Origin of the sequence: Paraburkholderia sp. J94 (genome assembly GCF_905220285.1) — a bacterium.
Classification (GTDB): domain Bacteria; phylum Pseudomonadota; class Gammaproteobacteria; order Burkholderiales; family Burkholderiaceae; genus Paraburkholderia; species Paraburkholderia tropica_A.
On record NZ_CAJMZH010000027.1, the window covers coordinates 1 to 56839 of the forward strand.

Genomic DNA, 56839 nt, shown 5'->3' on the forward strand with positions numbered 1-56839 from the left:
AGAAGGCGGCGGCGGACCGAATTATCCGAACATGTAAGTCCGTTCGCAGACGCAAAAAAACCGCTCCAAGGAGCGGTTTTTTTATTGCTGCGCCGGGTGAACGCGGCGCACTGCTTGCGAGCGCAACGAATCAGGCGTCGCTAGCCGGAATCTTCGGCGTCGTCACGACGACATCGCCGTTCTGCGCGCGATGACGCATTGCGTGGTCGATCAGCACGAGCGCGAGCATGGCTTCGGCGATCGGCGTCGCGCGAATGCCCACGCACGGATCGTGACGGCCGAAGGTCTCGACGATCGCGGGCTCACCGGCCTTGTCGATCGAACGGCGCGGCGTGCGGATGCTCGACGTCGGCTTGATCGCGATCGACACGGTGATGTCCTGCCCCGTCGAAATGCCGCCGAGCACGCCGCCCGCATGATTGCCGTGGAAGCCGTTGGGCGTGAGTTCGTCGCCGTGCGTCGAGCCGCGTTGCGCGACGCTCGCGAAGCCCGCGCCGATCTCCACGCCCTTCACCGCGTTGATGCCCATCATGGCGTGCGCGATGTCGGCGTCGAGGCGGTCGAACAGCGGCTCGCCCCAGCCCACCGGCACGCCGCTCGCGACCACGTTGATGCGTGCGCCGATCGAGTCGCCGTCCTTGCGCAGCGCGTCCATGTAGTCCTCGAGCTGCGGCACCACGTCGGCGTTGGGCGCAAAGAACGGATTCTCATGCACATGCTGCCAGTCGACGAACGGCACCGCGATCTCGCCGAGCGCGCTCATGTAGCCGCGCACTTCCACGCCGAAGCGCTCGCGCAGCCACTTCTTCGCGACCGCGCCCGCCGCGACCGTCGGCGCCGTCAGACGCGCCGACGAACGGCCGCCGCCGCGATAGTCGCGAATGCCGTACTTCTGCCAGTAGGTGTAGTCGGCGTGGCCCGGACGGAAGGTCTCGACGATGTTGCCGTAGTCCTTGCTGCGCTGGTCCGTGTTGCGGATCAGCAGCGCGATGGGCGTGCCCGTCGTGCGGCCTTCGAACACGCCGGAGAGAATTTCGACCTGATCGGCTTCCTGGCGCTGCGTGACGTGACGCGACGTGCCGGGACGGCGGCGGTCCAGATCGATCTGGATGTCGGCTTCGGTGAGCGCCATGCCGGGCGGGCAGCCGTCGATGACGCAGCCGATGGCCGGGCCGTGGGATTCGCCGAAGGTGGTGACGGTGAAAAGCGTACCGAGCGTGTTGCCGGACATGGCGGTCGTCCAAAGTGAATCGGGGAATCCGACATTATGCCAGTCCGCGCGACGGCCCGCCCGGCTGGCCCCGCTCGGCGCGCCAACCGGGGGCAAGATGGGCCGAACCGGGCCGAACTGAGCCGACCGTGGCGCCCTGCTCCGCCGTGCAAACGAAGCGTTAGCGCCGCGCGCCGCGCAAGTCGGCCACGATCTGCTGCAAGCCGTCGACGGTGACGTCGGCGGGCGCGATCGGCTCGCCGACCGCCAGCGTGAGCCGGCTCGTCAGGCCGCGCCGCACCGGCCGATCCTGCCCCGACGCCGCATGCCGCGAGAACGCGCTGCCCCAGAGCCCGCGCAGCGCCATCGGCACCACGGGCGCGGGCGTGCGCTTGAGGATCTCCGTCACGCCGTGGCGGAACGGATTCATGTCGCCGGTTTTCGTCAGCTTGCCCTCGGGGAAGATGCAGACCAGATCGCCGTCGGCCAGCGCCGCCGCGCAGGCGTCATAGGCCTTTTCCAGCAGCGCGGCGTCTTCGTGCGCGGGCGCGATCGGAATCGCCCGTGCGTGACGGAACAGCCAGCCGAGCAGCGGCGAACGGAAAATCCGGTGATCCATCACGAAACGGATCGGGCGCGGGCTCTCGGCCATGAGCACGACCGCATCGACATAGCTCACGTGATTGCAGACCAGCACGGCCGGACCTTCGGCGGGAATGCGCTCCGCATGCACGAGCCGCACGCGATAGACCGTATGCACGAGCACCCACGCGACGAAACGCAGGAGAAACTCGGGCACCAGCCCGTAGATGTAGGCGGCCACGACGATATTGAGCAGCGCCGTGGTCAGAAAAATACCCGGAATGCCGACGCCCGCCGCCGTGAGCCCCATCGCCATCAACGCGGAAACGATCATGAACAGCGAGTTCAGGATGTTGTTCGCCGCGATAATGCGCGCGCGGTGGCTCGGCTCGCTGCGGCTCTGGATCAGCGCGTACAGCGGCACGCTGTAGAACCCGCCGAACATGGCGAGCAGGAACAGGTCGGCCAGCACGCGCCAGTGTGCGGGCAGGCTCAGGAATTCGCCTACGGAAAGCAGATGCGGCGCGGCGGGCAGCGCGTGACTGGCGAAGAACAGGTCGATGCCGAACACGCTCATGCCGATCGAGCCGAGCGGCACGAGCCCGATCTCGATGCGCCGCCGCGACAGCTTCTCGCACATCAGCGAACCGAAGCCGATGCCGAGCGAGAACATGGCGAGCAGCACGGTGACGACGTCCGCGTCGGCGAACAGCACGTCCTTCGCGAAGTTGAAGAACGACGACAAGAACGTCGCGCCCACGAACCACAGCCACGAAATGCCGAGCAGGCTCAGAAACACGGTGCGGTTGCGGTGAGCGAGCCGCAGGTTGCGCCAGGTTTCGGAGAACGGATTCCAGTTGATGCGCAATCCGGTCTGCGACGGCGCGCACGGCGGCACGAACGACGAGGCGATCCGCCCGATCAGCGCGATGGCGATGCACATGCCGCCGAGCCACCAGGCGCCTGCGGGCGTCGCCGATTGCGCGGCGGCGGACGTCGCCGAAAGCGCATTGCTCGCGCCGATACCGGCGGCAACGCCCCCCACGATCGTGCCAATCAGAATCGCCACGAAGGTGCCCATCTCGACGAGACCGTTGCCGCCGACGAGTTCGTCCTCGGCGAGCTTCTGCGGCAGATACGCGTACTTGACCGGCCCGAACACGGTCGAATGCACGCCCATCAGGAACGTGCAGACATAGAGCAGCGGCGCGCTGTGCATCCAGAAACCCGCCGCGCCGATCAGCATCACCGCGATCTCGAAGGTCTTGACCCAGCGCGTGAGCACGGCCTTGTCGTACTTGTCGGCGATCTGGCCCGACGTCGCCGAAAACAGCACGAACGGCGCGATGAAGATCGCTGAAATGAGAAACGCGACGGTCTTCGGATCGACGCCGGAAAAGCGCGCCGCCTGATACGTGACGAGCGACGTGAAGCCGATCTTGAACACGTTGTCGTTCATCGCGCCGAGGAATTGCGTCCAGAAAAACGGCGCGAACCGGCGCTGACGCAGCAGCGCGAACTGTGAAGTGTGGGCGGTTGCCGCGCGTGCGGTGGTTTCCGTCGCTGGCAAGGAGCGTTCGTTCATCGAGTGGGATTTATGCTGTCAGAGTCGGGCGCCAGACGTGAAAAAGCGCGCTTGACGCGCGCTTTTTCATGCTGGATCGGACGGGCTCGCGCGTTCAACGCGCCGGCTGACGCTCCTCTTCCGGCCAGTCGCGAATATAGGCCTTGAGCAGCTTGTTTTCGAAACCCTGGGCTTCGACCACGGCCTTCGCCACGTCGTAGAACGAAATCACGCCCATCAGCGAGCGGCTTTCCATGACCGGCAGATAACGCACGTGATGCTCGAGCATCATGCGGCGCACTTCGTCCACTTCGGTTTCGGGCGTGCAGGTGATGGGATGGTCGTCCATGACCTTGCGGATCGTGCTGGTCCCGACGCTGCCGCCATTCGTACGCAGCGTAAGAATGATCTCGCGGAAGGTGAGCATGCCGACCAGATCGCCGTACTCCATGACGACGAGCGAGCCGATGTCGTGCTCGGCCATGGTGTTCACTGCTTCGTGCAGCGACGTGTCGGGCGTGACGGTGTAGAGCGTATTGCCCTTGACCTTGAGAATATCGCTCACACGCATGATGTGTCTCCTGTGTCGACCCGGGCGCGCCTGACCGGATCGCATGCAAAAAAGGTTGACGGAAATGCCGTCAAATCGTGGGGGAGATGCTGAAAAGATACCTACCTGTTTTCGATCCTAGCGGAAAGGGAGGCAAAAGAAAAGTCGCGGGAAGGCGCGCGAATCGGCCGGAAACCCTTGTGAATCGGCCCTGAAATGCGTGTCGGCTTCGATTTTCCGCCCATGCGTGCGGGCGTTGCGGCGGGCGGCATCGTCCGTTCGCCCTATGCCATCCGGCCAGGCGATGGCGGCGCGCAAGCCCCGTCTGGCGGCGGTTTCAGCCACGCCAGGCCGCCCCGGCGCGGGTTTCCGATGCGTCCCCGCACGGCCTGGCCGGTGATACGATGCCCTCACCTTTCACCCGTCGCCGGTTCGCGCCGGCCGTGCTGCCAGAATGTCCGATCCCCGCTTCGACACGCTCGCGCTGCATGCCGGCGCCGCGCCCGACCCCGTCACCGGCGCCCGCGCGACGCCGATTTATCAGACCACGTCGTTCTCGTTCCGCGACACCGACCACGCCGCCGCGCTGTTCAACATGGAGCGCGCGGGCCACGTGTATTCGCGCATCTCGAATCCCACGGTGGCCGTGTTCGAGGAGCGCGTCGCGGCCCTCGAAGGCGGCGCGGGCGCGATCGGCACCGCGAGCGGCCAGGCCGCGCTTCATCTGGCCATCGCCACGCTGATGGGCGCGGGCGCGCATATCGTCGCGTCGGCGGCGCTTTACGGCGGCTCGCACAACCTGCTCGACTACACGCTGCGGCGCTTCGGCATCGAGACCACCTTCGTCAAACCGGGCGACCTCGACGCCTGGCGCGCGGCGCTGCGGCCGAACACGCGCCTGCTGTTCGGCGAAACGCTCGGCAATCCGGGCCTCGACGTGCTCGATATCGCCGCCGTCGCGCAGATCGCGCACGACCATCGCGTGCCGCTGCTCGTCGACTCCACGTTCACCACGCCGTATCTGCTGCGTCCGTTCGATCATGGCGCGGACTTTGTCTATCACTCGGCGACGAAGTTTCTCGGCGGCCACGGCACGACCATCGGCGGCGTGCTGGTGGACGGCGGCACGTTCGACTTCGAGGCATCGGGGCGCTTTCCCGAATTCACGGAGCCCTACGCGGGCTTTCACGGCATGGTGTTCAGCGAGGAAAGCAGCGTCGCACCGTTCCTGCTGCGCGCGCGCCGCGAGGGCTTGCGCGACTTCGGCGCCTGCCTGCATCCGCAAGCCGCGTGGCAACTGCTGCAAGGCATCGAAACCTTGCCGCTGCGCATGGAACGGCACGTGGCCAACACGCGGCGCGTGGTGGAATTTCTCGCTGCGCACGAGGCGGTGCAGGCCGTCGCCTACCCCGAATTGCCGAGCCATCCCGACCACGCGCTCGCCCAGCGTCTGCTACCGCGCGGCGCGGGCGCGGTGTTCAGCTTCGACCTCGCGGGCGGCCGCGAAGCGGGCAAGCGCTTTATCGAATCGCTCACGCTGTTCTCGCATCTCGCCAATGTCGGCGACGCGCGCTCGCTCGTGATCCACCCCGCCTCCACCACGCACTTCCGCATGGACAAAGCGGCGCTCGCCGCGGCAGGCATCGGCGCGGGCACGATCCGCCTCTCGATCGGCCTCGAAGACCCCGACGATCTGATCGACGACCTCAAGCGCGCGCTCAAGATTTCGCAGAAAGCGCCCGCCACGACCGGCACCGCGCCGCGCAAGGAGGCGTCATGATCGTCGATGTCGCAGGCAAGGCGGCTTACGCCTATACGGGCGGGCGCCCGTTCGATCCGCAGCGGCCCATCGCGGTTTTCGTGCACGGCGCGCAGCACGATCACAGCGTCTGGGCGCTGCAGTCGCGCTATTTCGCGCATCACGGCTTCAGCGTGCTGGCCGTCGATCTGCCCGGCCATATGCGCAGCGCGGGTCCGGCGCTAACGAGCATCGGCGCGCTGGCCGACTGGCTGGCCGCGCTGCTCGACTCCGTGGGCGCGGCAAAGAACGCGCGGATCTTCGTCGCGGGCCACAGCATGGGCTCGCTCGTCACGCTCGAATTCGCGGCGCGCCATCCCGAACGCGCCGCGTGCATTGCGCTGCTCGCCACCGCGTTCCCGATGACGGTTTCGCCCGCGCTGCTGGACGCGGCGCGCGAACGCGAGCCGGAAGCGATCGCGCTAGTCAACGCATGGTCGCATTCGACGCTCGCGGCCAAGCCGTCGAGTCCCGGTCCGGGCGCGTGGCTGCGCGGCATGAACCAGCGTCTGATGGAACGCGTGTCCGCGCGCGGCGAGCCGCAGCTTTTTCACACGGATTTCGCGGCCTGCAACGCGTACGCCGACGGGCTGACCAGCGCCGCGAAGGTGCGCTGCCCGGTGCGCCTGATCGTCGGCCAGCGCGACGCCATGACGCCGCCGCGCGTCGCCCGCGCCATCGCCGATGCGCTGACCCGGGGCGGCGTGGCCGTGGACACCGTCATGCTCGACGCCGGCCACGCGCTGATGACGGAGCAGCCCGACGCGACGCTCGACACGCTTTATCGCTTCGCCGCGCCACGGGTAGGCAACGGCTGACGTACCGCTGAAATGTGCGGCCGGGAGGCAACGGAAAAGCGGTCCACGAAATCGCCTGAACACGCCGCCCGACGAATACCCACCGTGCATGCCGCACCTGCCGTTTGCCCGGCTTGCACGGTCGTTCGATTCGCCGCAGAATGGATTTTGGCCGCGTTTTTTGGCCACGTACGGAAGCGGTTTTCGGGCGCGTACCTTGCGCCTCGGCCCTCAAGCGCTCACCGGACGCCGGCCGCGCAACGGAGGAGACAATGAGCCACGCCACCCATACCGAGCAACACTTCGCGAATTTCGCGCAGTTCTATCCGTTCTATCTGAGCGAGCACAGCAACCTGATGTCGCGACGGCTGCATTTCATCGGCTCGCTCGGGGTGATCGGCTGTGTCGCCATGGCCATCGCCACCGGCAACTGGCTCTGGCTACCCGCCGCCGTCGTGTGCGGCTACGGCTTCGCCTGGGTCGGGCACTTCGCGTTCGAGAAGAACCGCCCCGCCACCTTCCGCCATCCCATCTATAGCCTGATGGGCGACTGGGTCATGTTCTCGGACATCTGTCGCGGGAAGATTTCGCTGTAGATCGCCCGCTTCACGTCACCTGATTCACGGTACCTGCTTCACGGTACCTGAGTCACGCCGCCGGATGCGGCAACGCCGGCGGCGGATCGCCCGCTTCCGCCAGCCGCACGAGTTCGCGGCGCGCGGCCAGCAAAGACGCCAGCGAAATCGACAGCTTGTCGTTGTCCAGCGCGGCCAGCAGCGTACTGGAATCGATATCGCTCGACTTGAGCTGATACGCCAGTTCCTCGCGGTCGATCACGAAGCGCCCGAAAATCCGCTCGACGGAAATACGCGCGGGATTCGCGATCAGCACGTAATGCGGCTTCGCGCCGTCCTTTTCCAGCCGCGCGATCAGTTCGTCCTCTTCGAGATCGGCCACGAGGCGCGTCACCGTCGCGAGGTCGCGGCGCAGCAGTTGCGCAAGCTGCTCGCCGGTCATGCCGGGGCGGCCCGCGTCGCGCGTTTCGGCGAGACCCGCGAGCAGTTCGAGCGCATCGAGCAGATCGCTGCCCGGAAAACGCGGCCGATTGAAACGTCCCGTGCGGATTTCCGGCAGCGCCGAAGTAATCATCGCGCCCACCAGCGTGATGAACCAGCTCAGGTACATCCAGAGCAGGAACATCGGCGCGGCCGCGAACGCGCCGTACACCGCCGTATAAGTGGGAATGCGGCGCACGTAATAGCCGAAGCCGCGCTTGGCGAGCTCGAACGCGATCGCCGCGGCCACGCCGCCCACCACCGCGTCGCGCCACTGCACGCGGCAATTCGGCAGATAGACGTAGAGCATCGTGAACGCGAGCGCCGTGAGCGGCAGCGACGCGCCGATCAGCAGCCAGTCGAACAGCATCGAGACGTGCTGCTCGGTGGCAATGGCCAGCGAGCGCGTGAACAGATACGACGAGAGCGACAGACTCACGCCGATCAGGATCGGTCCGAGCGTGAGAATCGCCCAGTACACCAGCACGCGCTGCGCGAACGGCCGCGCCTTGCGCACGCGCCAGATCAGGTTGAAGGCCGATTCGACCGTCATCATCGTCATGACGGAGGTCACGAACAGCACGATCATGCCCATCGTCGTGAGGCCCTTGGCCTTCGACGCGAACTGGTTCAGGTACTTGAAGATCTGGCTGTTGATCTGCGTCGGCATCAGGTGATCGGCGAGAAAAACCTGCAGCGAATTCTGGAACGACGCGAAGATGGGAAACGCCGTGAACAACGCGAACGCCACGGTGGCGAGCGGCACGAGCGAGAGCATGGTCGTGAACGTGAGACTGCCCGCGACCTGCGGAATGCGATCCTCGCGGCTGCGCCGTGCCGCGAAGCGCGCGAGACGCTTCACGATATCGAGATCGATTCGGAGTTTCGACAACACATCCATTGGCCTGCCCTGCTGAAACGATGCGTCTAACGAGGTGCGTCTGACGAGGAAGCATCAACCGTTGGGCCGCATCGGCCGCGAACCCAACCCCTATAATATCCCGTCCACCGACGAGGTCCGATGAAACCGATTCTTGTGCTCTACTACAGCCGCCATGGCGCCACGCGCGAACTCGCGCGCGCCATCGCCCAGGGGATCGACAGCGTGCCGGGCGCCGAGTCGCGCGTGCGCACGGTGCCGCCCGTATCGACGGTCTGCGAAGCCACCGCGCCCGACATTCCCGACGACGGCCCGCCCTACGCTGAGCTGCGCGACCTCGAGGAATGCGCCGGTCTCGCGCTCGGCTCGCCCACACGCTTCGGCAACATGGCCGCGCCGCTCAAGTACTTTCTCGACGGCACCACGCCGCAGTGGCTCGCGGGCGCGCTCGCGGGCAAGCCCGGCTGCGTGTTCACGTCCACCGGCAGCCTGCACGGCGGCCAGGAAAGCACGCTGCTCTCGATGATGCTGCCGCTGCTGCATCACGGCATGCTGCTCGTCGGCATTCCGTACACCGAAAGCGCGCTCGCGTCGACCGAGGGTGGCGGCACGCCGTATGGCGCGTCGCATCACGCACGCTCCGACGGACGCAGCCACGGCCTCAGCGCCGATGAAAAGGCGCTCGCGGTCGCGCTCGGCGTGCGGCTCGCGCGTTCGGCGCTGGCGCTCGCGCAAGGCGAACGGCCGTGAACCACGCGGACGAAGCGGACAAGGCGAACAACATGCGCAACGCGAACAACACGGATCTCGGCGACGAACCGCGACGCGCTGCATCGTCCGTGTCCTCTGCCGCGTCCGCCGGGTCCGCCACGTCTGCTGCGGAGCCGCGCACTTTACCGTCATCGGCGAATTCGCGTCGCGACGATGCGCCAATGCGCGACACGGAAGCGGAATCGACATCAACCTTTGCGAGCGAAGCCGCAGCAAACCGCGCACCGGACCGCGTCGCGGGCCGACGCTTCGCCGCGCTCGGCGCCTTCGCCATGCTCGCCGCACTCACGCTGCTGTGTCTCGCCTGGGAATGGCGGCTCGCGCCGCTGCGGCCCGGCGGCAGCGCGCTCGTGCTGAAAGCGCTGCCGCTCGCCTGCGCGCTGCCCGGCGTGCTGCGCCGGCGGCTCTATACGCTGCAATGGGCGTCGATGCTGGTGCTGCTTTATTTCGCCGAAGGCATCGTGCGCGGCATGACCGATCGCGCGCCGGGAAATCTGCTCGGCTGGGTCGAGGTCGCGCTTTCCTGCGGATTTTTCGCGTGCGCGCTCGCCTACGTCGCGCCTTACAAGCGCGCCGCCCGGCGCGCGAAACGCGGCGCGCAATAAGTCCCGTCAAGTAACCTCAACGCACCGTCCGGCCTCGTCCGCGCCGTGAAGCCCGCGCCCACGTGCGAACGGCGAGGCAACCGCGCGCGCCCTGCCCGCGCCGCCCCCGATACGGCGTCCGACGTGTCAAACTAGCCTTTTGGCCGTCCTACCGCCGCGCCGCCACGACGATCAACAAGCGCGGCAAGCAGCGCCATCCAGGCCAGCCGCCCGAACCGAACAACATCGCCCGCGCGCAGCCGCCGCGCCGCCCCGAGACACCCGATTCACCATGACCGACACCCAAGCCCTCGCCCCGCAAGCCTTCCTCGACGCCTGCGCCGCCGCCATCGGCGCGCAACACGTGCTCACCGACGCCCACGACACCGCGCCCTACCTCGCCGATTGGCGCAAGCGCTACCAGGGCGCGGCCTGCGCCGTGCTCTGTCCCGCGAACGCCGGGGAAGTCGCCGCCGTCGTGAAACTCGCGCACGCGCATCGCGTCGCGATCGTGCCGCAGGGCGGCAACACCGGCCTCGCGGGCGGCGCGACGCCCGACACGAGCGGCGCGCAAGCGGTCCTGAGCCTGCGCCGCCTGAACCGCGTGCGCGAGATCGACGCGCACAACAACACCATCACCGTCGAAGCGGGCGTGATCCTCGCCGAAGTCCAGGCGCGCGCCGCCGAAGCGGGCCGTCTGTTCCCGCTCTCGCTCGCGGCCGAAGGCAGCTGCACGATCGGCGGCAATCTCTCGACCAATGCGGGCGGCACCGGCGTGCTGCGCTACGGCAACACGCGCGAACTGTGTCTCGGCCTCGAAGTGGTGACGCCGCAAGGCGAACTCTGGGACGGCCTGCGCGGACTGCGCAAGGACAACACGGGCTACGATCTGCGCGATTTGTTCATCGGCGCGGAAGGCACGCTCGGCATCATCACGGCGGCGGTCATGAAGCTGCATCCGCAGCCAGCCGCGCGCGTCACCGCGCTCGCGGCGCTCGGCTCGGCCCACGCCGCGCTCGACTTCCTCTCGCTCGCGCAGCGCTACGCGGGTCCGCTGCTGACCGGCTTCGAGCTGATGTCGGACTTCTGCATGCAGCTGGTCGGCCGCCATTTCCCGCAGTTGCGCTATCCGTTCCAGCAACGCCACGCGCAGGTCGTGCTGCTCGAACTCTCCGATAACGAAAGCGAGGAACACGGCCGCGCGCTGTTCGAAAAGCTGATGGAAGCGGCGCTCGAACAAGGTCTCGTCGACGATGCCGTGGTCGCCGAAAACCTCACGCAATCGCAGGCGTTCTGGAATATCCGCGAGCACATTCCGCTCGCGCAGGCGCAGGAAGGGCTGAACGTGAAGCACGACATCGGCGTGCCGATTTCGCGCATCGGCCACTTCATCGAGGAAACCGACGCCGAGATCGCGCGCACCGTGCCCGGCGCGCGCATGGTGACGTTCGGCCATCTCGGCGACGGCAATCTGCACTACAACGTGCAGGCGCCCGAGGGCGGCGACCCGAAGCGCTTTCTTGCAGAAAACGAGAAGACGCTGAACCGCATCGTCTATGACAGCGTCGCGCGTCATCGCGGCACGATCAGCGCGGAGCACGGCCTCGGCCAGTTGAAGATCGACGAAAACGCGCACTACAAGAGCGACGTCGAACTGTCGCTGATGCGGGCGATCAAGCAGGCGCTCGATCCGCTCAATCTGATGAATCCGGGCAAGGTCGTGCGCTGAATGCGTCGCTGAGTGTGTGGATGAGGTATCGAAGGCGCTCAACGCGCAAGGAGCCGATGTGAAAGTTCGCGTGCTGTCCGATCTGCATCTGGAAAACGACGAGCCGGACCTGATCCCGCACGCCGACGCCGACCTCGTCGTGCTCGCGGGCGACATCCACAATCACGGGCTCGGGCTGCGCTGGGCGGCGGAAACCTTCGACGCGCAGGTGCCGGTGATCTACGTGCCGGGCAATCACGAGTATTACGACGGCGAACTCGGCGCGCTCGAAGCCGCGATGCGCGACGCCGCCGCCACGCTCGACAACGTGCACTTCCTGAACAACGGTGTCTACGTCGATCCGCAGGGCCGCTTTCGCGTGCTCGGCACGACTTTATGGGCCGACTTCGCGCTGTTCGGCGCGAGCGACGCCGCGCGCGAGGCGGCCATCTCGGCGGCGATGCGCGTGATGCTCGATTTCAAGGGCTTGATTCAGGTGTCCTGGCCCGACAGTCCGCAGGCGCTCGCGCGCGATTTCACGCCCGCGGATTCGCTCGCGCTGCATGCGCGCTCGCGTGCGTGGCTGGAGGCGGAACTGGCGAAGCCCTTCGCGGGCAAGACGATCGTGGTGACGCACCACGCGCCGCATCGGCTAAGCCTGGCGGCGCGTTATGCGACCGATCCGGTGTCGGCGGGATTCGTGAACGATCTCGGCGCGCTCGTCGGGCCGCCCGCCGCGCTCTGGGTGCACGGCCACACGCATACGTGTTTCGACTACACGGTCGACGGCACGCGCGTGGTGTGCAATCCGCGCGGTTATCGCGACCGGCGCACGGGCCTGCCGGAGAATCCGGCGTTCGCGTGGGATAAGGTGGTGGAGGTTTGAGTCAGACGAAGCGTCGCCGCTTCAAGACAGCCGGCTCGCGAACGGAGCCGGCCTGCAAGGATCGCGTGGATCAGGCGTGGATCAGCCGCGAAATCGCGACGATCGACGTAAAAATCAGCGCAGCGGACGCGAGCGGTCGACCGGGCGCTGCACGCGCAGGGTGACGGGCTGAAGCTGCGCGCGGCGCATGCGCAGCAGGTCGCGCGACGCGGCGATACCGATCAAGCCCATCATCAGGGCGATGCCGATCATCAGATGCGTATCCATGGAAATCCTCGGGTTCTGGCGAATTGACGTTTCAGTCCCGCTACCTTACCAAGCCGGCTCGCGGCCGTGCGTAAGCAAGTGTTGCGAGAACCCGCAGCTGTAACGGCGTGTCACAAGCCGCCCGCCAGGCCGCCCCGAACGCTCAGGTCAGGTCTCAGGTGCGCGCGAAACGGCGCAGTTCGGCCTGATCCTCGGCCAGCGTGGTCGGCAGCTTTTCGCGCAGCAGTTCGACCCACGTGCGGATCTTCGCGTCGAGATACTGGCGCGACGGATACATCGCGTAGACGTTCATTTCCTGCGACGTGTACTCGGGCAGGATCCAGACGAGTTCGCCGCTGCGCAGACCGCTGATCGCCGAATAGATCGGCAGCAGGCCGACGCCCATGCCCTCGCTTACCGCCACGGCCAGCGCCTCGGCCACATTCACCTGGAACGTGGGCGTCGCGCCCAGCTCGATCGTCTCGTTGCCGTTCGGGCCGCTGAACTGCCATTGCGACACCGGAAACACCGGCGTCACGAGTTGCAGACAGGTGTGGTTCACAAGATCGGCCGGCTTCTGCGGCACGCCGCGCCGTTCCAGATAGGCCGGCGACGCGCACGCAATGCTGAACGCGCTGGTCAGGCGCTGCGAGACGAAGCCCGAGTCCGGCAGATCGGTCGCCAGCACGAGCGCGACGTCGTAACCCTCGTCGAGCAGATCCGGCATGCGCTGCGCAAGCGTCAGCTCCACCTGCACGTCCGGGTACATCTGCTGATACTGCCCCACCGCCGGCACCACATAGTGCTGGCCGAAACTCGTCATGGCATGGACCTTGAGCTTGCCCGACGGGCGCGCATGCGCGTCGCCGGCCTCGGCTTCCGCCTGATCGACGTAGGCCAGGATCTGCTCGCAACGCTGCAGATAACGCTCGCCGGCTTCGGTGAGCGCGATGCGGCGCGTCGTGCGGTTCAGCAGACGCGTGCGCAGATGCGCCTCCAGATCGGAGACCGCGCGCGACGCGTACGCCGTCGTCGTATTCAGGTGCTGGGCCGCGCCCGTAAAGCTGCCGGCTTCGACCACCCGCACGAATACCCGCATGTTTTGAAGCGTATCCATACCAATCCTCTATCTGACGGACGAATTGTTACACGTTTCGTAAAATCTATTATCTCACATCCCGTAAAAATGCCTTGCATCCTTACCAGTTATTCGCCAATCGAGCAAAAAATATAATGACGCACAGTGATCTATAGCCAAGTTAAGGAGTAAAACGTGCAGTCACCGGTACCGAAAGGACTCGCCGCACTCACGGTTCTTACGTTCTCGTTGATAATCGCGGGCTGCGCCAGTACCGGGGGAATCGCACCGCAAGCGAAGCATGTGGAAGCGGCCGATCTGGACGCCGGCGCAGCGATCCGCGCCGCCAACACGGACGCCCAATGGCCCGCCAGCGACTGGTGGCGCGCCTATAACGACCCGCAGCTCAACGCCTGGATCGAAACCTCGATCGCCGGCAATCCGACGCTCTCGGCCGCGCAGGCGCGCGTTCGCGAAGCGCGCGCGATGGCGGGCGTCGCCCAGGCCGGGCTGCTGCCGCAAATCAACGGCAGTATGTCCGTGCAGCGCCAGCACTGGTCGGACAATATCTATTACGGTCCGGGCTCGCTCGCGAACTCGAACACGTGGAACAACACGGCCTCGCTCGGCCTGTCCTATCACCTCGATCTCTGGGGTCAGGACAAGAACAACGCCGAGCGCGCGCTCGACATGGCACACGCCACGGCCGCCGACGCACGCGCCGCGCAGCTCGAACTCGAAGCGAACGTCACGCGCGCCTACATCGAAATGTCGATGAACTACGCGCTGCTCGACATCGCGAAGCAGACGCTCGGCGAACAGCAGAAGATTCTCGCGCTCGCGCAGCGCCGCCTGAAGGGCGGTATCGGCACCCAGCTCGAAGTGAGCCAGGCCGAAACGCCGCTGCCCGAGTACGAACGCCAGATCGACGCGCTCGAAGAATCGATCGCGCTCGGCAAGAACCAGCTCGCGGCGCTCGCGGGCAAGGGTCCGGGCGCGGGCGAGTCCATCGCGCGTCCGGCGCTCGCGCTGTCCGCGCCGGCGGGCCTGCCCTCGGCGCTGCCGGCTGAGCTGATCGGCCATCGCCCGGATGTCGTGGCGGCACGCTGGACCGTGGCCGCCCAGGCACGCGGCATCGACGTGGCCAAGGCCGACTTCTATCCGAACGTGAACCTGCTCGTGTCGATGGGCGGTTATGCCGCCGCCGGCCCGCTGTTCCAGTTCCTCAAGTCGATGAGCGGCAGCTACGCGGCCGGTCCCGCATTCTCGCTGCCGATCTTCGACGGCGGACGCCTGCGCTCGCAGCTCGGCGCGCAGTCGGCGGAATACGACTTCGCGGTCGATCAGTACAACCAGACGATCGTCACCGCGCTCAAGGAAATCGCCGACCAGGTCGTGCGCATGCGCTCGCTGGCGACGCAGGAAGAAGACGCGCATCGCTCGGTCGCGGCCGCGCAGCGCAACTACAACCTCTCGCAGGAAGGCTATCGCCGGGGTCTGACCGACTATGTGAACGTGCTGATCGCGCAAGCGCAGCTGCTGCGCGCGCAGGAAGGCGTCGCGCGGATTCAGGCCGAGCGCCTGGGCGCGCACGCGACCCTCGTGGTCGCGCTGGGCGGCGGCGTGGTCGACGCGTCGAACGATCGGTCCGCGAAGGGTCCGACGCAGGCCGAGCAGTTGCCCGCGCACGGCAAGAAGACGCGTTCGGTGCCGCTGATGCCCGCCGCGCTGCTCGCGCCGAAATCCAGCGGCGAGACCGCGGATAGCGCGGACAGCGCCGATAGCGGCGCGGGCGCGGCCACGTCGGCCACGTCGGCCAGCCCGGCGAACTGAGGCGCACGCCCATGCAAGCCTCCTCTCCCACTTCCGCGCGGGACGGCCAGAGCGTCGTGAAGGCGTTCGCCGACTGGGCGCGCACCGACGGCCTCGTCTGGCTCTATCTGTTCAAGGCGATCGCCGCGGCGCTGCTCGCGCTCGGCGTCGCGATGAAGCTCGACCTGCCCTCGCCGCGCACGGCCATGACGACGGTGTTCATCGTCATGCAGCCGCAAAGCGGCGCGGTGTTCGCCAAGAGCTTCTACCGGATCTGCGGCACGCTCGTCGGGCTCGTCGTGATGCTCGCGCTGATCGGTCTGTTCGCGCAGCAGCCCGAACTCTTCATCGCCAGCACGGCGCTGTGGGTCGGCATCTGCACGGCGGGCGCGGCGCGCAACCGCAACTTCCGCTCGTACGGCTTCGTGCTCGCGGGCTACACGGCCGCGCTGATCGGCATTCCGGCCTCGCAGCATCCCGACGGCGCCTTCATGTCGGCGATGACGCGCGTGGCCGAAATCTCGCTCGGCATTCTCGCCTCGGGCTTCGTGAGCGCCGTGGTGTTCCCGCGCTTCACCGGCGAGCTGCTGCGCTCGACGGTGCGCCGCCGCTTCTCGTCGTTCGTCGATTACGTGTCGGCGTCGCTGGGCGGCCGCGTCGACCGTTCGCAGATCGAAGCGACCAACGCGCGCTTCGTGGCCGATATCGTCGGCTTCGAGGCGAGCCGCAGCAGCGCCGTGTTCGAATCGCCCGACTCGCGCATGCGCGCCGGTCGTCTCGCGCGCATGAACACCGAGTTCATGACGGCCTCGACGCGCTTTCACGCGCTGCATCAGCTGATGAACCGTCTGCGCGCCGAAGGCAAGCTGGCGACCGTCGAAGCGCTCGAACCGTATTTCCGCGAGATCGCGCCGCTGTTCGACAAGGCGGGCGAGCCCGTGCTGAAGGCTGCCGACGCGGTGCATGTGGCCGCACAGCTCGAAGCGTATCGCGCGACGCTGCCCAAGCGCGTGCGCGAAACCCGCGCGCAACTCGCAGCCGCGCAAGCCTCGGCCCAGGCCGCGACGCAAGCAGCAGACGATGCCCACGCGCCCGCCGACCTGCTCGACTTCGACACGGCCACCGAACTGTTCTACCGCTTCGTGCACGAGATGAACGAGTACACGGCGACCTACGCCTCGCTCGCCGTCGACACCCACGCGCGCGAAAAGTGGATCGCGCGCTACGTGCCGAAGACCAACCTCGTCGCGGCGGGCGTGCACGGCCTGCGCGCCGCGATCGTGATGGGTCTGCTGGGCGCGTTCTGGATCGCCACCGCCTGGCCGAGCGGCACGAACCTCGTGCTCAACGCCGCCGCCACCTGCGCGCTCGCATCGGCGTCGCCGCAGCCCGCGCGCATGGCGAGCCAGATGGCGGGCGGCACGATGCTCGCGTCGATCGTCGGCATGATCCTGACCTTCGGCGTGTTCCCGCACATCGACGGCTTCCCGATGCTGTGCGTGGCGCTCGCGCCCGCGCTCGCATTCGGCGTGTTCCTGACGACGCGCCCGGCCTACGCGGGCTACGGCATGGGCTACTGCATCTTCCTGTGCTTCCTCGCGGGCCCGGACAACGTGGTGCAGTACAACCCGACCGGCTATATCAACGACGCGCTCGCGCTGTGTCTCTCGATGGTCGTTTCGGCCGCCGCGTTCGCGGTGCTGCTGCCGCCATCGACGCCGTGGCTGCGCAACCGTCTGCTCGCGAATCTGCGCGGCCAGGTGGTGCATGCGTGCCGCGCGCGGCTGACCGGTCTTTCGGGTCTGCGCAACCGCTTCGAAAGCGGCACGCGCGACCTGATGTTCCAGCTCAACGCACTCGCGGGCAGCGATCAGGCGTTCCGCCAGGACACGCTGCGCTGGATGTTCGCGACGCTCGAAACCGGCAATGCCGCGATCGATCTGCGCGAGGAACTGGCCGCGCTGCCCGCGCATCCGCGCTTCGCGAAGGACACGGCCTGGCGCGGTCACGTCGATGCGACGCTCAAGAACCTGAGCGCGCTGTTCGATCAACCGAACGCGAAGCGTTACGCCGCCGCGCTCGCCGCGAACGAAGGCGCGATCGGCGCCTGCCGCGAACTGCTCGAACGCGTGCTGAACGACGAAGCGCCGCGCGAGGAACGCCATCCGGTGCAGCGCATCCTCAGCCATCTGCATTTCATCCGCACCGCGCTGATCGATCCGCAGTCGCCGCTCGCGCCGTTCAGCCAGCAAGGCGCGGCCCCCTCTTCCGGCAATGCGCAAGGAGCCCATCATGCCTCGTGACGTTGCGTTTCTCGACGCCTACATTCCGGCGATCGTCCTGCTCTTTATCCTGGGCGCGGCGATCACCTGGGTGCTCGATTCCGTACTGGCCCGCACCGGCCTGTACCGTCTCGTGTGGCACCCGTCCCTGTTTCGCGTGAGTCTGCTCGTGGTCGTGTGCTGCGTGCTTGGACTCGCCGTCTATCGTTGAACCGGCTACGTAGAATCATGACTATCAGAAATATCATTGGCTTTATCGCGACGGCGATCATCTTCGTCATCGCCATCCTCGTGGGCCGCGCGCTGTGGGTCCATTACATGGACGAACCCTGGACGCGCGACGGCCGCGTGCGCGCCGAAGTGGTGAACATCGCGCCCGACGTCTCCGGCGCCGTGGTCGAACTGCCCGTCAAGGACAACCAGTTCGTGCACAAGGGCGACCTGCTGATGCAGATCGACCCGTCGCACTATCAGATCGCCGTCGAGCAGGCCGAAGCGGCTGTGGCCGCGCGCAAGGCCGAGCTGACCATGAAGCTCGACGACGCGCGCCGCCGCGCCGACATGGACAGCCTCGTGGTGTCGCAGGAAAACCGCGAAAACGCCTCACACATGGCGAATTCGGCGCAGGCGCAGTATCAGCAGGCGATCGCCGCGCTCGACGCCGCCAAGCTCAACCTCGAACGCACGCGCGTGATCTCGCCGGTCGACGGCTACATCACCAATCTGCAGGTGTTCAAGGGCGACTACGCGATCGCGGGCCAGGCGAAGCTCGCCGTGGTGGACAGCCACTCGTTCTGGGTCTACGGCTACTTCGAGGAAACCAAGCTGCCGCACGTGAAGGTGGGCAACAAGGCCGACATCAAGCTGATGAGCGGCGGCACGCTCGAAGGCCACGTGGAAAGCATCTCGCGCGGCATCTACGACCGCGACAATCCGCAAAGCCGCGAACTGCTCGCCGACGTGAATCCGACCTTCAACTGGGTGCGCCTCGCGCAGCGCGTGCCGGTGCGCATCCATATCGACAAGGTGCCGGACGACATGGTCCTCGCCGCGGGCACGACCTGCACGGTGGTGGTGAAGCCGGGCACCTGATCGCGCGATGCGCGCGCAAGCGTCGCGCGGCCAGCCGGTCCGCCGACGCCCGTGAGCACGGGTAACCGCAAGAGCGCCTCCGGGCGCTCTTTTCCGTTGCGCGCACCGATGCGCGCACCTGAAGATCGCATGACAGTTCTTGCCAGATTCCAGGCATTGCCCGACGGCTGACCGTCCAGCCTTGAAAAACTTGTCTCAGAAACAGGCCGAATCCCCGCGCCATTGACGGTCGTCAAACCCGAAACCGGCAGCACCTAGGACTATTCTTATTTTTACGTCCTGGATCGGATTGTCAGCGTGGGTTTTCTTGCCGAGCACCTTCCTTTTATCTTTGCACCCGGCCATGCGGCGCTGTCGGAAACGACGGCGCGCGCGCATAAGGCGGGGCGCATCGTCGTGCTCGGAATCGGCAATGTGCAATGGGGCGACGCGGGCTTCGGCGTGCGCGCGCTCGAACGGCTCAAGTCGGCGTGGCAGTGCGCGCCGCATGTCGAGTGCGTCGACGGCGGCACGCAAGGGCGCGCGCTGCTGCCGCTCGTGGAGTCGGCGCAGCGCATGATCGTGTTCAACGCCGCCGATTTCGGCGCGTCGCCCGGCACGCTGTGCGTGCGCGCCGGCGACGCCGCCACGGCGCATCTGCGCACCCGCGCCGTCAATCTGCACCAGATGGATTTCGCCGATGCGCTCGCCTGCGCGCAGCTCAAGGGCCGCTATCCGCGCGAGCTGGTGCTGATCGGCGTGCAGCCGATCGCCCATTCGGACTATGGCGCGGACCTGCGCCCTGCCGTGCGCGCCCAGCTCGATCCGGCCGTCGCGGCGGCATGCCGCTGGCTGCGGCGCTGGCATGCGCGTCCGCAGGCGCTGTCGCTGCCGCACGGCGACGCGCTGACCGCGCAGGCCGGTTGCGCCGACGAGCCCGCCTGATCCGTCCGGGCGGCGCGGACGCAGGCATCGCGCCGCACAAGACATGCGGCAGAACGCGCGGCAGAACGCGCGGCAGAACACGAGGCAAACACGCGGCAAAACACACGACCCGCCGCACGCCCACGGGTGAACCCGCGTTGCCCGCGCGCATTGCGCTGCACTATGCTCGATTCTCCAGAGCCGGATCCGGCCGCCAGCCGTCCGCGCCACCTCGCACGGGAGGAAGCCCCTCATGCACCGTTACCGCGATTTTCACCGCGAGTCGATCGAACAGCCCGACGCGTTCTGGCGCCGCGAAGCCGCGCGCATCCATTGGGAAACGCCGTTCGACGCCGTGCTCGACCGCTCGAATCCGCCCTTCGCGCGCTGGTTCGCGGGCGGCCGCACGAACCTCTGCTTCAACGCCGTCGACCGCCATCTCGCCTCGCGCGCGCAGCAGAACGCGCTCGTGTACGTGTCGACGGAAACCGGCATCGAGCGCCGCTACACCTACGCCGACCTGCACGCCGAAGTGAACCGCATGGCCGCCGTGATGCGCTCGCTCGGCGTGAAGCGCGGCGACCGCGTGCTGATCTATCTGCCGATGATTCCCGAAGCCGTGTTCGCGATGCTCGCCTGTGCGCGGCTGGGCGCGATCCATTCGGTGGTGTTCGGCGGTTTCGCCGCGCCGAGTCTCGCCGCGCGCATCGACGACGCGAAACCCGTGCTGCTCGTGAGCGCCGACGCCGGCGCGCGCGGCGGCAAGGTGATCGACTACACGCCGCTCGTCGACGAAGCGATGTCGCGCGCCGAACACGCGCCGCCGCACGTGCTGCTGATCGACCGCCAGCTCGCGCCCGAACGCCTCGACGCGCCCTATCTCGTGCACTACGAACCGTTGCGCGAGCAATATCACGACGCGCAGATTCCCTGCGAGTGGCTCGAATCGAACGAGCCCTCGTACATCCTCTACACCTCCGGCACCACGTGCAAACCCAAGGGCGTGCAGCGCGACGTGGGCGGCTACGCGGTCGCGCTCGCCGCGTCGATGGAATACATCTTCGAGGGCCGCGCGGGCGACACGATGTTCACCGCCTCGGACATCGGCTGGGTCGTGGGCCACAGCTACATCATCTACGCGCCGCTGCTCGCGGGCATGACCACGGTGATGTACGAAGGCACGCCGATCCGCCCCGACGGCGGCATCTGGTGGCGTCTCGTCGAGCAGCACAAGATCAACCTGATGTTCACCGCGCCCACGGCGATCCGCGTGCTCAAGAAGCAGGACCCGGCGCTGCTGCACGCCGCCGATCTGTCGAGCCTGCGCACGCTCTTTCTCGCGGGCGAACCACTCGACGAGCCGACCGCCGAATGGATTTCGGACGCGCTCGGCAAACCCGTCGTCGACAATTACTGGCAGACCGAAACCGGCTGGCCGATGCTGGCGATCCAGGGCGGCGTGGAAGCGCTGCCGCAGAAGCTCGGTTCGCCGGGCGTGCCCTGCTACGGCTACGACCTCGTGCTGCGCGACGAGCACACCGGCGAGCCCTGCGCGAGCGGCGAAAAAGGCGTGATCACGCTCGGCTATCCACTGCCGCCCGGCTGCATGCAGACGGTCTGGGGCGACGACGCGCGCTTCGTGAAAACCTACTGGGAGAGCGTGCCCGGCCAGCAGGTCTATTCGACCTTCGACTGGGGCGTGCAGGATGAAAACGGCTACGTGACGATCCTCGGACGCACCGACGACGTCATCAACGTGGCGGGCCATCGGCTCGGCACGCGCGAGATCGAAGAGGCGATCTCGTCGCACGCGGCGGTCGCGGAAGTGGCCGTAGTGGGCGTGAACGATACGGTGAAGGGTCAGGCCGCGCTCGCCTTCGTGGTGCTGCGCGACGCGGCGGCGGCGGCCGATCCGAAGGCGGCGGACAAGCTCGCCGCAGCGATCGCGACGACCGTGGACCGCCAGCTCGGCGCGATCGGACGGCCCGCGCGCGTGCATTTCGTTTCGATGCTGCCGAAGACGCGCTCGGGCAAGCTGCTGCGCCGCGCGATCGCGGCGCTCGCCGAAGGGCGCGATCCGGGCGATCTCCCGACTATCGAGGATGCGACGGCGTTACAGCAGATTCGCGAGGCGGTGGGCGAAAGCGGCGAGCGCTGAGCCCGCCGCCGCGAATCAGCGCGCGACGGGCGTGTACGCCGCGAGAAAACGCTTGAGAATCCCGGTCGAATACGTGCCGGCGATATCGGTGAGGAACGACGAGAACGAGGTGCTCGCGTGCTCGTCGGCGGTATCGGAGATCGTGCGCACGATCGCGCACGGCACGTCGTATTCGTGGCAGACCTGGGCGATCGCCGCGCCTTCCATTTCCACCGCCAGCGCGTCGGGCAGCAGCGCACGCAGCGCGCCCACGGCGGCGGCGCTCGCCACGAACTGATCGCCGCTGATCACGAGGCCGCGATGCAGGCCCGGACGCGCGTTCGCGAGGCGCGGCAGCGCGGCGCCGAATTGCGCCGAGAGCGCGTCGCCCTCTTCCGCGATGAAGCGCTCGCACGCGGCGGCCAGCGCATCGGCGAGCGCGCGATCGGCGTCGAAGCGCGAGCGCGCGAGCAGCGGAATCTCGTGACGCGGAAACAGCGGCTCGGCGTTCATGTCGTGTTGCAGCAGCGTTTCGCCGACCACCACGTCGCCTACGTGCACGTTTTCGCCCACGCCGCCCGCCACGCCCGTAAATACGATGGCATCGACGTCGAACGCATGGATCAGCGCGCTCGTCGTGGCCGCGGCCGCCACCTTGCCGACGCGCGCGAGCGTGACGACGCACGGCGCGCCGTGCACGGTGCCGAGGTGGTAATCGCGCTTGCCGAAGGTGCGCGTGACGACGCCCGATTCGGCCTGCATGGCGGCGATCAGGTCGCCGAGTTCCTGGGGCAGCGCGGCGAGCACGCCGAGCGGACGGATGGGAGTGTTCATCGTCGGGAGTGTCCGAAAAAACGTGATGGGCGTGCGCCCTGGCACGCCCTTTTTGCTTGAGCTTTAGTCCACAGCCTGGAGCTTCGCCACCGCCAGCGCGAGCCACTTCTCGCCGTGGCGCTTGAAGCGGACCTGCGCCTTGGCGTCGGTGCCGCTGCCTTCGAGCGCGATGATCGCGCCCTCGCCGAACTTGGTGTGGAACACGGCCTGGCCGACGCGGAAACCCGCATCGGCGGCGCGCTGTTCGTTCGCGTAGGACGGCAGCGGCGTCTTGTCGGCCACATAGGCGTCGCGATCGCGCGAGCCGCCGCCGTTGCCACTATTACCACCACCGTTTCCGCCATTGCCGCCGCGCGAGAACCAGTCGCGGCCCCAGCCTGCGTTATCCGAGCGGCCGCCCCAGCGCGCGCCCGCCTCGACCTTCGGCGTGAGCCACTTGAGCGATTCCTGCGGCAGCTCGTCGAAGAAACGCGAACGCACGTTGTAACGCGTCTGGCCGTGCAGCAGACGGCTCTGCGCAAACGAGATATAGAGCCGCTCCTTCGCGCGCGTGATCGCCACGTACATCAGGCGGCGTTCTTCTTCCAGCCCGTCGGCTTCCATCGCGCTGTTCTCATGCGGGAACAGGCCCTCTTCGAGACCGGTGATGAACACCGCCGTGAATTCCAGGCCCTTCGCCGCGTGCACCGTCATCAGCTGGACGGCATCCTGGCCCGCCTGCGCCTGGTTGTCGCCCGCTTCGAGCGACGCGTGCGAGAGGAAGCCCGCGAGCGGCGTCATGACGTCGGGATTCTGCGCGGGATCGGTGATCGTGGCCGCGTCGAGCACTTCGATTTCGCCGTCCTGCGAAACGATTTCCGGCACGTTGCTCGCGCCCGGACGCAGCGGGATCGAGCGCGCGGGCGTGTCGAGGCCATAACCCGCCTCGCTCACGAACGCGGTGGCCGCATTCACGAGTTCCTGCAAGTTCTCCAGGCGATCCTGACCTTCGCGCTCGGTCTGATAGAACTCGGCGAGACCGCTCATGCGCACCGTGTACTCGACGGTTTCCGGCAGGCTCATCTGCGCGGTTTCGGCGCGCATCTTCGCGACCAGATTGGCGAACGAACCGAGGCTCGTGCCCGCCTTGCCCGTGACGTAGGGAATCGCCGCCGCCATCGAGCAGTTGTAGAGACGCGCCGCGTCGGCCAGTTGCTCGATCGAGCGCGCGCCGATGCCGCGCGTCGGGAAGTTCACGACGCGGGCGAACGCGGTGTCATCGTTCGGATTGTCGATCAGGCGCAGATACGCAAGCGCGTGCTTCACTTCCTGACGCTCGAAGAAGCGCAGGCCGCCATACACCTTGTACGGCACGCCCGCGTTCACGAGCGTGTGCTCGATCGTGCGCGACTGCGCGTTGCTGCGATAGAGAATCGCGATTTCGTGACGCGCGAGCCCCTGATTGATCAGCGCGCGAATCTCCTCGACGATCCAGCCCGCTTCCTGCGAATCGGTGGCCGCCTCGTAGACGCGCACCGGCTCGCCGTGCCCCGCATCGGTGCGCAGGTTCTTGCCCAGACGCCGCGAGTTATGCGAGATCAGATGGTTCGCCGCATCGAGAATATGGCCGTGCGAGCGGTAGTTCTGCTCCAGCTTGATCATGTGCTTCACGCGGAACTCGTTCTCGAAGTCGCGCATGTTGCCGACGTTCGCGCCGCGGAATGCGTAGATCGACTGGTCGTCGTCGCCGACCGCGAAGATCGCGTTGCCCTGACCCGCGAGCAGCTTCAGCCACGCGTACTGGAGCTTGTTGGTGTCCTGGAACTCGTCGACGAGAATGTCGCGGAAACGGCTCTGGTAATGCGCGCGCAGCGGCGGGTTGTACGACAGCAGCTCGTAGCAGCGCAGCAGCAGCTCGGCGAAGTCGACCACGCCTTCGCGCTGGCATTGCTGGTCGTAGGCTTCGTAGAGTTCGACGAACTTGCGGTTGAAGTCGTCGGTGACGTCGACGTCCTTCGGACGCAGGCCCTGCTCTTTCGCGTTGTTGATGAAGTACTGGAGATTCTTCGCCGGGTACTTTTCGTCGTCGACGTTCAGGCCCTTCATCAGGCGCTTGATGGCCGAAAGCTGGTCGGCCGTATCGAGAATCTGGAACGTCTGCGGCAGGCCCGCGTCGCGGTAATGCGCGCGCAGCATGCGATTGCAGAGACCGTGAAAGGTGCCGATCCACATGCCGCGCGTGTCGAGCGGCATCATGGCCTGCAGACGGCTCATCATTTCGCGCGCGGCCTTGTTCGTGAAGGTCACGGCGAGGATGGTCATCGGCGAGGCGAGACCTTGCTGGATCAGCCACGCGATGCGCGTGATGAGCACGCGCGTCTTGCCGCTGCCCGCCCCGGCCAGAATGAGCGCCGGTTCGTTAGGCAGCGTGACGGCGGCGTGTTGTTCGGGGTTCAGGTTCGCGAGCAGTTCGGGCATGGAATAGCGAGGAGTGAGGCGCGCGCGGGGCGACGCGACGGGAAAGCCGGCCGTCATTATAAATCCCACCCGCCTGCGGCGCCCTCCGCGGACCGGAGCGCAAATCAGTGCCGGAATCGGTCACCGCTTCGGTGGCCGCTTCGATGGCCGATTCAGTGCACGCTGCGTTACCCGCTTCGGTGCCTGCGCCCGTGCCCCGTTTCATCGCCGAATCCGGGCCCGAAGCGCGCGCCTGTCACGGCGCGCAACGCCCGCGCCGCCCACCGCCCAGCCCATGCGCGCCACGCAAGCTCTCGATGCGTCGGGGCGGGTGCGGCACTTCCCCTTATAATTGACCGTTTCCGCATCTCTTTTTCGGCAGATTCCACCCATGAGCGACAGCACGCTAGCGAAAAGCTTCGAGCCCCAGACCATCGAGGCCCATTGGGGCCCCGAGTGGGAGCGTCGAGGCTACGCGGCCGCGACCTTCGAGCCCGGCCGCAAGAACTTCTCGATCCAGTTGCCGCCGCCCAACGTCACCGGCACGCTGCACATGGGGCACGCGTTCAACCAGACGATCATGGACGGCCTCACGCGCTTTCACCGCATGCTCGGCGAAAACACGCTGTGGGTCCCCGGCACCGACCACGCGGGCATCGCCACGCAGATCGTGGTCGAGCGCCAGCTCGACGCGCAGAAGGTCTCGCGCCACGACCTCGGCCGCGAGAAGTTCGTCGAACGCGTGTGGGAATGGAAGCAGCAGTCGGGCTCGACCATCACCGGCCAGGTGCGCCGCCTCGGCGCGTCGATCGACTGGTCGCGCGAGTACTTCACGATGGACGACAAGATGTCGGCCGCCGTGCGCGACGTGTTCGTGCGCCTCTACGATCAGGGCCTGATCTATCGCGGCAAGCGCCTCGTGAACTGGGACCCGGTGCTGGGCACCGCCGTCTCCGACCTCGAAGTGGCGAGCGAAGAGGAAAACGGTCATCTGTGGCACATCCGCTATCCGCTCGCGGACGGCTCGGCCACGCTCACCGTCGCCACCACGCGCCCGGAAACCATGCTCGGCGACACGGCCGTGATGGTGCACCCTGAAGACGAACGCTATGCGCACCTGATCGGCAAGCTGGTCAAGCTGCCGCTGACCGGCCGCGAAATCCCCGTGATCGCCGACGACTACGTCGACCGCGAGTTCGGCACGGGCGTCGTGAAGGTCACGCCCGCGCACGACTTCAACGACTATCAGGTCGGCCAGCGTCACGGCCTGCCGATGATCGAGATCCTCACGCTCGACGCGAAGATCAACGACAACGCGCCGGAAAAATATCGCGGCCTCGACCGTTTCGAGGCGCGCAAGCAGGTCGTGGCCGACCTCGAAGCGCTCGGCGCGCTCGAATCGGTGCAGCCGCACAAGCTGATGGTGCCGCGCGGCGACCGCACGGGCGTCGTGCTCGAACCGCTGCTCACCGACCAGTGGTTCGTGGCGATGACCAAGCCGGCGCCGGAAGGCACGTTCAACCCGGGCAAGTCGATCACCGAAACCGCGCTCGACGTGGTGCGCAACGGCCAGATAAAGTTCGTGCCGGAAAACTGGACCACCACGTATAACCAGTGGCTCGAAAACATCCAGGACTGGTGTATCTCGCGTCAGCTCTGGTGGGGCCACCAGATCCCCGCGTGGTACGGCGAAAACGGCGAAATCTTCGTCGCGAAGACCGAGGAAGAAGCCCGCGCGCAGGCCGACGCCAAGGGTTACACGGGCGCGCTCAAGCGCGACGAAGACGTGCTCGACACGTGGTTCTCGTCGGCGCTGGTGCCGTTCTCGTCGCTTGGCTGGCCCGCTGAAACGCCCGAGCTGAAGGCCTTCCTGCCCTCCTCGGTGCTGGTCACGGGCTTCGACATCATCTTCTTCTGGGTGGCGCGCATGGTCATGATGACCACGCACTTCACCGGCCAGGTGCCGTTCGAGACGGTCTACGTGCACGGTCTCGTGCGCGACGCCGAAGGCCAGAAGATGTCGAAGAGCAAAGGCAACACGCTCGACCCGATCGACATCGTCGACGGCATCGACCTCGAAACGCTGGTCGCCAAGCGCACCACGGGTCTGATGAACCCGAAGCAGGCCGCCACCATCGAAAAGAAGACGCGCAAGGAATTCCCGGACGGCATCGCCGCCTACGGCACCGACGCGCTGCGCTTCACGATGGCGTCGATGGCCACGCTCGGCCGCAACGTCAACTTCGACCTGGCGCGCTGCGAGGGCTACCGCAACTTCTGCAACAAGCTCTGGAACGCCACGCGTTTCGTGCTGATGAACTGCGAAGGCCACGACTGCGGCTTCTCGAAGCCCGGCGACTGCCAACCGGGCGATTGCGGCCCGGGCGGCTACACGGACTTCTCGCAGGCCGACCGCTGGATCGTCTCGCAGCTCCAGCGCACGGAAGCCGAAGTCGCGAAGGGTTTCGCCGACTATCGCTTCGACAATGTGGCCAATGCCATTTACAAGTTCGTCTGGGATGAATACTGTGACTGGTATCTGGAACTGGCGAAGGTGCAGATCCAGACCGGCACGCCCGAGCAGCAGCGCGCCACGCGCCGCACGCTGCTGCGCGTGCTGGAAACCGTGCTGCGCCTCGCGCATCCGGTGATTCCGTTCATCACCGAAGCGCTGTGGCAAAAGGTTGCGCCGCTGACCGACGCGTACCCGCAAGGCGCGGCGGAAGGCGAGGCATCGATCATGATGCAGGGCTACCCGCTCGCGGACTCGAAGAAGGTCGACGAAGCCGCCGAGCAATGGGCTGCCGACCTGAAGACCGTGATCGACGCCTGCCGTAACCTGCGCGGCGAGATGAACCTCTCGCCCGCGGTCAAGGTGCCGCTGCTGGCCACGGGCAACGCCGAACGCCTCGCCACGTTTGCGCCTTACGCGCAGGCGCTCGCGAAGCTTTCGGAGGTCCAGATCATCGCCGACGAAGCGGCGCTCGACGCTGCCTCGGCGGGCGCGCCGGTTGCTATCGTAGGAACAGACAAGCTCGTGCTGAAGGTGGAAATCGACGTGGCCGCGGAACGCGAGCGGCTCTCGAAGGAAATCACCCGGCTGTCGAATGAAGTGACGAAGTGCAATGCGAAGCTCGGAAACGAAAGCTTTGTTGCGAAAGCTCCGCCTGCCGTGGTTGAACAGGAGCAGAAACGACTGGCAGAATTCCAGGCCACGCTCGGCAAGCTGACCGCGCAACTCGCGCGGCTGCCTGCCTGAATCGGCTAAGGTGACGGATGGCGGCGCGCGGGCGGCGTCATCCCACCACGACCAGGACTATAGACATGCTAAAAGTAACGAAAGCGGTATTCCCGGTGGCGGGCCTCGGCACGCGCTTCCTTCCGGCGACGAAAGCGAGCCCGAAGGAAATGCTGCCGGTCGTCGACAAGCCGCTGATCCAGTACGCGGTCGAGGAAGCCGTCGCGGCGGGCATCACCGAAATGATCTTCGTGACCGGGCGCAGCAAGCGCGCGATCGAGGACCATTTCGACAAGTCGTATGAGATCGAAGCCGAACTCGAAGCGCGCGGCAAGGAAAAGCTGCTCGAACTGGTTCGCAACATCAAGCCGAACAACGTCGACTGCTTCTACGTGCGCCAGCCGGAAGCGCTCGGTCTCGGTCACGCCGTGCTGTGCGCGGAAAAGCTCGTGGGCGACAACCCGTTCGCCGTGATTCTCGCCGACGACCTGCTGTACGGCACGCCGCCCGTCATGCAGCAGATGGTCGAAGTGTTCGACCACTACCATAGCTCGGTGCTGGGCGTGGAAGAGATCCCGCCCTCGGAAACGCGCTCGTACGGCATCGTCGACGGCAAGGAGTGGGAAGACTCGATCGTCAAGCTGTCGGGCATCGTCGAAAAGCCGGCGCCCGAAGTCGCGCCGTCGAACCTGGGCGTCGTGGGCCGTTACGTGCTGAAGCCGCGCATTTTCGACCACCTCCGCTCGATCAAGCCGGGCGCGGGCGGCGAACTGCAACTGACCGACGCGATCCAGTCGCTGCTCGCCGACGAGCAGGTTCTGGCCTACAAGTATCACGGCACGCGTTTCGACTGCGGCAGCAAGCTCGGCTACCTGAAGGCGACCGTGGAATTCGCGCTGCGTCACCCCGAAGTGGGCGACGACTTCGCCGAATACCTGCGCACGCGTAACCCGGTGCTCGAAGGCTAAACCGCTTTCTTGCCGCGCCGCCGGACAGAAAAAAGCCCGCAATCTCGCGATTGCGGGCTTTTTTTATGCGCCTGGGCGGCGCGTGGACGGCTTAGCGGCGGCGCATCAGGAACACGAACGTCTTGTCCTGCTGCGTGCTCTCCACGATCTCGTTGCCGGTCTGCTTCGCGAACGCGGCGAAATCGCGCTGCGAGCCGGGATCGGTGGCGAGCACCTTGAGAATCTGGCCGCTTTCCATGTCGGCGAGCGCCTTTTTGGCGCGCAGGATCGGCAGCGGGCAGTTCAGCCCGCGTGCATCCACTTCCTTGTGAACCTGAATCTGCATCGGGGTTGCATCCTTCGGTGACGCGCCGCCGAATCTGCTCGCGGCGCTGGCGCTTGTTCTCTGCTTGATGAAACGCGAGCTGACTCGACGTCTCATCAGATAGCGGCGATTTTACCGCAGCAGCGCCCTGCTCCGCTCGCGCACGAACCCCGTGCGATTCAGAGCGTCACCGCCTGCCCCGTATGCAGCGATTCTCGCAGCGCACAACCGATGCGCGTCGCCTCCAGCGCGTCTTCCAGCGTCGCGCCTTCGCTCGCCCCCGCCGCCTCGGCCGTCGCGCCGTTGAGCCGCGCGCGCACCGACGCCACGAACGCCTGCGCCTCGATCAGGAACGCTTCCTCGAAGCGCTCGAAGAACGTGGGCGTACATTCGCTGCGCACGCCGAGCGCGTCGTAAATCTCGACACGGTTGCTGCGCGGCAGATGACCGATGGCCAACGCGCCCGCAGTGCCGATCACCTCGCTCGACGTATCGTTGCCGTGCGCCATCGTGCGCGAGGCATAGAACATCGCCAGCTTGCCGCCTTCGAATTCGCAGATCGCGACGCCGTTGTCGACATCGCCGAATTCGCGCAAACCGTCGTGCAGCGCGATCGCGCCCGCCGCATAGACGCGCGTGGCGCGCGGCTTGCCGAGCAGCCAGCGCGCGACGTCGATATCGTGCACCGTACAGTCGAGAAAGATGCCGCCCGACGTGGGCGCGAAACGCACGAAGAAGCCATCGGGATCGTTGAGATCGCAGTTCTGCGAGCGCACCAGAAACGGCTTGCCGATCTTGCCCGCGCGCACTTTATCGAACGCGTCGTGATAGCTCGGATCGAACCGGCGCATGAAGCCGATCATGACCTGCTGCCCCGCATGGCGGCGCGCCTCTTCGACCACGCGCTCGCATTCGGCGACGTCGAGCGAGAGCGGCTTTTCGCAGAACACATGCTTGCCCGCGCGCAACGCGTCGACGATCTGCTGCGCGTGCAGCGACGACGGCGTGACCAGCCAGACCGCGTCGATTTCGCTATCGGCGAGCAACTGCGCGTAGTCGGCGTAAAGCCGTGCTTCGGGCAGCGTCTCGCGCGCCCACGCGAGGTCGTCGTCGAGCGGACTGCATGCCGCCGTCAGCACCGCGCCCGGCACGCGGTACGCGAGGTTCTGCGCATGTCGCCGTCCGAGCCGCCCCAGTCCCACCACGCCCACGCGCAACGGCCGGGCACGATCGTTTGCCTGCATAGTCCGTCTCCTGAACAATAATTCGTAATCCTTGCTATTTGAAAGACGCCGCGATGCAACCGCGACGTCCATCACACTGCATCAACGCATCGTGAAAGCCTCAAGCGCCCACTTTCACCACACGCCCTTCTCGCCACGAAAGCGCCGCCGCTTCCGCGAGTTCGAGCGCCTTGAGCCCATCGGCGACCGTCGTGCGCACGGGCTTGCCCTGCGTGACCGCCTCGTGGAAGTGCGCCATTTCGCTCGCATACGCGGCGCGATAGCGCTCCAGGAAAAACGCCTCGGGCACGTCCTGCGCCACCGAGGTCTTCGACCACGCCACCACTTCGGTCGGCTTGATGTTGCCCGCCTGCAGCATGCCGTCGCTGCCGAGCACTTCGAAGCGCTGGTCATAGCCGTAGGCCGCGCGCCGCGCCGTGTTGATCTGGCAAAGACGGCCGCGCTTCGTGCGGATCGTCACGGCGGTCGAGTCGATATCGCCCGCTTCGGCGATGGCCGGATCGGAGAGACAACTGCCCGTCGCGTGCACGGTGTCGGCTTCGTCGTCGAGAATCCAGCGGAAGATGTCGAAGTCGTGGATCAGCATGTCCTTGAAGATGCCGCCCGAATGCTTGATGTACTCCACGGGCGGCGCGCCCGGATCGCGGCTCGTCACCACCAGCATTTCCGGCGTGCCGATCTCGCCCGCGTCGAGACGCTGCTTGAGCGCCGCGAACGTGGGATCGTAGCGGCGCTGAAAGCCGATCATCGCGACCACGCCCGCGCGCGCCACGGCGTCGGCGCATTCGCGCGCGCGGCCAATCGCGAGATCGACGGGCTTCTCGCAGAAGATATGCTTGCCCGCCGCCGCCGAGCGCATGATCAGTTCGGAGTGCGTATCGGTCGACGAGCAGATCACCGTCGCGCCGATCGACGCATCGCCGAACGCTTCGTCGATACCGGCCACCTGCGCGCCATGCTGCGCCGCGAGCGCCTGGGCCGCCTCGCGGTTCACGTCGATCACGTACTTCAGGCGCACGCCGGGCTGGCGCGCGAGATTCGCCGCGTGAATGCGGCCGATGCGTCCCGCGCCGAAAACCGCTACATCCAACGCCTTGCCTGCTGCTCCACTAGTCATCGTATCCTCCGGTGTCGGTCGATTCTTCTACGTTGAGTTCGAGCCGGTACGCAAGCGCCACGAACAGCGCCTGGCACAGGCAAAACGTGCTGGTCAGCGAGCGGAACGCGAACGCGCTCCCCTCCTTCACATAAAGTTGCGCATCCGCGTGACGCGCGAGTGGCGACAGCTGGCTGTCGGTGATCACGAGCGTTTTCGCCTGATGCTGCTGCGCCACGCGCAGGCAGTACTGCGTTTCCTTGCCGTACGGCGCGAAGCTGATGGCGATCACCACGTCGCCCTTCTTCACGCTGCGGATCTGCTCGTGATACATGCCGCCGAGCCCCGAGACGAGATGCACGCGTTTGCGCGTGTGCTGCAGCGCATAGACGATGTAGCTCGCCACCGCGAACGAGCGGCGCACGCCGATCACGTAGATGTTGTCGGCGTGTTCGAGCATGCGCACGGCGGCGTCGAACTGCGCGTCGTCGAGACCCGCTTCGAGTTCGTCGAGACCGCTGCGGCACGCGCCGATGAACTCGCGCGCCACCGCGCCGCCCAGCGCCGGATCGGTCTTGCCGTCGTTCTCGTCGATCAGCTGGCGAATGCGCTGCTGATAGGTCGTGGGCGAGCCGCCCTGGCCCGCATACGCCTGACGAAACACCGCCTGCAGATCGGAGAAACCCGAAAAACCGAAGCGCTGCGCAAAGCGCACCACCGCCGAGGGATGCACGCCGCAGCTCGCGGCGATGTCGCTCGTGCGGTCCATCATCACGCTCGCGCGGTTCTGTTCAATGTAAGTCGCGACGTTCTTCAACTGTCGCGGCAGCGCTTCGTAGTCGTGCGCGATGCGCTGCATCAATTCGTCGACGCCTGCTACGGCGTCGCTTGTCTCGTCGGCCATGATCGTTTTTTCCCCTGGCTTGCCGCAGTGCCGCAAAACCCTTGCTGGGCGGGCGTTTGAGGGCAAGCCAACGGAGCCGATTATAGGCACGCCTCCTCATGAATGGAACAGATTTTCCATTTTTATTTGCAATGAAATTTCTGTTGCAACGGCTCGGACGATCGCCTAATCTTGTCCATGAGCAACGTGTCGACGCGCAATTCAGACAAGCACCGCGCTCACCTCAAAAACGAACGACAGACCGAGAAAGGTGGAGACAATGACGCAACGCAAGGGCAAGACCATGCTCCGACGTTTAGCCGCGGCGCTCGCGCTGGCAGCGGGACTGAGCGGCTTGAGCGCAGTGGGCGCACAAACGGCGCAGGCCGCCGACGCGCACTTCGTGCTGATCAGCCACGCGCCGGATTCGGACTCGTGGTGGAACGTGATCAAGAACGCCATCAAGCAGGCCGACGAAGACTTCAACGTCGAGACCGACTACCGCAATCCGCCCAACGGCGACATCGCCGACATGGCGCGCCTGATCGAACAGGCGGCGGCGCGCAACTACGACGGCGTCATCACCACCATCGCCGACTTCGACGTGCTCAAAAGCTCCATCGGCAAGGTCACGGCCAAGAAGATCCCGCTCGTGACGATCAACTCGGGCACCGAGGAACAAAGCGCGCAACTGGGCGCGATCATGCACGTGGGCCAGCCCGAATACGTGGCGGGCCACGCGGCCGGCGAAAAGGCCAAGGCCGCGGGCGTGAAGTCCTTCCTCTGCGTGAACCACATCGCCACCAATACCGTTTCGTTCGACCGCTGCCGCGGCTTCGCGGACGCCATCGGCGTCGACTACAAGACCTCGACGATCGACTCGGGCCAGGACCCGACGGAAATCCAGTCGAAGGTCAGCGCGTATCTGCGCAACCATCCGAACACGGGCGCGATTCTCACGCTCGGTCCGGTGCCGGCCGCCGCCACGCTCAAGGCGGTTCAGCAGATGGGCCTCGCGGGCAAGATCTACTTCTGCACCTTCGACTTCTCGGATGAGATCGCCAAGGCGATCCGCGCGGGCACGATCCAGTTCGCCATCGACCAGCAGCCGTATCTGCAGGGCTACATTCCGGTGGCCGTGCTCGCGATCGTGAAGAAGGACCACACGACCGATCCGGCGAAGATCCGCCAGATCCTCGAAGCGAATCCCAAGTTCAAGCAGCGCCTCGACACCTACGGTCTGCAACCGTCCTATGGCCCGAAGAACATTCGCTCGGGTCCGGGCTTCATCACCAAGGAGAATCTGGACAAGGTTGTGAAGTACGCGGGTCAGTACCGCTGATCCGTCAGGTCATTTCGTCAGCCACGCGCGGCGGCGGTTCGCTACACGCGATACCGACTCGCCTCTCGCCAGCCTCGCCGCGCGTCATTCACCGGGCCAGTCAAGCCATTTCGGCACATAGGTCCGGGACACAGGAGACATCATGGGTGTAGCCGGCAAACACTTTCCCTCGCATGCACCGGACGACGCGCAGGACGCGCGCTCGCCCCAGCCCGCTCAGGCGAGCGCTTCGCATGGCGATGAACGCGTGCGTCGCGAATCGTGGTTCGGCCATCTGCTCGGCCGCCCCGAATTCGCTGCGATTTCCGGCACCGTGCTCGTGTTCGCCGTGTTCGCGATCGGCGCGGGCGGCTCCGGCATGTTCGACCTCGACGGCGTGATGAACTGGTCGCAGGTCGCCGCTTACTTAGGCATCCTTTCTGTTGGCGCGTGCCTGCTGATGATCGCGGGCGAGTTCGATCTCTCGATCGGCTCGATGATCGGCTTCGCGGGCATGATGGTGGCGCTTCCCACCATGTACTTCCACTGGCCCATCGCGCTCTCGATCATCTTCGCGTTCGTGGGCTGCACCGCGCTCGGCGCGCTCAACGGCTACCTCGTGATGCGCACGCGGCTGCCCTCGTTCATCGTCACGCTCGCGTTCCTGTTCATCCTGCGCGGCCTCACGCTCGCACTCTCGATCATGTTCGCCGACCGCACCATCGTCTCGGGCGTGGGCGATGTCGCGAAAGCCGACTACGTGACCAACCTGCTCTTTCACGGCACCGCATTTAAAGGCCTGTTCGTGGCGCTCGCGCATATCGGCATCGGCAAGATGCTCGACAGCGGCCAGCCGCTCGTGAACGGCGTGCCGAAGGTCATTCTCTGGTGGTTCGCGCTCGTCATCATCGGTGCATTCGTGCTGGCCAAGACGCGCTATGGCAACTGGATTCTCGCCGTGGGCGGCGACTCGAACGCCGCGAAGAACGTGGGCGTGCCGGTCAAGCGCGTGAAGATCTCGCTGTTCATGCTGACCGCGTTCTGCTCGTGCCTGTTCGCGGTGCTCCAGGTCTGCGATATCGGCTCGGCCGCCGCCGACCGTGGTCTGCAAAAGGAATTCGAAGCGATCATCGCCGCGGTGATCGGCGGCACGCTCCTCACGGGCGGTTACGGCTCGGTGATCGGTGCGGCGTTCGGCGCGCTGATCTTCGGCGTGGTGCAGATCGGCATTACCTACACGAACATCGACTCGGACTGGTTCCGCGTGTTCCTCGGCATGATGCTGCTGATCGCCGTGCTCTTTAATCACTACGTGCGCCGCCGCGTCGCGCAATCGTAACGGGAGGCTGACCATGTCCGACGAACTCAACACCTCCGCCCCCAGCAGCGACACGATTCTCGCGCTCGAAAACGTCAGCAAGTACTTCGGCAAAGTCATCGCGCTCAATGGCGTCACGCTGCGCCTGAAGCGCGGCGAGGTGCACTGCCTGCTCGGCGACAACGGCGCGGGCAAGTCCACGCTGATCAAGACGCTCGCAGGCGTGCACGCGCCCACCGACGGCCAGTATTTCGTCGACGGCAAGCCCGTGCGCTTCGAGTCGCCGAAAGACGCGCTCGATCTCGGCATCGCGACCGTCTATCAGGATCTCGCGCTGGTGCCGCTGCTCTCGGTCGCGCGCAACTTCTTCATGGGCCGCGAGCCGCAGAAAAAGCTGTTCGGTTTCATCAACGTGATGGATCTCGATTCGAGCGCACAGATTGCGAAAGACCGGCTCTCGGAGATGGGCATTCATGTGCGCGATCCGCATCAGGCCATCGGCACGATGTCGGGCGGCGAGCGCCAGTGTCTCGCGATTGCGCGTGCGATTCACTTCGGCGCGCGCGTGCTGATCCTCGACGAACCGACCGCCGCGCTCGGCGTGAAGCAGAGCTTCAACGTGCTCAAGCTGATTCACGCGGCGCGCGCGAAAGGCATCTCGGTGATCTTCATCACGCACAACGTGCATCACGCCTACCCTATCGGCGACTCGTTCACGCTGCTCAATCGCGGCCGCTCGCTCGGCACCTATACGAAGGACACGATCAGCAAGAACGAAGTGCTCGACATGATGGCCGGCGGCGCCGAAATGCAGAAGATGATCGCCGAACTCGACGGCGCCACGATCTGAGCAGGCCCGCCCCGCACCGAACTCATCAGGAATGCTCATGGCTATCATCCCCACCACCCCGAGCCGCTTCGCGCCGGGCCGCAGCCGCGACATCGTGTGTCTGGGCCGGCTGGGCGTCGATCTCTACGCGCAGCAGGTCGGCGCGCGGCTCGAAGACGTCTCCACCTTCGCCAAATATCTGGGCGGCTCGTCCGCGAACATCGCGTTCGGCTGTGCGCGCCTCGGTTTGCAATCGGCGATGCTCACGCGCGTCGGCGACGACCACATGGGCCGCTTTCTCACCGAAACGCTCACGAAAGAAGGCTGCGATACGAGCCACGTGCGCATCGATCCCGAACGGCTCACCGCGCTCGTGCTGCTGGGCATCAAGGACCGCGATACGTTTCCGCTGATCTTCTATCGCGAGAATTGCGCGGACATGGCCGTCGATCCCGCCGACTTCGACGAAGCGTTCATCGCCTCCGCGAAGGCGCTGCTGATCACCGGCACGCACTTCTCCACCGAACAGGTGAACCGCACGAGCCTCGCCGCGCTCGACTACGCGCGCCGCAACAACGTGCGCACCGTGCTCGACATCGACTATCGTCCGGTGCTCTGGGGTCTCACGGGCAAGGCCGACGGCGAGACGCGCTTCGTCGCGAGCGCCGGCGTGAGCGAACATTTGCAGCGCATTCTGCCGAACTTCGATCTCGTGATCGGCACCGAGGAAGAGTTCCGTATCGCGGGCGGCAAGGAAGCCCTCGTCGATGCGCTCAAGCGCGTGCGCGAAGTCACGTCCGCGACGCTGCTGGTCAAGCGCGGGCCGCTCGGCTGCCAGATCGTCGAAGGCGCGGTGCCCGATTCGCTCGACGACGTGCCGATGCAGCGCGGCGTCGAAGTCGACGTGCTCAACGTGCTCGGCGCAGGCGATGCGTTCGCCTCGGGCTTTCTCTCGGGCTGGCTGCGCGACGCGTCGCTCGAAGACTGCGCGCGCGCCGCGAATGCGTGCGGCGCGTTGGTGGTCTCGCGCCACGGCTGCGCGCCCGCGATGCCCACGCCCGCCGAACTCGACTACTTCCTGAGCGAAGCGCAAGCCGATCCCGTGCGCATGCGCCGTCCCGATCGCGACGCCACGCTCGCGCGCCTGCATCGCGTCACGCCCGCGCGCAAGCGTCACGACGAAGTGCTCGGCTTCGCCTTCGATCATCGCAATCAGTTCTTCGATCTCGCGCAGCAAACGGGCGCCGACGAATCGCGCATCGCGTATCTGAAGAATCTGTATGTGGAAGCGGTCGCGCAAACCGAAAGCGCGCTCGGCCTGCAAGGCAAGATCGGCGTGCTGATCGACGACCGTTACGGCCAGGACGCGCTCAATGCCGCCACGGGCCGCGACTGGTGGATCGGCCGCCCGGTCGAATTGCCGGGCTCGGTGCCGCTCGTGTTCGATCACGGCCGCTCGATCGGCACCACGCTCGCGAGCTGGCCCATCGGCCATACCGTGAAGTGCCTCGTGCAATTCCATCCCGACGAACCCATCGAGCAGCGTCTCGAACAGGAAGCGCAATTGCGCGCGCTCTACGACGCCGTGCAGGCGAGCGGCCACGAACTGCTGCTCGAAGTGATTCCGCCGAAGCTCGACGGCAAGCCGAATGCGCCCGGCACGATCACGCGCGCGCTCAAGCGGCTCTACAACATCGGCCTCTATCCCGAGTGGTGGAAGCTCGAACCGGTGGACGCGGCGCAATGGCGCGAAGTCGATGCGCTGATCGCCGAGCGCGATCCGCATTGCCGTGGCGTGGTGCTGCTCGGTCTCTCCGCGCCGATGGATCAGTTGATGAGTGGCTTCAAGGCGGCGGCGGCTTCGCAAACCTGCCGGGGCTTCACGGTCGGCCGCACGATCTTCTACGAGCCGAGCCATGCGTGGCTCAAGGGCGATATCGACGACAAGACCGTGATCGCGCGCGTGCGCACCGCGTTCGAAACGCTGATCGCCGCGTGGCGCGCGGCGCGCGAAGACGCGCAGGCGGCGAGCGGATCGTCGACGCATCACGCCGTGCGCGAGGAGAAAGCAGCATGAATCAACGCATCGCTCCGATCGCCCACGCCGCGCAGGACAACCCGGCAAGCGCCGCGTTCAATCCGCAGACCGCCACCGTGCGCCTGACCGCCGCGCAAGCGGTCGTGCGCTGGCTCGCGGCGCAGCGCGTCGCCTGCGAGGATGGCTCGGGCCGCACCGAGCCGCTGTTCGGCGGCGTGTTCGCGATCTTCGGCCACGGCAATGTGGCGGGCCTTGGCGAAGCGCTCTATCAGTATCGCCACGAATTGCCGACGCTGCGCGCGCACAACGAGCAGGCGATGGCGCACAGCGCGATTGCCTATGCGAAGGCGCACTTCCGCCGCCGCATGATGGCCGTGACGACGTCGATCGGCCCCGGCGCGACGAACCTCGTCACCGCCGCCGCGCTCGCCCATGTGAACCGTCTGCCGCTCTTGCTCCTGCCCGGCGATATCTTCGTGTCGCGCGAGCCCGATCCGGTGCTGCAGCAGATCGAGGATCAGCAGGACGGCGGCCTCTCCGCGAACGATGCGCTCAAGCCGGTCTCGCGTTACTTCGACCGCATCGTGCATCCGGCGCAATTGCTGAGCGCCCTGCCGCGCGCGCTGCGTGTGCTGACCGACGCCGCGCAGTGCGGCCCCGTCACGCTCGCGCTGCCGCAAGACGTGCAGGCCACCGCGTGGGATTATCCGGCGAGCTTCTTCACACCACGCCTCGTGAACTTCCACACGCCCGCGCCCATCGCGAGCGAGATCGACGCGGCGCTCGCGCAGTTGAGCCGCGCGCGCCAGCCGCTGATCGTCGCGGGCGGCGGCGTGCTCTATGCGCGCGCGACCGAAACGCTGCGCGCGTTCGCTACCGCGCACGGCATTCCGGTCGCCGAAACCCAGGCGGGCAAAGGCGCGCTCGCGTGGAACGATCCGCTCAATGCGGGCGCGATTGGCGTGACCGGCTCGCCCGCCGCCAATGCGCTCGCGCGCGACGCCGATTGCATCCTCGCCGTGGGCACGCGCCTGCAGGACTTCACGACCGGTTCGAACTCGCTGTTCACGCACGCGAGCGTCATCAGCATCAATGCGAACGGCTTCGACACGCTCAAGCTCGACGCAATCGCCGTACAGGCCGACGCGAAGCTCGCGCTCGCCGCGCTCGACCAGCAACTTGAACACTGGCGCGCCGACGCTGCCTGGACCGCGCAAGCCACACAACTCGCCGACGCCTGGCGCGCGAGCGTCGCGGCGCTCACGCACGCGGAGCAGGAACGCGGCGCCCTGCCCTACGATGCCGATGTGATCGGCGCCGTGCAGCGCTCATCGAATCATTCGGATACCGAAGATATCGTCGTGTGCGCGGCGGGCACGCTGCCCGCCGAACTGCACAAGCTCTGGCGCGCGGGACGGCCCGGCGCGTATCACGTCGAATACGGCTATTCGTGCATGGGCTACGAGATCGCGGGCGGGCTCGGTGCGAAGCTCGCGCGGCCCGAGCGCGAAGTGATCGTCATGGTCGGCGACGGCAGCTATTTGATGATGAACAGCGAGATCGCGACCTCGGTGATGCTCGGCGCGAAGCTCATCATCGTCGTGCTCGACAATCGCGGTTACGGCTGCATCAATCGTCTGCAACAGGCGTGCGGCAGCGCGCCCTTCAACAACCTGTTCGACGATTGCGCGCAAGGCCCGCTCGGCGCGCCGCAGATCGACTTCGCCGCGCATGCGCGCGCGCTGGGCGCGCAGGCCGAGCACGTCGCGAACGTGGCGGAACTCGAAGCCGCGATGCAACGCGCACGCGCGGCAACGAGCACCTATCTCGTGTGCATCGACACCGATCCGGCGCGGACCACCGAGGAAGGCGGCTGGTGGTGGGAAGTGGCGGTGCCGGAAGTCTCGCCGCGCGCGGCCGTGCGCGAGGCACGCGAGCGCTACGTGCAGCAGAAGGCCGAGCGCGGCGCGCGCGGTCCGCACGACGACGCCACCCAGAACGAAGCATGAAGCACGCGACGCTCCACAGATCGAGGAACGCACATGAGCGCATTTGACGTACGCATCGGCATCAATCCGCTGTCGTGGATGAACGACGACCTGCCTTCGCTCGGCGGCGAGACGCCGCTTTCCACGGCGCTGACCGAAGGCCGCGAGATCGGTTACGAAGGCTTCGAACTCGGCAACAAGTTTCCGCGCGAGCCGCAGGCGCTCAAGGCGCTGCTGGCGCAATACGACTTGTCGCTGGTATCGGGCTGGTATTCGGGCATGCTCGCGAAACGCAGCGTCGACGAGGAAATCGCCGCCGTGGACCGCCATCTCGATCTGCTCGCGCAGAACGGCGCGACGGTCATGGTCTATGGCGAAGTCGCCGATTCGATCCAGGGCGCGCCGCGTCCGCTGTATCAGCGTCCGCGCTTTTTCAGTGAGCAGCAATGGGACGACTACGCCGCGCGCGTCGACGCCTTCGCGCGTCACACGCTCTCGCGCGGCGTGCGGCTCGCGTATCACCACCACATGGGCGCGTATGTGGAAACGCCCGCCGACGTCGACAAGCTGATGGCGCGCACGAGCGACGCCGTGGGCCTGCTGTTCGACGCGGGCCATATCACCTTCGCGGGCGGCGATCCGGTGACGGAACTCGACAAGCACATCGCGCGTGTGTGCCACGTGCATTGCAAGGACGTGCGCCCCGCCGTCGTCAAGCTCGCGCGCAATCGCAACTGGAGTTTTCTCGACGCGGTGCTCGCGGGCGCGTTTTCGGTGCCCGGCGATGGCGCCGTGGATTTCGCGTCGATCATCGCGAAGCTCAAGCAGCATGGCTATCGCGGCTGGCTCGTCGTGGAAGCCGAGCAGGACCCCGTGATCGCGCCGTCGTATGCGTATGCGCAGAAGGGCTATCGCACGCTGCGATCGCTGGTTGATTCGGATATCGAAACACTTTCCCGAACGAAGGAGGCAGCATGAGCCTGCTCGTCAAGGCCGCGCGCGAAGGCCAGACAATCGCGCGCGTCACGCCCGTTAGCGCGGGCTGGCGTTATGTCGGCTTCGCCGCGTACCGGCTGGGCAAGGACGAACTCGTCTACGTGCACGAGACCGACCGCGAGAGCTGCATCGTCGTGCTCTCGGGCGCCGTGGATATCGAAGCGAATGGTGAGCGCTATTCGAGCCTCGGCTCGCGCGACAGCGTGTTCGAAGACGCCGCGCCGGTCGCGCTCTACGTGCCGCCCGGCGTGAAGGCCACGGTACGCGCGACGCGCGACGCCGAAGTGGGCGTCGCGAGCGCGCCCGCGAAAGGCACGCTGCCCGTGCGCCTGATCGAGCCTTCGCAGATGAAGCGTTCGACGCGCGGCAAGAGCGCGAATACGCGCTACGTCTGCGATATTCTTCCGCAGAGCGAGCCCGCCGAATCGCTGCTCGTGGTGGAAGTGCGCACGCCGTCGGGGCATTCGTCGAGCTATCCGCCGCACAAGCACGACGCCGATCGCCTGCCGCAGGAAACCGCGCTCGAAGAGACGTACTACCATCGCCTGAATCCGCAGCAGGGCTTCGCGTTTCAACGCGTCTACACCGACGCGCGCGATCTCGACGAAACGCTCGCCGTGGAAGATCACGACGTGGTGATGGTGCCGCGCGGCTATCACCCTGTCGTGGTGCCCTACGGGTACGACTCGTACTATCTGAATGTGATGGCGGGCCCCACGCGCGAGTGGCATTTCCATAACGATCCCGCGCACGAGTGGATCATCGAGCGCGACGCGAAGTAAGCGCATCGCCATGAAAAAACGCCGCGTAAAACGCGGCGTTTTGCTTTACCTGCCCACGACGAATACTGCGTCAGGCCAGATGAAACTTGCCGACCAATCGCTTGAGCACCTTCGCCTGATCGTCGAGCGATTGCGCCGCCGCTGTCGCTTCTTCCACGAGCGCCGCGTTCTGCTGCGTGCCCGAATCCATCTGCGTGACCGCGCGGCTGATTTCCTCAATGCCCGCGCGCTGCTCGCTCGACGCCGCCGAAATCTCGCCGATGATGTCGTTCACGCGGCGCACCGCCTTCACGACTTCGTCCATCGTGTTGCCTGCGTCGGTGGCGAGCGTCGAGCCGTTCGCCACGCGCTCGACCGAGGCGCTGATCAGCGTCTTGATCTCCTTGGCCGCCGCCGCGCTGCGCTGCGCGAGATTGCGCACCTCGCCCGCGACCACCGAGAAGCCGCGCCCTTCCTCGCCCGCGCGCGCCGCTTCCACGGCCGCATTCAGCGCGAGAATATTGGTCTGAAACGCGATGCCCTCGATCACGCCGATGATGTCCGCGATACTCTTCGCGCTCTCGTTGATCTCGCCCATCGTCGCGACCACGCGGCCCACGACGGCGCCGCCCTTCTCCGCGATCTGCGAGGCGTTGCCTGCGAGCGTGCTGGCCTGCTGCGCGTTCTCCGCGTTCAGGCGCACCGTCGAGGTGAGCTGCTCCATGCTGCTCGCCGTGCGTTCGAGCGCGACGGCCTGTTCCTCGGTGCGCTGCGAAAGATCGAGATTGCCGGTCGAGATCTGGCCCGAAGCAGCGGCGATAGCTTCCGCGCTCGCGGCGATTTCCGCGACCGTCGTCGAGAGGCCTTGCTGCATGTCGCGCAGTGCGCCGAGCATGCTTTGCGCGTCGCGCTCGCGCACGACGACCGGCTGCGCGAGATCGCCCGAGGCGATGCGCGCGGCGATCGCCTTCGCATGCGCGGGCTCGCCGCCGAGCGCGCGCGACAGCCGCCGCACGACCCATTCGCTGACGAAGAACGCCACGACGAACAGCGCGACCGTGGCCGCCGCCATCATCACGAACGACGACTTGAAGATGAACGCCGACGCCGCGATGGTCGCCTTGGCTGCCGCGCCACGCTGCTCGACGAGTTGATCGACGAGCTTTTCGAGCTTTTCGGTTTCGACCAGCAGCGAGACGTCCTGGGTGCCGACCTGCCAGCTCATCTGCGAAAGATCGAGCGGCTGCGCCTTCACGAGCGTGACGAAGTCGCGCAGATGGCCGCTCCAGGCCTGCACGGCGCCGCTGAACTGTTTCTGGGAGGCGAGCGCGGCGGTGCCGGAGGCATGGTCGTCGAGCACCTTCATCTCGTCGACGATGGCGGACAGATCCTTTTCGATGCCGTCGCCGAGTTCGTCGCGCTCCCTGGCCGTAGTGGCCGTGAGCAGCATCTTCTGCGAGCGGCTCGCGCGCAGCACGTGGCCGCGCGCTTCTTCGGCCGCGCGGCTCGCGACGTGACCCTGCTCGTAGATCGATTCCGTCGAATCGTTGAGGCGGCTGATCTGCGTGAGCGAGAACGCGCCGATCGCGAGCGTGCCCACCAGCACCACCGCGAACGCAAGCCGCAGCGTCGCTTTCACCGACAGGCGCGACGCGTCCGCGCGCGTGTTGACGGCGGCGCGCTGCTTTTTGCCCTTGCCGCTACCCTTGCCTTTGCCGCTCCCCGCCGCGCCGTTGCCGCCTGGCGTCCCCAACTCGTCCGGCACGAACCCCGCGTGGCGGCCCGCTTCAGTCATTGCTCTCATCGTTATCGGTCTCCAGCTTGTTGTACGACGCGCACCGCGTCAGCTGTTTTTCGGCTCCGCGATAACCGCCGAAACCCGCCGACGCCTCTCGCTGGCCGCTCGTGGCGGCTCATGCATGGCGCAACGCCTCAACTCCGGTCAACGGCACGGCGCCGCGCGATCTTTAATGTCCTGACGTGTCGCGCTGGCCGCATCGTCCGCATTCCGGCCCCGTATGTTGCGCGAAAGTATTCGCGCATCCTGGCGGGTTATAACCGGCCAAAATTTGCCGCCAAAATTGCCGCGCGAAATTTCCCTCGCCGCGCGGCCGCCTGCGGCAAGGCGTCGCGGCGATTCCGCTTTTCCGCGTGTCCGATTCGCGACAAAACTTGTCCGTACGATTCGTCCAAGACACATTACACTGCGCTTCATAACTCCTATATACGACCCTTTCATGCCGTCGCCGCATTGATCGCCTCGCGCTTTCAGACGACGCCCGCGTGATGCTCTCCTGCTCAAGACATATGGAAACCAGCCTCGACAAGCGCGCCCTGTCCGGCGCGGCCGCTGCGTCCGCAGCGTCCACCGCCAACGCAACACCCGCCACGCCCGCCGTGCAGCGCACGGTCTATAGCGTGCTCGGCGCGATCAGTTTTTCGCATCTGCTCAACGACATGATCCAGTCGCTGATCCTGGCCATCTATCCGATGCTCAAGGACAACTTCGCGCTGTCATTCACGCAGATCGGCCTGATCACGCTCACGTATCAAATCACGGCGTCGCTGCTGCAGCCGCTCGTCGGCGTCTATACGGACAAGCGCCCGATGCCGTACTCGCTGCCCGTCGGCATGGGCTTCACGCTGTGCGGCCTGCTGCTGATGTCGGTGGCGCCCTCGTTCGGCGTGCTGCTGGTGGCCGCCGCGCTGGTGGGCTGCGGCTCGTCGGTGTTCCACCCGGAGTCGTCGCGGGTTGCGCGCATGGCCTCGGGCGGCCGTCACGGCCTCGCGCAGTCGCTGTTCCAGGTGGGCGGCAACGCGGGCTCGTCGCTCGGACCGCTGCTCGCCGCCGTGATCATCATTCCGCACGGCCAGCGCAGCATCGCGTGGTTCTCGGTGGCCGCGCTGGTGGCGATGTTCGTGCTCACGCAGATCGGCCGCTGGTACAAGGCGCATCCGAATCTCAAGAAGAAGCGCGCCGAAGCGCCCGCCGTCGCGCTCTCGCGTGGACGCGTGGCGATGGCCATCAGCATCCTCGTGCTGCTGGTGTTCTCGAAGTACTTCTACCTCTCGAGCATCAACAGCTACTTCACGTTCTATCTGATCGACCGCTTCCATCTGCCCGTGCAGGCCGCGCAGGTCCACCTGTTCGTGTTCCTCGCCGCCGTGGCTGCGGGCACGATCATCGGCGGCCCGGTGGGCGACCGCATCGGCCGTAAATACGTGATCTGGGGTTCGATCCTGGGCGTCGCGCCGTTCACGCTGCTGCTGCCCTACGCGAACCTGTTCTGGACCAGCGTGCTGACGGTGATCATCGGCGTGGTGCTGGCCTCGGCCTTCTCGGCGATCCTCGTCTACGCGCAGGAACTGATTCCGGGCAAGGTGGGCATGGTCGCGGGCCTGTTCTTCGGCTTCGCGTTCGGTCTGGGCGGCATCGGCGCGGCCGTGCTCGGCCAGCTCGCGGATGCCACCAGCATCGGCTTCGTCTACAAGGTCTGCTCGTTCCTGCCGCTGATCGGCATCCTGACGGTGTTCCTGCCCGACGTCGAAGGCAAGAAACGGGCGACGAAGGCCGCGTAAGCGCGCTGCTACGATCTTCCTGCACGGAAAACGGCCGGCTGCCTGCACAGGCGCCGGCCGTTTTTTCATGTCCGATCCGCGCCGCTTGCATTGGCCGCGACTTCGAACCATGCTTGAAGGACCTGCCTTCGAGACGTCCGCGCGAGGTTCGCCATGCAGCTTTCCACGGTTGAAATCGTCAAGCCCGAAGCGACCAACTTCATCCTCGGGCAATCGCACTTCATCAAAACGGTCGAGGACCTGCACGAAGCACTCTACGGCGCGGCGCCGGGCATCGCGTTCGGGCTGGCCTTCTGCGAGGCTTCGGGCAAGCGCCTCGTACGCCGCTCGGGCACGCACGAGGCGCTCGTCGAGATGGCGACGGAGAACGCGCTGCGCATCGCGGCGGGCCATAGCTTCATCGTGTTTCTCGGCGACGGCTTCTTTCCGGTCAACGTGCTCAACGCCGTGAAAGCCGTGCCCGAGGTCTGCCGCATCTTCTGCGCGACGGCCAATCCGACCGAGGTGCTGATCGCCGAAACCGACCGTGGACGCGGCATCGTCGGCGTGGTGGACGGCGCGCCGCCGCTCGGCGTCGAGACCGAGGACGACGTGCGCTGGCGCAAGGATCTGCTGCGCGCGATCGGCTACAAGGCCTGAGCGCCGCGTTTGCCTGTGAATCGCCGATGAATCGCCCATGAATCGCCCATGATTCGCCTATGACCTCGACGCCGCTCACCGCCGCCACGCTGCGCGCCGCGCTCGACGCGCAAACGCGCCACGCGCTGCAATGCGGCGCGCTGAAACCGATCGAGACGGTGCTCACGCATCTCGACGAAGGCGGCGTGCGTTTCGCCGTGCGCCAGGTGTCGAGCCTCGCGCGCAAGGAGATGGCGCGGCGCACCGAGGTTTCTCAGGGCAATGCGCCCGCCGCACCGCGCCGCAATCCGTTTCTGCCCTGCGAGGACGATCTCTGCGTCGGTGCGCTCACGCCGACACACCTCGCGCTGCTCAACAAGTACAACGTGATCGACGATCATCTGCTGATCGTCACGCGGCGTTTCGTGCCGCAGGAAGCGCTGCTCGATCGCGACGATTTCACGGCGCTGCTCGTGGCCTTGCGCGGCTTCGATGCACTCGGTTTTTACAACGGCGGCGAAGCGGCGGGCGCGAGTCAGTTGCACAAGCATTTGCAGGCGGTGCCGCTGCCGCTCGATGCGCGCGGGCCCGCCGTGCCGATGGAAGTTTTATGGCCATCGGCGCAAATGGAAAGCGGTCTCGCTCGCGTGCCGAACTTGCCCTTCGCGCACGCGTTCGCCACGCTCGATCTCCTGCAAGGCAGCGCCGACGATGCCGCGCACGACGCATGGCAGACCTATCGCGCGTTGCTCGACGCGATAGGAATCGGCGCGATCGACGTGGATGGACTCGCGCATCAGCGCGCGCCCTACAACCTGCTCGTCACGCGCCGCTGGATGCTGATGGTGCCGCGCGCGCAGGAGCGCGTGGAGGGTATCTCGATCAACGCGCTCGGCTTCGCCGGTTCGCTGTTCGTGCGCGACGCGCAGCAGTGCGACACGCTCGCGCAAATCGGCCCGATGACGGCGCTCGCGCGCGTCGCATCAGCTCGTTGATCGCGCAACGACCATTAGCCGACGCCGAGCCATTCGCGCACGATGTCCTCGCGCTGCGCGAGTTCGCCCGGCGCGCCCTCGAACACGATGCGCCCATGCCCCATCACCGCGATGCGATCCGCGAGCGCGGGCGCGAGTGCGAGCCGCTGCTCGATCAGCAGCACCGCGACGCCGCGCTCGCGCAAGGCGCGCAACGCATCGCCGACACGCGCGGTCATTTGCGCCGACAAACCCTCGGCCGGTTCGTCGACGATCAGCAGATCGGGATCGCCCATTAGCGCGCGAGCGAGCGCGAGCATCTGCTGCTCGCCGCCCGAGAGCACGCCCGCGCGCGCCGTGCGCCGCTCGTGCAGGATCGGAAACAGCGCGCGCGCGTCGTCGAGCGTGAAGCGCGGCGCGCGGCGGCCTTTGCGCGGCTTCACGACGCCGAGGCGCAGATTCTCGTCGACGCTCAGTGTCGGGAACACGTCGCGCTGCTCCGCCACGTAGCCGAGGCCGACGCGCGCGATCTCGAAGGTGCGCAGCGGCGCGAGATCGGCGCCCGCGAAACGGCGCGCGCCATCGGCGGCGACCATCGACATCAGCGCCTTCGCGAAGGTCGAGCGGCCCGAGCCGTTGCGGCCCGCGAGCGCGACGACCTCGCCCGCATACATCCGCAGATCGACGCCGTGCAGCACCTGGCTCGCGCCGTACCACGCGCGCAGGCCCGCGACTTCGAGGAGCGCTTCGTTCGTCATGCTCATGATGATGACGCGCCGCAGTTTGCACCGAAGTTTGCACCGCCGTTTGCACCGAAATCCGCGCCCAGATAGGCCTCGCGCACGGCCGCATCGGCGCGGATCGCCTGCGGCGTGCCGGTGGCGATCACGCGTCCTTGCACCAGCACCGAGACGCGGTCGGCGAGACCGAATACGGCATCCATGTCGTGCTCGACGAGCAGCAGCGTCTTGCCCGCCGTGGTCGCGCGGATCAGCGCCATCGCGCGCGCGGCCTCGGCGCGGTTCATGCCCGCCGTGGGTTCGTCGAGCAGCAGCGTGTGCGCGCCGCCCGCGAGCGCGAGGCCAAGATCGAGCGCGCGTTGTTCGGCATAGCTCAGCGTGGCCGCTTCGCGCTCGGCGGCGTGCGCGAGGCCGATGGCGTCGAGCACTTCAGCGGCACGCGCGTCGGCCTGGGCCGAACCGAACCAGCGCGCCGCGAAGCCCGCGCCGCCGCGCAGCGAGGCGTGCACGGCGCAGCGCAGGTTGTCGCGCACCGAGAGCCGCGCGAACACGCTGGTGGTCTGGAAGCTGCGCGCGAGGCCGCGTCGTGCGAGCGCGGGCGGACCGAGCCGCGTGACATCGCGTCCGTTCAGTTCGATACGGCCTGCGCTCGCGCGGCGCTCGCCCGCGATCAGGCTGAACAGCGTGGACTTGCCCGCGCCGTTCGGGCCGATCAACGCGTGACGCTCGCCCGCGCGCACGTCGAGATCGACGCCGCGCAACACGGCCGTCGCGCCGAAGCGTTTTTCGATGCCGCTGAGCCGCAGTGCGATCGTCATGGCCGCGTCTCCGGGCGTCCATCGGCCGAAGCGAAACGCGCGCGTCGCAGCGAGCGCGCGCGGCGGGCTGCCAGCCAGGCGATCACGCTCAGCACCGCGATGGCCGCGCCGAGCGTCCATTGCGTCTGCGGCGCGAGCGTGGCGAATCCGGCGGCGGCCCCATCGTCGTCGCCGAAACGGACGGCGTAGGCCCATTGCACCGCCAGCACGAACGCGAACGCGCCGCCGGCCGCCGCGCAGATCGACAAGCACCACGGCGCGAGACAGGCGCGCCAGCCGTTGCGCGCGAGCGTCGCGCGTTCGCGCCGGGCGAGGCCCGCGAGACCCTCGGGCGCCATCAGCACGACGACGATGAAAAACACGCCCACGTAAAGCATCCACGCGCGCGAGACGCTCGCCACGCCCACGCTGAACGCCACCCAGACGAGCGCGCCGAGCACCGGGCCGAAGAACGCGCCCGCTCCGCCCGTCACCGTCGCGATCAGCACGGCGGCCGAACGCATCATGCCGACGCTCTCGGCGGCCGCGAGTTCGACGTTGATCAGCGCGAGCGTGCCCGCGACGCCCGCGAACGCCGAACCCAGCACGATCATCGCGGACCGCACGCGCGCGGGCGACGCGCCGAGCGAGGCCGCGCGGCGCGGGTTGTCGCGCACGGCGTTGGCGAGCCGCACGAACGGCGCGCGCGACAGCACGCGCATCGCCACGCAGGCCGCGAAGCACCACGCCGCGATCAGCCAGTAGGCCTGACGATCGGGGCCGAAGCTCCAGCCTGCGAGCGCCGGGCCGCTCGCGCGGTCGATCGGCACGCCTGCCTCGCCGCCGAACCAGTCCGGCAACGCCCACGCGGCGGCGGCCACCAGTTCGCCGAGGCCGAGCGTGATCATCGCGAACGCGGTGCCCGCGCGGCGCGCGGCGACACAGGCCGTCAGCGCGCCGACCGCCGCGCCCGCCACGCCGCCGATCAACGGCAGCAGCGGCAACGCCATCGCATAGCGGTTGAAGCAGTGCGCGGCCGCGAGCGCGCCGAGGCCCGCGGGCGCGGCGTGGCCGAACGAGAGCAAACCGGTCTCGCCGAGCAACAGGTTGTACGAGAGCGCGAAGACGATCATCGCGGCGGCTTGCGCGAGGCACGCGAGCAGCCAGCCTTGCGGCGTGCCCGTCGGCGACAGCCACGCGGAGACGAGCGGCGGCGCCACCAGCAGCACGGCGAGCCCGAGCCACATCAACGCCGCGCCGCGTGCACGCGGCATTCGAGGGTTGGTGTGATCGACGGGACGCTTTGCGTTCATGGCGTCACGCGTCCTCGCCGCGCTGGCCGAACAGCCCTTGCGGACGCACGGCGAGCATCGCGACGAGCAGCAGATACGGCAGCAGCGGCGCGGCCTGCGCGAGCGTGAGCGCGCTCCACGCGGGCGCGAGCGTCACGCCCCAGCGCGCGGCGAGCGCGCCGAACGAGACGTCGCTCGCCACCGCGAAGGTTTGCAGGAAACCGACCGCGAGCGAGGCCGCGAACGCGCCGCCGAGCGAGCCGAGCCCGCCCGTCACCACCACCACGAAGACGATCGAGCCGACCGATTCGGCCATCGCCGGTTCGACCACGAACAGCGGCGCGGCCACCACGCCCGCCAGCGCCGCGAGCGCGGTGCCGAGCGCGAACACCAGCGTGCGCACGCGCGGCACGTCGTGGCCGAGCGCTTCGACGGCGGCCGCGTGCGTGAGCGCGGCGCGCACGACGAGGCCCGTCTGCGAGACGCGCAGCGCGACGAAGATCAGGACGAGCATGGCGGCGGACATCAGCATCGCAAACGCGCGGTAGCGCGAGAACGCCGCGCCGCCCAGGCTGAACAGCGGGCCGTCGAGCCACGCGGGCACGGCCGCCGCGAGCGGCTGCAGACCCCAGACGAGCTTGACGCCCTCGCCGATCGCCCAGGCCGCGCCGAACGTGAGCAGCAGCGCGTTGAGCGGACCGCCGGGCTGCGCGCGGCGCAGCAGCGCGACTTCGAACAGCGCGCCCGCGAGTCCGGCCGCAAGCGGCGCGAGCACGAGCGCCCAGCCGAAGCCGAACCAGCCCGCGAGCGTCACGCCCAGATAGGCGCCGAGCATGTAGAAGCTCGCATGGGCGAAGTTGAGCACGCCGAGCATGCTGAAGATCAGCGTGAGCCCGGCGGAGAGCAGGAACAGCAGCAGGCCGTAGCTCGCGCCGTTGAGCGTATCGATGAGAAATGCCTGCACGGCGGCGTGCCGATGCCGGAGGCGGCTAGCGTTGTGCGCCGGTGTCGGCGTCGGCGCCCTCGCTTTCGTCAGCGACGACGAGCGGCGCGAGCGCCGCGCGCAACGCCTCGGGCAGCGCCTTCACGGGACGGCGCGTCGCGCGGTCGACATAGACGTGCACGAAATGGCCCTGCGCCGCGGGCGTGGTTTCGCCCTCGCGAAACAGACCGACCTCGTAGCGCACGCTCGACGAACCGAGCCGCGCCACGCGCAGTCCCGCCTCCACGTGCTCGGGAAACACGAGCGGCGCGAAGTAGTTGCACTGCGTTTCGACCACGAGCCCGATGGTCTCGCCGTGCTCGATATCGAGCGCCTGCGCGCGGATCAGATACTCGTTCACCACGGTATCGAAGTAGCTGTAATAGACGACGTTGTTGACGTGGCCGTACACGTCGTTGTCCATCCAGCGCGTGGTGATGGTGAGGAAGTGGCGATAGCCGGAACGGTCACGGGCGAGCGGTCGGTTCATCGGATCGAAGGAGTTGGGTTGAGGAAGGTTCTGCGCTCAGGCAAGGGCCAACAGGCGGCGAAGCGGCGCCGGACTCACTGCCCCGGCCGCTCGACGAACTCGAACGGCAGGCCGCGGCGGCGCATCCACTCGCCGAGCGCCTGGCCCGTGCCCGCGCGCCAGGGCCGCAGCTTCGCGGGCTCGACGAGCCGGTATTCGAGCAGTTCCGGCGACAGCGCGATGGTGCCCGTCGCCTTCACGTGATACGCGATGATCAGTTCGTTCTTGCGGATGAATTCGTAGACGCCGATCAACTCGACGCTCTGCGCGCGCAGCGAGGTCTCTTCGAGCACTTCGCGCGCGATGCCCTCCTCGGGCGTCTCGCCGTTTTCGAGGAAGCCGGTGATGAGCGCGAACATGCCCTCCGGCCAGGCCGCGTTGCGCGCCAGCAGGATGCGCCCTTCGTATTCGACGATGGCCGCCACGACGGGCAGCGGATTGTCCCAATGGGTGTAGCCGCAGACGAGGTCCGGGCAGGCGCGGCGCACGCGCCCGCCTTCGTGCGCGGCGTCGGCGCGCTCGATGAGGCGCGAGGCGCAGCGCGGGCAAAACTGGTAATCGCTCATGGCTCGATGGATTCGCTGGGTCGCAAATAGCGCAAAGGGTGCAAATTGCGCAAAAAGCATCAGCGCCGCGTGCGGCCCGGCGGGCTCGCCGGATCGGCGCGAAGCAGCCATTTTAGTGCGCTATCGAGCCTGGCGTGCGGGCGGGTTCAGGCGGGTGTCGGCGGGCGGGCGCGAGCGCCATGAAATGATTCGCGATCCTGATGAAATCGACGGCGCGGTTTGAGCCGTTTCAGCCGCGCGAACGCTGCGCGCGCCACACGAGCCCCAGCGCGCCGAGCACGAGCGCGGCGGCGGCAAGCGCCAGCGAACTCGTGAAGGTGCCGCTCGACGCGGCCAGCGGCGCGGCCACCAGCGGACCGGCGATCTGGCCGATGCCGTAAGCGCCGGTCGCGTAACCCATCAGCGCGGCGGCGTGCTCGCCGCGCAGCAGACGCGCCTCGCGCATCGCGAACAGCGTGATCGCCGTGAACGGCAGGCCGATCAGCACGCTGCCGAAGGCGAATCCGGCGGCATTCGGCCAGACGATGCCGAGCGCGATCCCGAGCGCCTGCAGCACATACGAGACGGCGAGCATCAGCCGGTTGTCCCAGTGCAGCGGCAGACGCGCCGCCGAGAGCGCCCCGACGATCAGCGCGATGCCGAACATCGGCCAGAACAGATCGGGCCACATCGAACCCGGCAGCGCGTGGCGCGCGATGACGGGCAGGAAGGTCGCGGTGATGATGTAGCCGAAGCCCGGCACGCCGTAGAGCAGGACGAGCCAGAAGGCATCGGCTCGGCTTGCGGCCTTGTGCGTGGGCGTGGCGGCTGGCGACTGAGCAGCAGATGAAGCCGCAGCCGCCGCCGCCCCCTCCTCGCGCGTTTCATCGCCGAAAACGGGCCACACGCACACCGCGATCAGCACGCATATCAGCCCGAAACCGAGCCAGCCGATGCGCGCGTCGATGCCGCCGAGCGCGCCTGCCGCGCTCACGGCCAGTCCGGTCGCCGCAATGCCGACGCCCGGCCCCGTGAAGATCACGCCGCCCCACTCGTTCGCGCCCAGTTGCGCGAGGCGGCGCAGGCCCCATTGCGAGGCGAACACGAAGGTCGCGGCGCTCACCGCACCCGCCACGAAGCGCACGACGGCCCAAACCCAGAACGCGTGCGTGAGTCCCATGACGAGCGTGAGCAGCGCGGTCGACGCAAGCCCGGCGCGCACGATGCGCGCGGGCGCGAAACGCAGCGCCGCGCAGCCGACCGCGCCGACGAAATAGCCCGCGTAGTTCAGCGACGCCAGCCAGCCGCCATGACGCAGATCGAGTCCGCCGCCATGCAGCATCAGCGGCAAGAGCGGCGTGAACGCGAAGCGCCCGATGCCGAGCGCCGCGGCGAGCGTCGCCATGCACGCGAGCGCGGCACGACGCGCGGCATGCGGTCGGCGAGTGGATCGGGAACCGGAACGGGGAGCGGCGAGGTCGGTCATGATCGGCGAAAAACAGCGGAAAAAGCGCGAAAACAGGGAAGCATGCGAGGCCGGATACGGCGTCGCGCGACGCCGCATTACCGCATCGTAGACGCCCGAAACGTTCCTGAAAAATGAATTATCATGAACGAATCATTCCTGTTAAGAGAACTATCATGGATCTCGCCGAGCTCGCGATCTTCCGGGCCGTCGTCCGCGAAAACGGCGTGACGCGCGCCGCCGCCAAGCTCAACCGCGTGCAGTCGAACGTCACCACGCGCATCAAGCAGCTCGAGGAGGAACTCGGCACGCCGCTGTTCACGCGCGACGGCCGCCGTCTCGTGCTGACGCCTGCGGGCGAAACGCTGCTGCCCTACGCCGAACGGATGCTCGCGCTCGCCGACGAAGCGCGCCACGCGCTCAAGGCGGCGCGCCCGGCGGGACGTCTGCGGCTCGGCACGATGGAAAGCGCCGCCGCAAGCCGCCTGCCCGGCGTGCTCGCGCGCTATCACCAGGACTGGCCCGACGTCACGCTCGAACTGGAGACGGCCACGACCGGCTGTCTGATGGAGCGTCTGCGCGCGTTCGAGATCGACGCCGCGCTGGTCGCCACGCCGTTCGCCGGACCGCCCGAGAGCGACGTCTTCGAGCATGTGCCGATCTATCGCGAAGAACTGGTGATGATCACGCCGCGCGGGCACAGGCCGATCCGCCAGCCCGGCGATGTCGCGCTGTCGACGCTGGTGGCATTCGAGCGCGGCTGCGCGTATCGCAACTATGTGGAGGCCTGGTATCTGGAGCACGGCATCCGGCCCACGCGCGTGCTGGAGCTCGGTTCGTATCACGCGATCGTCGCCTGCGTGGCGGCGGGCGCGGGCGTGGCCGTCGCGCCGCGCTCGGTGCTCGATCTGCAACGCAACGCCGACGACATCGCCGTGCATTCGCTCGGCAAGCTCGGCCGGATCGACACGCTGCTCGTCTGGCGGCGCGGGCATCTGTCGCCCGCACTCGATGCGCTGAAGTCGGCGCTGCTCGCGCAGGCGCGCAGCCTGGCGCATGTGCCCGCCAGCGCAGAAATGGCCACGGCGGCCACGGCGGCCACGGCCTGAGACGCCCGCGCGAGTAGAAAAACAGCGCAAAAACAAAAAGGGCCGCCCTTTCGGACAGCCCTTTTTTATCGGCGAATCTGCGCGATTACAGCTTCGCTTCGACCCAGCCCTTCACGCCCGCGAGCGCCGCCGGCAGGTTCGCCGGCTCGGTGCCGCCCGCCTGCGCCATGTCCGGACGGCCGCCGCCCTTGCCGCCCACCTGCTGGGCGACGAAGTTCACGAGTTCGCCGGCCTTGACCTTCTTGCTGGCCTCGGCGGTCACGCCCGCGATCAGGCTGACCTTGCCGCCTTCGACGGCCGCCAGCACGATGGCCGCGCTCTTGAGCTTGTCCTTGAGCTTGTCGACCGTTTCGCGCAGCGTCTTCGAGTCCGCGCCTTCGAGCGTGGCGGCGAGCACGTGCACGCCGTTCACTTCGATGGCCTGGCCCGCGAGTTCGTCGCCCTGGCTCGACGCCAGCTTCGACTTCAGCGCGCCCAGTTCCTTTTCGAGCGACTTGACCTGATCCTGCACCTGCACGATGCGCTGCGTCAGTTCAGCCGGTTGCGCCTTGAGCACCGCGGCCGCCGCGTTGATGCGCGCGTCGAGGTCCTGCACGAAGCGCACGGCGTTGTCGCCGGTGATGGCTTCCACGCGACGGATGCCGGCCGCGACGCCGCCTTCCACCACGATCTTGAACAGGCCGATGTCGCCGCTGCGCGTGACGTGCGTGCCGCCGCAGAGTTCGCGCGAGAAGCCGAGGTCGAGCACGCGCACTTCGTCGCCGTACTTTTCGCCGAACAGCGCCATCGCGCCGCCCTTGACCGCGTCGTCGAAGGACATCACTCGCACGATGCCGGGCGCGTTCGCCAGCACTTCCGCATTGACGATCTGCTCGACGCGACGGATTTCGTCGTCGGTCATCGGTGCGTTGTGGGCGAAGTCGAAGCGCGTTTTATCGGCGTCGACGAGCGAGCCCTTCTGTTGCACGTGCGCGCCCAGCACTTCGCGCAGCGCCTTGTGCATCAAGTGCGTGGCCGAGTGGTTGCGGGCCGTGCGGGCGCGGCGGATGGCGTCGATTTCCGCCTTCACGACGTCGCCGACCTTCAGCGTGCCCTGCTCCAGCGTGCCGTGGTGGCCCGCGACGTCGGCCTGCACCTTGAGCGTGTCGGCGACGGCGAAGCGGATGCTCGCGTTCGAGATCACGCCCTGGTCGCCGACCTGGCCACCCGATTCCGCGTAGAACGGCGTGTGGTCGAGCACGACCACGGCGTCCTGACCGGTCTTCACTTCGTTGACCGACGAGCCGTCGACGTACAGCGCGACCACCTTGGCGTCGTCGAACACGATCTCTTCGTAGCCGTGGAACGTGGTCTTGGCGCCCGAGTATTCGAGGCCCTGCGCCATCTTGAACTTGCCCGCGGCGCGAGCCTGCTCGCGCTGGCGCGCCATGGCTTCGTCGAACGCCGGTTCGTCGACCGTGACGTTGCGCTCGCGGCAGACGTCCGCCGTGAGGTCGAGCGGGAAGCCGTAGGTGTCGTGCAGCTTGAACGCGAGTTCGCCGTCGAGCGTCTTGCCGCCCTTCGCTTCGAGGTCCGCCAGCGCGCCGTCGAGAATCGACATGCCGTGCTCGATGGTCTCGAAGAAGCGTTCTTCTTCCTGACGCAGCACGTCGGTCACGCGCTGTTGCGCTTCGGCCAGTTCCGGGTAGGCCGCGCCCATTTCCACGACCAGATCGTTCACCAGCTTGTGGAAGAACGAACCCTTCTTGCCGAGCTTGTAGCCGTGACGGATCGCGCGGCGCACGATGCGGCGCAGCACATAGCCGCGGCCTTCGTTGCCCGGAATCACGCCGTCGACGATCAGGAACGAGCACGCGCGGATGTGATCGGCGATCACCTTCAGCGAGTTGTTCGTGAGGTCGCTGATGCCGGTTTCGCGCGCGGCGGCCTTGATCAGGTTCTGGAACAGGTCGATCTCGTAGTTGCTGTGCACGTGCTGGAGCACGGCGGCCAGACGTTCGAGACCCATGCCCGTGTCGAC

Annotated in this window: 48 protein-coding genes (1 of these 48 cut by a window edge); 27 read left to right on the forward strand and 21 right to left on the reverse strand. The window is 67.0% G+C overall.

What is annotated here, in order from left to right; genetic code table 11:
* Positions 1-130: 130 nt before the first annotated feature.
* The 3 genes from aroC to U4Y88_RS36180 all read right to left on the reverse strand — a co-directional run bounded on the left by aroC (position 131) and on the right by U4Y88_RS36180 (position 3927).
* Positions 131-1231: a chorismate synthase gene (gene aroC, locus U4Y88_RS36170; RefSeq protein ID WP_321789739.1), complete on the reverse strand. Its 1101-nt coding sequence runs from the start codon at positions 1229-1231 to the stop codon at positions 131-133.
* A gap of 160 nt (positions 1232-1391) precedes the next feature.
* The gene (locus U4Y88_RS36175; protein ID WP_321789741.1) at positions 1392-3377 is read right to left on the reverse strand and encodes an MFS transporter; all 1986 of its coding nucleotides are present in this window, start codon (positions 3375-3377) and stop codon (positions 1392-1394) included.
* Between the two features lie 94 nt (positions 3378-3471).
* Positions 3472-3927 carry a CBS domain-containing protein gene (locus U4Y88_RS36180; RefSeq protein WP_224012556.1) on the reverse strand — a complete coding sequence of 152 codons (456 nt, stop codon included), beginning with the start codon at positions 3925-3927 and terminating at the stop codon, positions 3472-3474.
* A 433-nt stretch (positions 3928-4360) separates the two neighbouring features.
* Here U4Y88_RS36180 and U4Y88_RS36185 point away from each other — a divergent pair, with 433 nt between their 5' ends.
* From U4Y88_RS36185 to U4Y88_RS36195, 3 genes are all read left to right on the forward strand, one after another.
* Positions 4361-5686 (forward strand): O-acetylhomoserine aminocarboxypropyltransferase, encoded by a 1326-nt coding sequence (locus U4Y88_RS36185; protein ID WP_321789744.1) that lies wholly within the window; start codon positions 4361-4363, stop codon positions 5684-5686.
* Positions 5683-6522, forward strand: a complete 840-nt coding sequence (locus U4Y88_RS36190; RefSeq protein ID WP_321789746.1) for an alpha/beta hydrolase — start codon at positions 5683-5685, stop codon at positions 6520-6522. Before U4Y88_RS36185 ends, U4Y88_RS36190 begins: the two co-directional genes overlap by 4 nt.
* 251 nt (positions 6523-6773) lie before the next feature.
* Complete coding sequence (locus U4Y88_RS36195; protein ID WP_310630982.1) at positions 6774-7097, forward strand: Mpo1-like protein; 324 nt, start codon at positions 6774-6776, stop codon at positions 7095-7097.
* Between the two features lie 52 nt (positions 7098-7149).
* Here the strand turns inward: U4Y88_RS36195 and U4Y88_RS36200 are convergent, their stop codons facing one another.
* Positions 7150-8457 (reverse strand): YihY family inner membrane protein, encoded by a 1308-nt coding sequence (locus U4Y88_RS36200; protein ID WP_310630983.1) that lies wholly within the window; start codon positions 8455-8457, stop codon positions 7150-7152.
* Positions 8458-8577: 120 nt separating this feature from the next.
* Between U4Y88_RS36200 and wrbA the strand changes: the two genes are divergently transcribed.
* The 4 genes from wrbA (at position 8578) to U4Y88_RS36220 (ending at position 12385) form a co-directional block, all read left to right on the forward strand.
* Positions 8578-9186, forward strand: a complete 609-nt coding sequence (gene wrbA / locus U4Y88_RS36205) for an NAD(P)H:quinone oxidoreductase (protein WP_224012551.1) — start codon at positions 8578-8580, stop codon at positions 9184-9186.
* A gap of 182 nt (positions 9187-9368) precedes the next feature.
* Positions 9369-9812 (forward strand): DUF2069 domain-containing protein, encoded by a 444-nt coding sequence (locus U4Y88_RS36210; protein ID WP_415774550.1) that lies wholly within the window; start codon positions 9369-9371, stop codon positions 9810-9812.
* A 271-nt stretch (positions 9813-10083) separates the two neighbouring features.
* A complete protein-coding gene (locus U4Y88_RS36215) occupies positions 10084-11520 on the forward strand; it encodes an FAD-binding oxidoreductase (protein WP_321789747.1) in 1437 nt (478 codons plus the stop codon).
* A 58-nt stretch (positions 11521-11578) separates the two neighbouring features.
* Complete coding sequence (locus tag U4Y88_RS36220; RefSeq protein ID WP_321789749.1) at positions 11579-12385, forward strand: metallophosphoesterase; 807 nt, start codon at positions 11579-11581, stop codon at positions 12383-12385.
* Between the two features lie 114 nt (positions 12386-12499).
* Here U4Y88_RS36220 and U4Y88_RS36225 read toward each other — a convergent pair whose 3' ends face one another.
* Positions 12500-12652: a hypothetical protein gene (locus tag U4Y88_RS36225; RefSeq protein WP_321789751.1), complete on the reverse strand. Its 153-nt coding sequence runs from the start codon at positions 12650-12652 to the stop codon at positions 12500-12502.
* 154 nt (positions 12653-12806) lie between these two features.
* On the reverse strand, positions 12807-13748 hold the full coding sequence (locus U4Y88_RS36230) for a LysR family transcriptional regulator (protein WP_205995296.1): 942 nt from the start codon (positions 13746-13748) through the stop codon (positions 12807-12809).
* A gap of 156 nt (positions 13749-13904) precedes the next feature.
* On the opposite strand from U4Y88_RS36230, the gene U4Y88_RS36235 reads away from it, so the two are divergent.
* The 6 genes from U4Y88_RS36235 to U4Y88_RS36260 all read left to right on the forward strand — a co-directional run bounded on the left by U4Y88_RS36235 (position 13905) and on the right by U4Y88_RS36260 (position 21956).
* Positions 13905-15542 carry an efflux transporter outer membrane subunit gene (locus U4Y88_RS36235; RefSeq protein ID WP_321789753.1) on the forward strand — a complete coding sequence of 546 codons (1638 nt, stop codon included), beginning with the start codon at positions 13905-13907 and terminating at the stop codon, positions 15540-15542.
* Positions 15543-15553: 11 nt separating this feature from the next.
* Positions 15554-17824 carry an FUSC family protein gene (locus tag U4Y88_RS36240; RefSeq protein ID WP_321789755.1) on the forward strand — a complete coding sequence of 757 codons (2271 nt, stop codon included), beginning with the start codon at positions 15554-15556 and terminating at the stop codon, positions 17822-17824.
* The gene (locus U4Y88_RS36245; protein WP_173816805.1) at positions 17811-18014 is read left to right on the forward strand and encodes a DUF1656 domain-containing protein; all 204 of its coding nucleotides are present in this window, start codon (positions 17811-17813) and stop codon (positions 18012-18014) included. The genes U4Y88_RS36240 and U4Y88_RS36245 overlap by 14 nt, the downstream gene beginning before the upstream one ends.
* A gap of 17 nt (positions 18015-18031) precedes the next feature.
* Positions 18032-18895: an HlyD family secretion protein gene (locus tag U4Y88_RS36250; protein ID WP_321789757.1), complete on the forward strand. Its 864-nt coding sequence runs from the start codon at positions 18032-18034 to the stop codon at positions 18893-18895.
* Between the two features lie 297 nt (positions 18896-19192).
* Positions 19193-19819 carry a HyaD/HybD family hydrogenase maturation endopeptidase gene (locus tag U4Y88_RS36255; RefSeq protein ID WP_321789759.1) on the forward strand — a complete coding sequence of 209 codons (627 nt, stop codon included), beginning with the start codon at positions 19193-19195 and terminating at the stop codon, positions 19817-19819.
* Between the two features lie 232 nt (positions 19820-20051).
* Entirely contained in the window at positions 20052-21956 is a 1905-nt protein-coding gene (locus tag U4Y88_RS36260) for a propionate--CoA ligase (RefSeq protein ID WP_321789761.1), read from the forward strand.
* A gap of 15 nt (positions 21957-21971) precedes the next feature.
* On the opposite strand, the gene U4Y88_RS36265 is transcribed toward U4Y88_RS36260, so the two are convergent.
* Positions 21972-22769, reverse strand: coding sequence for a 5'-methylthioadenosine/adenosylhomocysteine nucleosidase (locus U4Y88_RS36265; RefSeq protein WP_224012543.1), 798 nt, complete (start codon positions 22767-22769; stop codon positions 21972-21974).
* 63 nt (positions 22770-22832) lie between these two features.
* Positions 22833-25226 carry a UvrD-helicase domain-containing protein gene (locus U4Y88_RS36270; RefSeq protein WP_224012542.1) on the reverse strand — a complete coding sequence of 798 codons (2394 nt, stop codon included), beginning with the start codon at positions 25224-25226 and terminating at the stop codon, positions 22833-22835.
* 370 nt (positions 25227-25596) lie between these two features.
* Between U4Y88_RS36270 and U4Y88_RS36275 the strand changes: the two genes are divergently transcribed.
* The gene (locus U4Y88_RS36275; RefSeq protein ID WP_224012541.1) at positions 25597-28464 is read left to right on the forward strand and encodes a valine--tRNA ligase; all 2868 of its coding nucleotides are present in this window, start codon (positions 25597-25599) and stop codon (positions 28462-28464) included.
* 65 nt (positions 28465-28529) lie between these two features.
* The gene (galU, locus tag U4Y88_RS36280; RefSeq protein ID WP_065065871.1) at positions 28530-29411 is read left to right on the forward strand and encodes a UTP--glucose-1-phosphate uridylyltransferase GalU; all 882 of its coding nucleotides are present in this window, start codon (positions 28530-28532) and stop codon (positions 29409-29411) included.
* 91 nt (positions 29412-29502) lie between these two features.
* Here galU and U4Y88_RS36285 read toward each other — a convergent pair whose 3' ends face one another.
* From U4Y88_RS36285 to U4Y88_RS36300, 4 genes are all read right to left on the reverse strand, one after another.
* A complete protein-coding gene (locus U4Y88_RS36285; protein ID WP_027815106.1) occupies positions 29503-29730 on the reverse strand; it encodes a sulfurtransferase TusA family protein in 228 nt (75 codons plus the stop codon).
* A gap of 164 nt (positions 29731-29894) precedes the next feature.
* Positions 29895-30959: a Gfo/Idh/MocA family oxidoreductase gene (locus U4Y88_RS36290; protein WP_321789763.1), complete on the reverse strand. Its 1065-nt coding sequence runs from the start codon at positions 30957-30959 to the stop codon at positions 29895-29897.
* Positions 30960-31059: 100 nt separating this feature from the next.
* Positions 31060-32076, reverse strand: coding sequence for an inositol 2-dehydrogenase (gene iolG, locus U4Y88_RS36295; RefSeq protein WP_224012539.1), 1017 nt, complete (start codon positions 32074-32076; stop codon positions 31060-31062).
* Entirely contained in the window at positions 32069-32959 is an 891-nt protein-coding gene (locus U4Y88_RS36300) for a MurR/RpiR family transcriptional regulator (RefSeq protein WP_224012538.1), read from the reverse strand. The genes iolG and U4Y88_RS36300 overlap by 8 nt, the downstream gene beginning before the upstream one ends.
* A gap of 259 nt (positions 32960-33218) precedes the next feature.
* On the opposite strand from U4Y88_RS36300, the gene U4Y88_RS36305 reads away from it, so the two are divergent.
* The 7 genes from U4Y88_RS36305 (at position 33219) to iolB (ending at position 42210) form a co-directional block, all read left to right on the forward strand.
* Positions 33219-34280: a sugar ABC transporter substrate-binding protein gene (locus tag U4Y88_RS36305; protein WP_310629876.1), complete on the forward strand. Its 1062-nt coding sequence runs from the start codon at positions 33219-33221 to the stop codon at positions 34278-34280.
* 142 nt (positions 34281-34422) lie between these two features.
* The gene (locus U4Y88_RS36310; protein WP_321789765.1) at positions 34423-35598 is read left to right on the forward strand and encodes an ABC transporter permease; all 1176 of its coding nucleotides are present in this window, start codon (positions 34423-34425) and stop codon (positions 35596-35598) included.
* Positions 35599-35611: 13 nt separating this feature from the next.
* Positions 35612-36427, forward strand: a complete 816-nt coding sequence (locus U4Y88_RS36315) for an ATP-binding cassette domain-containing protein (protein ID WP_321789767.1) — start codon at positions 35612-35614, stop codon at positions 36425-36427.
* 37 nt (positions 36428-36464) lie between these two features.
* The gene (locus U4Y88_RS36320; protein WP_321789769.1) at positions 36465-38483 is read left to right on the forward strand and encodes a bifunctional 5-dehydro-2-deoxygluconokinase/5-dehydro-2-deoxyphosphogluconate aldolase; all 2019 of its coding nucleotides are present in this window, start codon (positions 36465-36467) and stop codon (positions 38481-38483) included.
* A complete protein-coding gene (iolD, locus tag U4Y88_RS36325; RefSeq protein WP_321789771.1) occupies positions 38480-40453 on the forward strand; it encodes a 3D-(3,5/4)-trihydroxycyclohexane-1,2-dione acylhydrolase (decyclizing) in 1974 nt (657 codons plus the stop codon). Before U4Y88_RS36320 ends, iolD begins: the two co-directional genes overlap by 4 nt.
* Before the next feature lie 33 nt (positions 40454-40486).
* Positions 40487-41410, forward strand: a complete 924-nt coding sequence (iolE, locus tag U4Y88_RS36330; RefSeq protein WP_321789772.1) for a myo-inosose-2 dehydratase — start codon at positions 40487-40489, stop codon at positions 41408-41410.
* Entirely contained in the window at positions 41407-42210 is an 804-nt protein-coding gene (gene iolB / locus U4Y88_RS36335) for a 5-deoxy-glucuronate isomerase (RefSeq protein ID WP_321789774.1), read from the forward strand. The genes iolE and iolB overlap by 4 nt, the downstream gene beginning before the upstream one ends.
* A 70-nt stretch (positions 42211-42280) precedes the next feature.
* Here iolB and U4Y88_RS36340 read toward each other — a convergent pair whose 3' ends face one another.
* Positions 42281-43993: a methyl-accepting chemotaxis protein gene (locus tag U4Y88_RS36340; RefSeq protein ID WP_321789776.1), complete on the reverse strand. Its 1713-nt coding sequence runs from the start codon at positions 43991-43993 to the stop codon at positions 42281-42283.
* Positions 43994-44496: 503 nt separating this feature from the next.
* Here U4Y88_RS36340 and U4Y88_RS36345 point away from each other — a divergent pair.
* The 3 genes from U4Y88_RS36345 (at position 44497) to U4Y88_RS36355 (ending at position 47381) form a co-directional block, all read left to right on the forward strand.
* A complete protein-coding gene (locus tag U4Y88_RS36345; RefSeq protein ID WP_321789778.1) occupies positions 44497-45768 on the forward strand; it encodes an MFS transporter in 1272 nt (423 codons plus the stop codon).
* 153 nt (positions 45769-45921) lie between these two features.
* The gene (locus U4Y88_RS36350) at positions 45922-46407 is read left to right on the forward strand and encodes an adenosine-specific kinase (RefSeq protein WP_224012528.1); all 486 of its coding nucleotides are present in this window, start codon (positions 45922-45924) and stop codon (positions 46405-46407) included.
* Positions 46408-46466: 59 nt separating this feature from the next.
* Positions 46467-47381 carry an ATP adenylyltransferase family protein gene (locus tag U4Y88_RS36355; RefSeq protein ID WP_321789780.1) on the forward strand — a complete coding sequence of 305 codons (915 nt, stop codon included), beginning with the start codon at positions 46467-46469 and terminating at the stop codon, positions 47379-47381.
* Positions 47382-47395: 14 nt separating this feature from the next.
* On the opposite strand, the gene U4Y88_RS36360 is transcribed toward U4Y88_RS36355, so the two are convergent.
* The 6 genes from U4Y88_RS36360 to U4Y88_RS36385 form a co-directional block, all read right to left on the reverse strand.
* A complete protein-coding gene (locus U4Y88_RS36360; RefSeq protein ID WP_415774551.1) occupies positions 47396-48124 on the reverse strand; it encodes an ABC transporter ATP-binding protein in 729 nt (242 codons plus the stop codon).
* On the reverse strand, positions 48121-48918 hold the full coding sequence (locus U4Y88_RS36365; protein ID WP_321789782.1) for an ABC transporter ATP-binding protein: 798 nt from the start codon (positions 48916-48918) through the stop codon (positions 48121-48123). The genes U4Y88_RS36360 and U4Y88_RS36365 overlap by 4 nt, the downstream gene beginning before the upstream one ends.
* On the reverse strand, positions 48915-50210 hold the full coding sequence (locus U4Y88_RS36370) for a branched-chain amino acid ABC transporter permease (RefSeq protein ID WP_415774552.1): 1296 nt from the start codon (positions 50208-50210) through the stop codon (positions 48915-48917). Before U4Y88_RS36370 ends, U4Y88_RS36365 begins: the two co-directional genes overlap by 4 nt.
* A gap of 4 nt (positions 50211-50214) precedes the next feature.
* The gene (locus U4Y88_RS36375; protein ID WP_321789783.1) at positions 50215-51153 is read right to left on the reverse strand and encodes a branched-chain amino acid ABC transporter permease; all 939 of its coding nucleotides are present in this window, start codon (positions 51151-51153) and stop codon (positions 50215-50217) included.
* Between the two features lie 25 nt (positions 51154-51178).
* The gene (locus U4Y88_RS36380; protein WP_321789785.1) at positions 51179-51661 is read right to left on the reverse strand and encodes a thioesterase family protein; all 483 of its coding nucleotides are present in this window, start codon (positions 51659-51661) and stop codon (positions 51179-51181) included.
* A gap of 74 nt (positions 51662-51735) precedes the next feature.
* Positions 51736-52266 (reverse strand): NUDIX domain-containing protein, encoded by a 531-nt coding sequence (locus U4Y88_RS36385; protein ID WP_321789787.1) that lies wholly within the window; start codon positions 52264-52266, stop codon positions 51736-51738.
* On the opposite strand from U4Y88_RS36385, the gene U4Y88_RS36390 reads away from it, so the two are divergent.
* The gene (locus U4Y88_RS36390; protein WP_321789789.1) at positions 52265-52489 is read left to right on the forward strand and encodes a hypothetical protein; all 225 of its coding nucleotides are present in this window, start codon (positions 52265-52267) and stop codon (positions 52487-52489) included. The genes U4Y88_RS36385 and U4Y88_RS36390 overlap by 2 nt on opposite strands.
* A 6-nt stretch (positions 52490-52495) precedes the next feature.
* Here the strand turns inward: U4Y88_RS36390 and U4Y88_RS36395 are convergent, their stop codons facing one another.
* Entirely contained in the window at positions 52496-53731 is a 1236-nt protein-coding gene (locus U4Y88_RS36395; RefSeq protein ID WP_415774554.1) for a YbfB/YjiJ family MFS transporter, read from the reverse strand.
* 155 nt (positions 53732-53886) lie between these two features.
* Between U4Y88_RS36395 and U4Y88_RS36400 the strand changes: the two genes are divergently transcribed.
* Positions 53887-54819 (forward strand): LysR family transcriptional regulator, encoded by a 933-nt coding sequence (locus U4Y88_RS36400; protein ID WP_321789793.1) that lies wholly within the window; start codon positions 53887-53889, stop codon positions 54817-54819.
* An 85-nt stretch (positions 54820-54904) separates the two neighbouring features.
* Here the strand turns inward: U4Y88_RS36400 and alaS are convergent, their stop codons facing one another.
* Positions 54905-56839: the 3' portion of an alanine--tRNA ligase gene (alaS, locus tag U4Y88_RS36405; protein WP_310630493.1), read on the reverse strand. Its footprint extends 690 nt past the window's final position; the window shows 1935 of its 2625 coding nt (coding positions 691-2625); the start codon falls outside the window, past its right edge; its stop codon occupies positions 54905-54907.

What these genes read in the sequence shown, in the direction of transcription:
- aroC (WP_321789739.1), bottom strand. Translation starts at nt 1,231, where the DNA reads ATGTCCGGCAACACGCTCGGTACGCTTTTCACCGTCACCACCTTCGGC.
- U4Y88_RS36175 (WP_321789741.1), bottom strand. Translation starts at nt 3,377, where the DNA reads ATGAACGAACGCTCCTTGCCAGCGACGGAAACCACCGCACGCGCGGCA.
- U4Y88_RS36180 (WP_224012556.1), bottom strand. Translation starts at nt 3,927, where the DNA reads ATGCGTGTGAGCGATATTCTCAAGGTCAAGGGCAATACGCTCTACACC.
- U4Y88_RS36185 (WP_321789744.1), top strand. Translation starts at nt 4,361, where the DNA reads ATGTCCGATCCCCGCTTCGACACGCTCGCGCTGCATGCCGGCGCCGCG.
- U4Y88_RS36190 (WP_321789746.1), top strand. Translation starts at nt 5,683, where the DNA reads ATGATCGTCGATGTCGCAGGCAAGGCGGCTTACGCCTATACGGGCGGG.
- U4Y88_RS36195 (WP_310630982.1), top strand. Translation starts at nt 6,774, where the DNA reads ATGAGCCACGCCACCCATACCGAGCAACACTTCGCGAATTTCGCGCAG.
- U4Y88_RS36200 (WP_310630983.1), bottom strand. Translation starts at nt 8,457, where the DNA reads ATGGATGTGTTGTCGAAACTCCGAATCGATCTCGATATCGTGAAGCGT.
- wrbA (WP_224012551.1), top strand. Translation starts at nt 8,578, where the DNA reads ATGAAACCGATTCTTGTGCTCTACTACAGCCGCCATGGCGCCACGCGC.
- U4Y88_RS36210 (WP_415774550.1), top strand. Translation starts at nt 9,369, where the DNA reads ATGCGCGACACGGAAGCGGAATCGACATCAACCTTTGCGAGCGAAGCC.
- U4Y88_RS36215 (WP_321789747.1), top strand. Translation starts at nt 10,084, where the DNA reads ATGACCGACACCCAAGCCCTCGCCCCGCAAGCCTTCCTCGACGCCTGC.
- U4Y88_RS36225 (WP_321789751.1), bottom strand. Translation starts at nt 12,652, where the DNA reads ATGGATACGCATCTGATGATCGGCATCGCCCTGATGATGGGCTTGATC.
- U4Y88_RS36230 (WP_205995296.1), bottom strand. Translation starts at nt 13,748, where the DNA reads ATGGATACGCTTCAAAACATGCGGGTATTCGTGCGGGTGGTCGAAGCC.
- U4Y88_RS36240 (WP_321789755.1), top strand. Translation starts at nt 15,554, where the DNA reads ATGCAAGCCTCCTCTCCCACTTCCGCGCGGGACGGCCAGAGCGTCGTG.
- U4Y88_RS36250 (WP_321789757.1), top strand. Translation starts at nt 18,032, where the DNA reads ATGACTATCAGAAATATCATTGGCTTTATCGCGACGGCGATCATCTTC.
- U4Y88_RS36260 (WP_321789761.1), top strand. Translation starts at nt 20,052, where the DNA reads ATGCACCGTTACCGCGATTTTCACCGCGAGTCGATCGAACAGCCCGAC.
- U4Y88_RS36265 (WP_224012543.1), bottom strand. Translation starts at nt 22,769, where the DNA reads ATGAACACTCCCATCCGTCCGCTCGGCGTGCTCGCCGCGCTGCCCCAG.
- U4Y88_RS36270 (WP_224012542.1), bottom strand. Translation starts at nt 25,226, where the DNA reads ATGCCCGAACTGCTCGCGAACCTGAACCCCGAACAACACGCCGCCGTC.
- U4Y88_RS36275 (WP_224012541.1), top strand. Translation starts at nt 25,597, where the DNA reads ATGAGCGACAGCACGCTAGCGAAAAGCTTCGAGCCCCAGACCATCGAG.
- galU (WP_065065871.1), top strand. Translation starts at nt 28,530, where the DNA reads ATGCTAAAAGTAACGAAAGCGGTATTCCCGGTGGCGGGCCTCGGCACG.
- U4Y88_RS36290 (WP_321789763.1), bottom strand. Translation starts at nt 30,959, where the DNA reads ATGCAGGCAAACGATCGTGCCCGGCCGTTGCGCGTGGGCGTGGTGGGA.
- iolG (WP_224012539.1), bottom strand. Translation starts at nt 32,076, where the DNA reads ATGACTAGTGGAGCAGCAGGCAAGGCGTTGGATGTAGCGGTTTTCGGC.
- U4Y88_RS36300 (WP_224012538.1), bottom strand. Translation starts at nt 32,959, where the DNA reads ATGGCCGACGAGACAAGCGACGCCGTAGCAGGCGTCGACGAATTGATG.
- U4Y88_RS36305 (WP_310629876.1), top strand. Translation starts at nt 33,219, where the DNA reads ATGACGCAACGCAAGGGCAAGACCATGCTCCGACGTTTAGCCGCGGCG.
- U4Y88_RS36310 (WP_321789765.1), top strand. Translation starts at nt 34,423, where the DNA reads ATGGGTGTAGCCGGCAAACACTTTCCCTCGCATGCACCGGACGACGCG.
- U4Y88_RS36315 (WP_321789767.1), top strand. Translation starts at nt 35,612, where the DNA reads ATGTCCGACGAACTCAACACCTCCGCCCCCAGCAGCGACACGATTCTC.
- U4Y88_RS36320 (WP_321789769.1), top strand. Translation starts at nt 36,465, where the DNA reads ATGGCTATCATCCCCACCACCCCGAGCCGCTTCGCGCCGGGCCGCAGC.
- iolD (WP_321789771.1), top strand. Translation starts at nt 38,480, where the DNA reads ATGAATCAACGCATCGCTCCGATCGCCCACGCCGCGCAGGACAACCCG.
- iolE (WP_321789772.1), top strand. Translation starts at nt 40,487, where the DNA reads ATGAGCGCATTTGACGTACGCATCGGCATCAATCCGCTGTCGTGGATG.
- iolB (WP_321789774.1), top strand. Translation starts at nt 41,407, where the DNA reads ATGAGCCTGCTCGTCAAGGCCGCGCGCGAAGGCCAGACAATCGCGCGC.
- U4Y88_RS36340 (WP_321789776.1), bottom strand. Translation starts at nt 43,993, where the DNA reads ATGAGAGCAATGACTGAAGCGGGCCGCCACGCGGGGTTCGTGCCGGAC.
- U4Y88_RS36345 (WP_321789778.1), top strand. Translation starts at nt 44,497, where the DNA reads ATGGAAACCAGCCTCGACAAGCGCGCCCTGTCCGGCGCGGCCGCTGCG.
- U4Y88_RS36350 (WP_224012528.1), top strand. Translation starts at nt 45,922, where the DNA reads ATGCAGCTTTCCACGGTTGAAATCGTCAAGCCCGAAGCGACCAACTTC.
- U4Y88_RS36355 (WP_321789780.1), top strand. Translation starts at nt 46,467, where the DNA reads ATGACCTCGACGCCGCTCACCGCCGCCACGCTGCGCGCCGCGCTCGAC.
- U4Y88_RS36360 (WP_415774551.1), bottom strand. Translation starts at nt 48,124, where the DNA reads ATGAGCATGACGAACGAAGCGCTCCTCGAAGTCGCGGGCCTGCGCGCG.
- U4Y88_RS36365 (WP_321789782.1), bottom strand. Translation starts at nt 48,918, where the DNA reads ATGACGATCGCACTGCGGCTCAGCGGCATCGAAAAACGCTTCGGCGCG.
- U4Y88_RS36370 (WP_415774552.1), bottom strand. Translation starts at nt 50,210, where the DNA reads ATGAACGCAAAGCGTCCCGTCGATCACACCAACCCTCGAATGCCGCGT.
- U4Y88_RS36380 (WP_321789785.1), bottom strand. Translation starts at nt 51,661, where the DNA reads ATGAACCGACCGCTCGCCCGTGACCGTTCCGGCTATCGCCACTTCCTC.
- U4Y88_RS36390 (WP_321789789.1), top strand. Translation starts at nt 52,265, where the DNA reads ATGGCTCGATGGATTCGCTGGGTCGCAAATAGCGCAAAGGGTGCAAAT.
- U4Y88_RS36385 (WP_321789787.1), bottom strand. Translation starts at nt 52,266, where the DNA reads ATGAGCGATTACCAGTTTTGCCCGCGCTGCGCCTCGCGCCTCATCGAG.
- U4Y88_RS36395 (WP_415774554.1), bottom strand. Translation starts at nt 53,731, where the DNA reads ATGACCGACCTCGCCGCTCCCCGTTCCGGTTCCCGATCCACTCGCCGA.
- U4Y88_RS36400 (WP_321789793.1), top strand. Translation starts at nt 53,887, where the DNA reads ATGGATCTCGCCGAGCTCGCGATCTTCCGGGCCGTCGTCCGCGAAAAC.